The organism is Pectobacterium zantedeschiae (genome assembly GCF_004137795.1).
GTDB classification, from domain to species: Bacteria; Pseudomonadota; Gammaproteobacteria; order Enterobacterales; family Enterobacteriaceae; genus Pectobacterium; species Pectobacterium zantedeschiae.
Map to the genome: position 1 here is coordinate 346030 of NZ_NWTM01000002.1, position 57671 is coordinate 403700.

Here is a 57671-nt window from a genome sequence, read left to right on the forward strand (position 1 = left end):
TGACGGTGAAAACGGCAAAACGACGATCAGCTTTGATAACGCGATTATCGCTGCGGGTTCACGTCCGATCCAACTGCCTTTCATTCCTCATGATGACCCGCGCGTATGGGATTCTACCGATGCGCTGGAGCTGAAAAACGTCCCTGGACGTCTGCTGGTTATGGGCGGCGGTATCATCGGTCTGGAAATGGGTACTGTTTACCATGCTCTGGGCTCACAGATCGACGTTGTTGAAATGTTCGATCAGGTAATCCCAGCTGCTGACAAAGACGTCGTCAAAGTCTTCACCAAACGTATCAGCAAGCAGTTCAATCTGATGCTGGAAACCAAAGTGACGGCAGTAGAAGCCAAAGAAGACGGCATCTATGTGACGATGGAAGGCAAAAAAGCGCCAGCCGAACCACAGCGTTACGATGCGGTTCTGGTTGCTATCGGTCGTGTACCGAACGGTAAAAACTTGGATGCAGGTAAAGCGGGTGTGGAAGTTGACGATCGCGGCTTCATCCACGTTGATAAGCAAATGCGCACCAACGTGCCACACATCTACGCTATCGGCGACATCGTCGGTCAGCCGATGCTGGCGCACAAAGGCGTGCATGAAGGCCACGTTGCTGCTGAAGTGATCTCCGGTAAGAAACACTACTTCGATCCGAAAGTGATTCCTTCTATTGCCTATACTGAACCGGAAGTTGCGTGGGTTGGTCTGACTGAGAAAGAAGCCAAAGAGAAAGGCATCAGCTACGAAACCGCGACCTTCCCATGGGCTGCGTCTGGCCGTGCTATTGCCTCCGACTGCTCTGACGGTATGACCAAACTGATTTTCGACAAAGAAACTCACCGTGTTATTGGTGGTGCGATTGTCGGTACTAACGGTGGCGAACTGTTAGGCGAAATCGGTCTGGCGATCGAAATGGGCTGTGATGCAGAAGATATCGCACTGACCATCCATGCGCACCCAACGCTGCATGAGTCTGTTGGTCTGGCGGCTGAAATCTTTGAAGGTAGCATCACTGACCTGCCGAACCCGAAAGCGAAGAAGAAGTAAGTTCACTCGCGTTCGATGAATCAGAATCCGGTGCCTTAGGCACCGGATTTTTTTTGCCTGTCAGATGATGGGAACACTCTCGCACAGAGGAAATCCACCAGGGCTCGCACTTTTGGCGACGGGTGTTTACTCGCAGGCCACAATACATGTAAGACGCCGCTGCTTTCTATGTAATCGCTTAGGATCGGCTGTAGCAGTCCCTTTGCCAACGGTTCGCGGATAGAGAAGTCCGGTAGGTAGGCGATCCCCAGCCCTTGTAGTGCAAAACAGACGCGCGTTTCGATGTTGTTGCAGATCATCGAGGTGGGCAACGGTAATTCTGGTTCACTGGGGGAAAGTTGCAGCGCCCAGGGTTCCAGCTTGCCACTGTTGGGAAAGCGATAATGCAGACAGGCGTGGTGAATCAGGTCGGCAGGTGTCTTCGGCGTTCCGCGACGAGCAAGGTAGTCTGGCGAAGCCACCAGCAGAAAACCGAAAGTGCCCAGTCTGCGCGCGGTGAGTCGTGAGTCAACGGGGGCACCTGTCCGAACTACGGCATCGAAACCTTCTTCAATGACATCTACCATGCGGTCGGTGAAGTCCAGATCCAATTCGATTTCGGGATATTCGCGCATGAATTCGCCGAGTACGGGAAGCACGAGTGAGCTGACCAACGGCAGGCTTACCCGCAGGCGTCCGCGCGGTGCGGAACTGGTCTGAGACAGCTCGAGCTCTGCTGCCTCGATTTCGGCCAGGATACGCCGGCTGCGTGCCAGAAACAGTGAGCCTTCAGCCGTCAGTGTGATGCTGCGCGTACTGCGGTGAAATAGCCTCACGCCCAGTTTTTCTTCTAGCCGTGCGACGCTTTTGCCTACCGCTGACGCTGACACACCCAGCAACCGACCTGCGGCAACGAAACTGCGTGTTTCGGCCACTTGCACAAACACCACAAAGCCATTCAGGCTGTCCATATCGCCTCTCCATTACGGATGTTTTGTTCCGTATATTGAGGAACTGTAGCCTACTTTTTCTTTAATTGTCGATTTTCTATCGTAACGGGAACCTCATTGATGAAAGGAACATTCCATGATAACTCCCGTATTTCCCCTATCCGCCGGTGCTCCGTCAGCGCATCTCTCCACCAAAATTCAGTCCGTCGTCCAACAAGCATTGGATGAGAGGCGGTTGGTCGGCGCCGTCGTGCTGGTAGCGCGTAACGGTGAATTGATTCATCAGCAGGCTGCTGGATGGGCCGATCGGGAGAACGCCCATCTGATGTCTCTGGACGCTATCTTCCGATTGGCTTCTGTAAGCAAACCCATCGTGTCGGTGGCTGCTCTGGTGCTTGTGGCGCAAGGTCGGCTCGATCTGAATGAGGATATTACTCGCTGGATGCCAACGTTTCAGCCCCGGCAGCTCGACGGTAGCCCTGCTCGTATTACCGTGCGACAGCTACTCAGCCACACTGCTGGTTTGAGCTATCGCTTTTTCGAGGCTCATGCGGATGGCCCCTACGCGCGAGCGGGAGTGTCGGATGGTATGGATGCTTCCGGTATCAGCCTGTGTGAGAACCTGCGACGCATCGCCAGCGTTCCACTGCAATACGTGCCGGGAACGTCCTGGGGCTATTCGCTGGCAACGGACGTATTGGGAGCGTTGATCGAATGCATTTACGGTTCGTCACTGGACGAAGCAGTCCGCCAACTGGTGACCGACCCGCTGGGCATGCACGATACTGGTTTCGTTGTGCGTGATCCACTGCGTCTGACGACTGCTTACGTGAACGATACCCCAGAGCCGCATCGCTTGGCCGAAGGCGAAATGGTTTCCCCTTTTGAAGGTGCTATCGGCATCGCGTACAGCCCCGCTCGCATTTTTGATGCGCAGGCCTTTCCGTCCGGTGGTGCTGGCATGGCGGGCACCGCGTGTGATCTGCTGCGTCTGCTGGAAGCGCTACGTAAAGGGCGCGGTGTACTCCTGCCTGATTCGCTGATCGAGGAGATGGAACGCGATCAAACTAATGGTCTGGAGTTACCCAATGCGCCGGGCTGCGGTTTCGGCCTCGGTTTCTCGGTCTTGCGCGATCCGCAGTTAGCCGAGTCGCCGGAATCATCAGGTACCTGGCGCTGGGGCGGAGCCTATGGCCACTCATGGTTTGTCGATCGAGCACAAGGTTTGAGTGTGGTGGCGTTCACCAACACGATGTATGAGGGGATGTCAGGGCGCTTTGTTACCGATCTGCGTGATGCGGTGTATGGCGCCTTGGAGGCAGAGCAATGACAGCCTCAATGATGGAGACACAGCGTGACAGGCTGCCCATAACCTCATTGCTGGCGTTGGCTACGGCAGCTTTCATCACTATCCTGACCGAAGCGTTGCCTGCTGGCCTGTTGCCGCAGATGGCGCAGGGGCTATCGGTATCTGAAGCCTGGGTCGGACAAACTGTCACTATCTATGCCATAGGTTCTCTTGTCGCTGCGATCCCGCTGACCGCCGTGACACAAGGTGTACGTCGTCGCCCGCTGCTGTTGGCCGCTATCGCCGGTTTCGCCGTTGCCAATACGATTACGGCGTTTTCTGCTAGCTATGTGCTGACGATGGCGGCGCGTTTTCTCGCGGGTGTTTCAGCTGGGCTGCTATGGGCGCTGCTGGCTGGCTATGCGGCGCGTATGGTGCCCGAACACCAGAAGGGACGGGCTATTGCTATAGCGATGGTGGGCACACCATTGGCGTTGTCGCTCGGCGTGCCAGCGGGCACCTTTCTTGGCAACGTGATCGGCTGGCGAATGTGTTTCGGTATGATGAGCGGTTTGGCAGTAATCCTTATGCTGTGGGTACGTATTCAGGTGCCGGATTTTGCTGGGCAATCTGCGGGGAAAAGGTTGTCACTGTGGCGGGTGTTCACCGTGGCAGGCGTGCGACTCGTGCTATGCGTGGTGTTGGCCTTTGTGCTGGCGCATAACATTCTCTATACCTACATTGCGCCGTTTCTTGCGGCGGCGGGTATGGTCGAACAGACCAGTCTGGTACTGCTGGTATTCGGCATTACCTCACTGCTGGGCATCTGGATCGTCGGCGTGCTGATTGATCGCTATTTGCGAGCCCTGACGCTTACCTGCTCGGCACTGTTCTTCCTGTCCGCATTGGCACTTGGTGTGGCGGGTGATGTGCTGACCGTCGTGTATGCAGCAGTCGCCGTCTGGGGGATAGCCTTCGGCGGTGCGGCGACATTGTTTCAGACGGCTATTGTCAGAACGGCTGGAGAGGGGGGCGATGTGGCACAGTCTATGTTGGTCACAGCCTGGAATATGGCTATCGCAGGAGGCGGTATCATCGGCGGTGTGCTGTTGGAACGCTTCGGTGTCGTCGCATTCTCTCCGGTACTATTGGCGCTGTTATTGATCGCGCTCGTAGTGGTGTGGTCTGCAAGGCAGCACGGTTTCTCATGATGCGGCGGTAAAATGGCATAGTGGCGGAATTTTTTTGCCTGCGACTTCGCAGAATGCGCGCTCCGTCCGTTTATTTTTAGCCACGTCAATTACAATCAAACCTCAAAAAAGAAACGATGTTTTATTTTTGAGGTTATGATGAATCTTAATACCTTACGCTCCTCTGTCTGGCTACTGGCGGCGTTGCTGGCCAGCCCTTCACTGATGGCGAACGATATGACCCCTCACTCTCAAATAGCGACGGATCAGGCGGTTACAGATGAAGGGCTACCTTCATTTTATCCGCAGCTTAAACAGCAGATGACCTACTCTGATTCCTGGCTATCTGGAAATTTTACGGATTTTAGCCAGTGGCAATCCCAGTCGAGAAAAACGCTACGTTCGCTGCTCCTGACGCCGGATTCCACCAAAGACTTTGCGCCGCAGGCGATCGATAAGCAGGATCGTGGAAGCTACACGGCAGAAAAAGTCACGTTCAATCTGACCGATGAAAGCCGTGTAGATGCGCTACTTCTGACGCCAAAAAGCGCGGGGCCGCATCCTGCAGTCATCCTGCTGCACGATCACGGCGCGAAGTTTGATATCGGCAAAGAAAAGATGATCAAGCCGTGGGGCAATGATGAACAGCTGGCTTCCGCACAGGCGTGGGCCGATAAGTTCTTCACCGGTCGCTTTGTTGGGGATGAACTGGCGAAACGGGGATATGTAGTGCTGGCCGTGGATGCGCTTGGTTGGGGATCGCGTGGGCCGATAAAATATGAGCAGCAGCAGGCGCTGGCGAGTAATTTCTTTAATCTCGGACGTTCGCTAGCGGGTCTGATGGCCTACGAGGATATGCGGGCGACGGATTTTCTGGCATCGCTTGAGCAGGTTGATAAGCAGCGTATCGGCGTCGTTGGCTTTTCGATGGGGGCCTACCGAGCCTGGCAGCTCGCCGCGCTGTCCGACAAGGTAGCGGCAACGGCGGCAGTGTCCTGGATTGGCACGTATGAGGGGCTGATGACGCCGGGTAATAACGTGCTGAGAGGCCAGTCGGCATTCTATATGCTGCATCCAGGGCAACCGACACGCTTTGACTTCCCGGATGTGGCGAGCGTTGCCGCACCAAAACCGATGCTGTTATTTAACGGTGGTAAAGACAAGCTGTTTCCGACGAAATCAGTTGAGGATGCCTATGCCAAAATGCATGAGGTGTGGCAATCCCAACGGGCGGGCAGCAAACTGCAAACCAAAATATGGCCTGAGTTGGGACATGTTTTCTACCAGGAACAGCAGGAAGAAGTCTTTAGCTTTCTGGACCAATGGCTAAAACCCTAGCTAGCGGTGCCTGAATTATATACTCTAAATAATTCGAGTTTCATGAAGGCGGCAAGGGAAGGAATCCCGACGAGCTTACTCAGGTAAGTGATTCGGGTGAGTGAGCGTAGCCAACGCACATGCAACTTGAAGTATGACGAGTATAATAAATTTTTTGATAACATCAGCTTACTGATGCATTGCTAGCCTCTGCGTGCCGCGGCATTCAGAGGCTTTTTTATGTTAACAAGGATGGATGAAATGAAGAAATACCTCGGTGTTGTCATCATGGCGCTATGGTTGTCTGGCTGTAATAGCGAAGAAAAGTTTTATCGAATTGATGACATTAATCTCAAATTTGATAATAGCAAGGAGACGATGAGTCAAGAGGAGCTGTCTGTCATTCAGAAAGGCATTACTAAAAAAGCCATCGACAGCAAGGGGGATGTCTATTTTAGTTTCACCCCTGAACAGGGAGCCTATTATCTTCAGGGGGAAAAGCATGATGCGAATCTGAAAGACGGGCGGATGCAGCTTAATGACATTATGTTGACGGTTAAATCTGATGGAAAGGATACGATCCAACTGATATCAGACAAAGAGTCCAATTGTGATTTTTTTGACTGTGAAATCACGATGACATTGAAGAGAGTTGAGGAAAAATCGCCTGACTTCGTAAAAATTAAACAAATTCTTGATAAGCAGAAAAAAAACGAGTAGGCCAGTCTATTCAGAAAAGAGATGTGTTAACAGCATAATCACTTTTATTAAGTTGATGTGTTATTAGCCTCTGTATTTCCTATATTCAGAGGCTTTTTAATTTTACAGGGATGAAGTAATGAAGAAATACCTGGGCATTATCATGATGGCGTTATGGCTGTCCGGCTGTAACGGAGAAGAAAAGCTGAACGAGGGGAAATATCTGGTTGAAGATATCAGTGTGGTGTTTGATAACAGTAAAAATCCTGAAGCCAATAAAAACAGAGATAACCTTCAGGAACATATCACGCAAAACCTCAAGAGCATTAAAAACGATATCTATTTCAATCTGACGCCGACGCAGGTGAGTTACTATAACGTAGACGGCGAATATACCGAGGAGATTAAAGACAGCCGTATACAGGTCAACGGTATGTGGCACACGCTAAAAATCACTGGGAAAAACACGATTAAGTTCGTATCGGATAAAAGCGCTGCCTGTGCGTTTTATTATTGTGAAATCACCATGGTCTTGAAAAAGACGGAAGAACAGTCACCCGCTTTACTTAAGCTCAAACAACGTTTTGACGATCGCAAAAAGGCCTATCAGACGCGGCTTATTGAAGAGAAAGAAACATTTAACCGCGCGCCGATGGATGATTTCCCCGGTATCCCTTTTTATCCTGAAGACGACTTTACGATTAAGCTGCCGTTTGCCATGTTCGACAAGCTGAGTTTGTGGGAACACGGGACTTATGTTCGCAGAATGGGACGTCTGCTTATCGATCGGGAAAATAAAGACACGAAGATCTATTCCTATCGGGATAAGCAAAATAACACCGACGTTGACCTGTTTACCGTGAGCGCGGCAAAAGAGGAGTTTAATCTGGCATCGTGGTTGGAAGGGCAAAAGGGCGTGTTGTTCCAGTCGGAAAACGGCGCGGCCTATGCTAATCAACGAGGCACATTGGAAGCAGTCTATTTTCAATATGATGAGGATAAGCAACGCTACTTTATCGGGTTAGCAAATGCTGAGGACGCCGTCGCGTTAGCCAAAGCGTTTGCCGTACTGCGTACCATGGATGAGCGCTATCGTGGCGAGCAGGCATTGTCGATGTACGATCTGGCATTATCTCAGCAGGAATTGGAAGCGAAGTATGGAGTAAAGATCGCTGATACATTTAATATCGCAGAAATGCATCAGGTTATCTGGAAGACACTCGAACAGCGCATGGAAAAGCCTGAACGCTTTATTAAACGGAGCATGTCAAAAACGCGTATTGAAATACGATTCCCGTCGGAAGTGTTTAAGTACGATGTTTATTTTACGATCGCTCCCCAATCGATTCCTGAACTCATGGCTGAAACCAAAGAGATCGTCCCCGAAGGTAAAGAAGTTGATAACATTTTTATTTATGGCGACAGCGCGTTTGTCGGCTATGAATACAATGTGAATGTAGGAAGTGGACTCACATTACAAATTTTAGTCCCGAAAGATGCAGGAACGCCGCTGGAGCGCCTGATGTTTCTGCATGTATTACGTCAGCTTGATGTAACGCGCTTCCCTGCTATTTCCGCACAAGAGAAAAAGCACCTGTTTACGTATGGCGATGCGACGTCTTTTAAAAACAACCTTGATAATCGCTACTTTAAGGTCAAAGAAGGTCTCATCGATAGCGCGGGCAAGCTGATCGTCAAGAATCCTGATGATGGCTATTTTGAGTTTGAATACAAGTCTCCCCATATACTGGCGACCCGTTATAAATCAGAGGGGGAAGGGAACTACTCCAGAGTGCCGGGCGTGACGGTATTTGATGAAAAAGGGAAATGGCTTTCCAATCAGGCGGATTGAGTCGATCTGACGGTGTGGTGGTTGATATTGGCGCAGTCGATCCGTGGTGATCGACTGCGCCAGCAGCCTGAAACCCTTATGCGGTTTTAGCCGTAGTGGAACTTAAAACAGGAGTCCGATCAAATAGCATAGGTCGCCTTTCTGCCGTAATGCGCAACGAGCGGCGATTTGATTACTGTCGAGATGTGTCAGCGAACCGATGGTTTGCTGCAATTTAGCTCTCAGATCGGTTGGCCGCGCTGAGGTTTCCTGGCGCGTAGTTCGCTGTACTAGCGTGCTGCCATCACGCAAATGCAGTGTCACTTCATGAAAACGCGCCTCTGGGTCAAGCTCATCCGGTGGCGCGGTTTCATCGGCGCGGCGTATGACGCGATTCGCCAGTGCGGCAATCGTGGTTTCAACCGGCGCTTCCGAAAAATGCGCCAGCTTCAGTTCCCCTTCAATCAGTGCCGCCGCAATGACATATTCCAGACTGAACCGTGCTTCTACGCCGTTTGTCGCGTTACGGATAAAGGGTGCAACGTCGCCGCCCGGCGGGAAGGTCACCGTAATACGTTCGATAGCGTCTGCCAGGTCGGCATCCGCACCATTTTGCTTGTGCCATTGTTCCCGCAACGAAAATGCGGCTTCGGCGGCGCTGTGGGTGCCGCCACAGGTCGGATAGCGCTTGAATTCCAAGCCGGGGGAAAGAATACGCCACGGGGATCCCCAGTTTTCCACTAGCAGCTCTGGCTGCTGTTTTTGATCGCCATGCGCGGCAAGAAACGCCTCAATCACCAGTTGTTTACTGCCTTCGAAGCCTGCCAGCCCTAGTTTGGCTGCGGTTAGTCCTGCTCTGGCAGCAAGCCCTGCATGTAGCGGTTTGACTGCCGAACCAAACTGCGCCCTCAGCCCTGCGGCCTGTGTGGCGGCTAAGCCAAGAATAGTCTGTGTCTGTTCTACCGACGCGCCAGTCAGACGTGCAGCGGCAGCAGCAGCGGCGATCGCGCCAAGCGTAGCCGTGTTGTGATAGCCGAGACTGTAATGGCGCGGGCCGCACGCCAGTCCGATTCTACCAGCGGCTTCTACGCCTATCACATAGGCTGTCAAAAACTCGTCTTCCGTAACGGATGAATCCTCTGCTGCAAGGGCAAATAGTGCAGGCAGAATAACGGTGCTGGGGTGGCCGCGAAATGCAGGATGATAATCGTCAAAATCGAGTACGTGACCGGCATAACCCAAAATCAGACTACGCGTCAGGCTGTCCGTGCCGCTGAATACCTGCTTTAACGGCGCGAGGCCACTATCAGCAATCGCACCCTGTGCGATCGGGAGCGCGGTGGAGATGAAGTCAGTCACCCCTTCACGGGCGGCATCAATCGCGTCTTGGTTTGGCTCGCTATGGATAATGTAGTGGGCAAGCGTAGCAGTGATATCAGTCTGATTGGTCATGAGTTGTCAGGCATCTTGGCAGAAAAACACTAATTTACTGCGCATCGCTGAATAGCGATTAATAACCAAACGGAATAATAAATTCCATTTGGTTATTAATGGTGGGGATCAGAAACGGTCTTTCAATTGCCCCGGTGTAATGCCGAATGCACGGCGCAGCGCAGTAGCAAAGTTAGCAGGGCTGTTGTAACCGGCGATGCTAGCCGCCTGCGCAATACCGATGCCGTCTTTTTGCAAGGCCAGCATGGCGCGTTGCAGACGGCAGTTACGCAGGTATTCAAAAACGCTCATGTTAAACGTCTGGCGAAAATGGCGTTGCAGTGTGCTTTCGCTCATATTGACGCTTTTGGCGATTTCACTCATTGAAAGATGATCGGCGTTGCCGCTCTCCAACATATCCCTGATTTGTTGAATACGATGGTAGCCGCGTAGGGTGACACCGCTGCTTTTTTCCTGCGCCACGCTAGCGGTCAGCGAGGTAAATGCTTCGATAATCAGGCTCATGCACTGCGTTTCCAGATAAAGGCGCTGGAGCGGCGTTTGGCAAGGTTTAGCATCCAGTGTTTGCAAGGCAATCGCCAATGCCTGTTTGGACGGTGTCCATAAGTGTGTCGCCAGGTGGGTCTGCGTGAAATCGTGGATGGCCTGCCAGTCGCCAACGGTGTCCATCATATTGCCGTATAGCCATTCTCTGTCGAACGTCAGCGTAATGGTGCGTTCATATTCATCACGCTTGCCGACGCGGGTAAACATTGTCGGCTCCGTCAGCGCAATCAGAGAAGCGGGTTGGCTCTCTCCCAGATGCAGTTCCTGATGACCAAATGAGATATGCGCATTGCCGCTCACCACAATGGCCAGCTTGATCCCATTATCCAACAGATTCTGGGTTTTCATGTTGTGGCGATTAATCACGTCGGCAGTATGCAGGATCAGATGTGGATTGAGCTGCACAACCGTGAACGACCCAAATAGCACCGGCGTGTTATCAATCAGCCGAGGGCCGATAAAACGGTAATTATTCGCAACCAGGCTCGATTGCTGAACGATGTGATCTTTATAGATCGGCTTTGATGACTGAGTGAAGCTGCGCACGTGATTACCTACCTGATTAAACCCTTCGACCTGCGCCTTCCATTTTGATGCTTTGGCAAAACATTTTGCTGCTAGAGCAAACCCCGTCCTGAATGACAAATGTAACAATGACCGCGCCAAAATGGTAATGCAAATACTTCTCAATAGCATTTTTCGTTGGGGAGGTCACATTGCACGATAAATGCATTTTCCATTTCCGGCAATGCGGAGAAAAGGGCTGATTGATGACAGACCGTATTTCATAACAACACCACGTGATGCCCATCGGCATGACGCTTCTCTCCCGATAACCGCCACGTCTGCGCGTTTTATCTCCGCCGTTATTCAGCACTTTTGCTGATTGTCGTTAGGTGTCGCTGTACCGGCTGCGATGTTGATCCTTTTTCAGGCTACTTATTCATTTCTTACAGGGCAGGATAATTTTGATGAAACTACCACAATCGCGTCGTTATCTGGCGACGCTCATTGGCGTTAGCTGCGGGATGACGTCGTTTCTGAGTGCTGCGCAGACCTCAACCGCATCTTCAACAGAACCTGCTCCTCAGGTGCAGAATCAGACTGAAAGTAAAACATCGGGCGATACGATGGTGGTGACGGCCGCAGAGCAAACCCGTCAGGCACCGGGTGTGTCCGTGATTACGGCTGAAGATATCAGCAAGCGTCCGCCTGCTAACGATTTGTCAGAGCTGATTCGCACGATGCCTGGCGTCAATTTGTCCGGTAACTCAACCAGCGGCCAGCGTGGCAACAATCGCCAGATCGATATCCGCGGCATGGGACCGGAAAACACGCTGATTCTGGTGGATGGTAAACCGGTGTCGAGTCGTACGGCAGTGCGTTACGGCTGGCGCGGCGAGCGCGATACTCGTGGTGACACCAACTGGGTGCCAGCCGATATGGTGGAGCGTATTGAAGTGCTGCGCGGCCCGGCGGCGGCGCGCTATGGTAACGGCGCAGCGGGTGGTGTCGTCAACATTATCACTAAACAGCCGAGTCAAGAATGGCACGGTACCTGGAATACTTACTTGAATGCGCCGCAGCATAGCTCTGAAGGTGCGACCAAGCGTACCGATTTCAGCCTGATGGGCGGCCTGACCGACAGCCTGAGCTTTCGCCTGTTCGGTAACCTGAATAAAACGCAGGCAGATGCGCGCGATATTAATGAAGGACATCAGTCCGCGCGTGCCGGCAATCAGGTGAATTCACTGCCTTCTGGGCGTGAAGGGGTTCGCAATAAAGATATCAACGGCCTGTTGCGCTGGGATATGACCAAGCAGCAGTCGCTGGAGTTCGAAGCGGGTTCCAGCCGTCAAGGTAATATCTATGCGGGTGATACGCAAAACACAAATATTGATTCGAACGGTTATGTCCGCGGCAATTATGGTAAAGAGACCAACCGCATGTACCGCCAGAATTTTGCGGTTACACATCGCGGTTACTGGGATAGCGGCGTCAGTTCTACGTCGTATCTGCAATACGAACGTACGCACAATACTCGCATTCTAGAGGGATTAGCTGGTGGAACCGAAGGGCTGTTTTCCTCTGCCGATGCCTTCAGAACAATCAAGCTGGATAGTTTCACTGCCCATAATGAAGTCAATATTCCGTTGAATGTCTGGGTCGATCAGGTACTCACGTTCGGGGTTGAGTGGAATGAGCAGAAGATGACGGATCCTGTTTCTAACTCGCAGACGACAACCGAAGCGGGCAGTGTGGGTTCTCTTAGCAGTAGTGGGCGCAGTGAAAAATCCGCAGCTCGTCTGGCTTCCGCTTTTGTTGAAGATAACGTCCAACTGACGCAAAGCACTATCTTGACGCCAGCGCTGCGTGTCGATCATCACAGTACGGCTGGCACCAACTGGAGTCCGTCGCTCAATTTGTCGCAGGAACTGGGTGAAGACTACACGCTGAAATTAGGTATCGCCCGCGCTTACAAAGCGCCGAACCTGTACCAGACCAACGAGAATTATCTGCTCTATAGCCGTGGTCAAGGCTGTGCGGGAGGGACTTCCTGCTACCTGATCGGTAATGAAAATCTGAAGGCGGAAACCAGCCTGAATAAAGAAATTGGTCTGGAGTTTCACCGCGATGGGTTGATCGCGGGCGTTACCTACTTCCATAACGATTACCGTAACAAAATTGAAGCAGGCAATACTGTCATTGGTAAAGCGGTGGGCGGCACCAATTCCCAATATGCCAACGCCAATATTTTCCAATGGGGCAATATACCGAAAGCCGTCATTCAGGGACTGGAAGGTAACCTGACTGTTCCTGTCACGGAGACGATCAACTGGCGTAACAACCTGACCTGGATGCTGGAGTCGAAGAATAAAACCACGGGTGATTACCTGTCGATTACGCCTGAATTCACGCTGAACTCATCGGTGGACTGGCAGGCGACGGAGAGCCTTTCCTTTCTGGCGGATGTGACCTGGTATGGTCGTCAGAAACCGAAGATGTATAACTATAAAGGTGAGCGAGTAACGGGTAGCGCAACCAATGAATTAAGCCCTTATGCGCTGTTCGGGTTAAGCAGCACCTATAAGTTTAACAAGAACCTGAGCGTGACGGGCGGTGTAGAGAACCTGTTTGATAAACGCCTGTTCCGTGCCGGTAATGCGCAGGATGTGGTGAACAATAACGTTGTCACCATTGCGGGTGCTGGTGCGGCAACGTACAACGAACCGGGACGCACCTTCTTTGTCAGTGTGAAGACGTCGTTCTAAATAATACTGTTTCTATGCTAACGCTAACGCCACGGGGAATCCTGTGGCGTAATGAGATGGTCACCCCCACCCTGTGAGCGGTACGCTGACAGGGTGTTTTTCTTTCTGAAGGGGATCATCATGCAAAACGTTACGCTCATCGCTATCGACCTCGGCAAGCATTCGTTCCATGTCCACGCTTAGGATAAAAACGGTAATGCATTGCTACGTAAGAAGTTCTCACGTACCTAGTTAATCGCCTTTCTCTCTACTTGTATAGCTTCTACCGTAGTGATGGAAGCCTGCGCCGCCAGCTCGGTAGCGGCCCGGCGAAGTGCCGAGCGCTTTGCGGAACATGGTTATGAAGTTACCAGCGCTTTCGTAACCCAGTCCATCCGCGACTTGCTGGACGGATGCACCGGTGCTTAGCCATTTTACCGCCAGCATGATTTGGAGTTGCTGGCGCCAACGGCCGAAGCTCATGCCGGTCTCTTGTATGAGCAGGCGTGCCAGCGTGCGTTCACTTAAGCCCACGCGTCGTGCCCACGTCTGGATCGTTCCACGGTCAGCGGGATCTCCCATGATCGTTTCGACGATCTTGCGCAGCCGAACATCGGTCGGCATTGGCAGGTGTAGGTTACCCGTTGGCGCTAATGCAAATTCGTCTAATAGCAACGTGACCAGATGTGTTTCCATGCCACCCTCCGCATAGAGCATAGGAAAGCTGGCGGAGCGGATCATCAGTTCGCGCAACAGCGGTGTCGTAGAAATGGTGCAGCACTTTGACGGGAGAGCCGAAGAAACGCTTGCGTCGATATAGGCGATGTAGCACTCAATCGTACCTGTGGCCGAGATCCTATGCTGGACACCTCCAGGCACCCAAATTGCGCTCTGAGGGGGCGCAATCCAAAGTCCGCCTTCGACCTCTGTAGTGAACACCCCGCGCAGCAACAGCAGCAATTGCCCCTTGTTGTGACGATGGAAGTCCATTTCCTTCCGATCGAAATCGGCTGTGTCAAAGTTCGCAGTGTCGATGCCGGAAGCGCCGATGGTCACCACTGGACGCGGTACGAAATCGGGATCCGTCCAGTGGGCGATATCTGAGGATTTGGTAAAGACTGGCATGGGTGGCAACTGGCCCGTGGTTGCATCAAAATGGCAAGATTTACAAATATTTTGTCAGAATTCACCAATGATGCCAAGCTGGAAAGTACTTACCATCGCTCTGGCAAGGCAGCACGAATGGAGCGTGGACATCGCATTCGCCCACTCTGCACTCGTATCTTTCATATATCGAATCGGAAAGCCTCTCGCATGCCAATGGCACATCGACTCTGATGTGTTGGTTCACTCCATCACCCTGAAAGATTATTTGGAGTTTGAGTAATGAAAGACATCGCAGCATTCCAACCACAGAAACGTACCAGCTTGCTCGAATCGGCAGTGCTAAAGCTGTTTACCCGCAAAGCGAAGGTCATGAATGTCGAGGATGTTGGCACAGCGTTCCGCATCATCACGCTCGGCGGCAATGCATTACGCGATATCAGATGGGCACCAGGCGACAAGATTCAAATGTTGCTAGGCGGGTGGGTGCAACGTACCTACACACCAATAGAGTGGGATGTGGAATCTGGTTGCACACGTATCATGGTTCACCTGCACTCCGGCGGTCCGGGCGAGCAGTGGGCTCGCAATGTTCGCACGGGGGACGAGTGCGATATTTTTGGACCTCGAGCATCACTTGATGTCAGCCGAGCGAATGGCGAGACTATCGTTTTTGGAGACGAAACATCTATCGGATTAATCCGCGCCATCAGCGCTCAGCCTTCTGTTCGCTCGGTGCGCTCGCTGCTGGAAGTTACCTCTATTTCTGACTCGCGCGCGGCGCTTGCGAGTCTTGATCTTAGGGACGTAGAGCTATTCCAGCGTTTGGATAATGACTTACATCTTGAGGCAGTCCAACAGCGTTTGTTGTTACTTTCTGCCTCTGGAGGGACATCTATCCTGACAGGTAAAATGTCTTCAATCCAGCGTCTGCGCCGTGCGCTGAAAGCGTCAGGTGTTTCCTCTCGTAAAATTCTCACGAAACCGTACTGGGCACTAGGTAGAACTGGATTGGACTGAATACGTCAAGCTCGTGAGCGCAGGTAGAAAATAGGGGGAATATGGTGCTTCGTCATCGGTGATGGTTTGTTGCCGTGGTAGACGAACTTCACTTCTCTCGTGCTGCCGTTCACCTGTATATCGAACTGTCGCCATTGTTGAGTGTCATCAGGGAACTGAAGAAAGGCCTGGGAGCACAAGCTCTTTGTGCGAATCACGCGCAGTACACGCGGAAATCGTCGTTACCGAAAACGGCTGGGGCGACGGTGTGCGGCGGCGGAGTTTCGTGGGAGTTCAGCCGAGCAAATGGTCGGCATCGGTTGATACATGGAGGCAGCATTTTTTCTAATCAATGCCTTATGAGTAGCTCATCTGAAATATGATTGCATTACCGTATAAGGTGTCTCTTCGTGGAGTGACGACATTTACACTGCTTTTTTCACCCGGTTCAGGGACAGAACATTGTTTTTAAGGTAGCGACGATCGTTTCTACCTTCTGATTTTCGATGCGGTAGTGCAGCGTTTGAGATTCGCGTCGATAGCTAATCAATCCTTCTTCACGCATTTTTGCCAGATGCTGTGAGAGGGCGGACTGGCTCAGCGGGATATGCTCAAGTAAAGCGCCCACCGACATTTCGCTGTGCTCAATGAGCAAGCAAAGCACCAGCAGCCTGTTTTCGTTGCCAATCGCGCGCAGTAATGCTGCGGCTTTTGCCACGCCGTCTTGCATGAATTCCCGATCAGAGTTGTTCAACGCCATGTTCATACCATCCTGCGTGGCTGACTAATTTAGAGATGCCTAATGTATTGAGCTTACCATATCATTGATTGCTGGTGTGGGTATGTGGGGGCGTGCATCATGTAGAGGTCAACGGGCGCAAACCTGCGATAGTTCAGGCAATTAAGAATATGTTGCTTCTGGTGCAACGCGCTGTTTCCATTACGCTAGGTTAGCTTTCCGCCCACCTTGATGAGGGCTGGCGGTATTGCTCTCTTTGGCGCTTGTGGTTGTCCTTCTGCGAAGGAAATAGAGCAGGCTAGGGTTTTTGTTTGATGACGTTATTCGCGCCGCTAGACGAAAATCGCGGCTCTGTTCCGCCCCATGACAGGCGGTTACTGATACCATTGAAGGAGACTACGGCAGGCCCATTAAAATCCAAATCGAGATGATGTTCCGTACCTGTCACATTCACCTTTACTGGCCTGTCATCGGCAATAATGTGAGTGTGGATTGTGTTTTTATACGCGGCGACGATCAGGTCACCGGTTGACTGACCAGTCACGGCAATCTCGGAACCGGTCACGGTAAGCGATGTCGCGGTATCGAATGTGACATTGTGCTCGGAACCCATGATGGAGATAGCTGCGCATTTCCCTGTGAGTGCGATGTTATTACTGTTGCCTGAAATACGGACATCGTTGCCATTACAAGGAATATCGCGTGTTAAACCGGAACCTTCCAACTCGATAGGGGCGGCGTAGACAGAGGCGGTGAATGTCAGAAGTGTGGCAAAAACCACGCGCAGATACCGTTTCATCTTCATGGAGTCTTTCCTGTTATGAATGAAGTCATCCGGCACCGTTGCCGTGGGGTTCCTATCATCGGTTAACACTTATTTAGACTCTATTGCGAACATTCTGATTATCGCTGCGTCTTTAGACGGTGCTTAATCACGTTATGTTGTTAAAAAACCACATATTACGTGGTTAAACCAGCATAGTTAGTGTGCGCCGTCAGGGACATGCTATTCTCCTGATGTCGGCATTTTTTAGTGATAGTGACATTGGGCACATAGCACAGTTGAATAAAAATTAATGTTGCTATTATGTGAACGAATTAACAATCGATTCAAATCCTGATATGCTGACGAGGCTGGACCGGACACTCTACTACCTTACATCCACACGCTGACACCCAGGCATGGACACCACGATTGGGAACAAGAGCGCCGGGCATAATGAAGACAATGAGAGCGAGGAGAACGTCGTGCTAGAAGAATACCGTAAGCACGTAGCTGAGCGGGCTGCGCAGGGGATTGTTCCTAAACCGTTAGATGCCACGCAGATGGCCGCGCTGGTTGAGTCACTCAAGAATCCCCAGGCAGGCGAAGAAGAGGCATTGCTTGATCTGCTGATTAATCGCGTCCCTCCCGGTGTTGATGAAGCCGCCTATGTAAAGGCTGGTTTTTTGGCTGCCGTCGCAAAAGGCGAAGCCACTTCCCCCTTGGTTAGCCAGGAAAAAGCGATTGAGCTGCTGGGCACCATGCAAGGTGGTTATAACATTCATCCGCTAATTGATGCGTTAGACAATGAGAAGCTGGCACCTATTGCCGCCGAAGCGCTGTCCCATACGCTGCTGATGTTTGATAACTTCTATGATGTGGAAGAGAAGGCGAAAGCCGGTAATGCTCACGCCAAGAAAGTGATTCAATCCTGGGCCGATGCCGAGTGGTTCCTGTCCCGCCCTAAACTGGCGGAAAAAATTACCGTTACCGTCTTTAAAGTCACCGGTGAAACCAACACCGATGACCTGTCTCCAGCACCTGATGCCTGGTCACGCCCTGATATTCCACTGCACGCGCTGGCGATGCTGAAAAACGCCCGTGAAGGCATTGATCCCGATCAGCCTGGTGCCGTTGGCCCGATCAAACAGATCGAAGAACTGAACAAAAAAGGCTTCCCGCTAGCTTACGTCGGTGATGTCGTCGGTACGGGATCGTCGCGTAAATCTGCGACCAACTCCGTGCTGTGGTTCATGGGTGAAGACATCCCTCATGTTCCGAACAAACGCGGTGGTGGTGTGGTGCTGGGCGGCAAGATCGCCCCAATCTTCTTCAACACCATGGAAGATGCCGGTGCGTTGCCAATCGAAGTTGACGTTAACGATCTGAATATGGGTGATGTGATCGACATCTATCCGTATGAAGGTGAAGTACGTCGCCATGACACGAATGAAGTGCTGGCAACGTTTGCGCTGAAAACGGATGTCTTGCTGGACGAAGTCCGTGCGGGTGGCCGTATTCCGTTGATCATCGGACGTGGGTTAACGTCTAAAGCGCGTGAGTCACTGGGCTTACCGCATAGCGATGTCTTCCGTATTTCCAAAGCGGTTGAAGCCAGCAAAAAAGGCTTCTCGCTGGCGCAGAAAATGGTTGGTCGCGCCTGTGGCGTCGCGGGTATCCGTCCTGACGAGTACTGCGAACCGAAAATGACCTCTGTGGGTTCACAGGATACCACCGGGCCGATGACCCGCGATGAGCTGAAAGATCTGGCTTGTCTCGGTTTCTCCGCCGATCTGGTGATGCAGTCGTTCTGTCACACCGCAGCCTATCCGAAGCCAGTTGACGTGACCACGCACCATACGCTGCCTGATTTCATCATGAACCGTGGCGGCGTCTCGCTGCGTCCGGGCGATGGTGTTATCCACTCCTGGCTGAACCGTATGCTGCTGCCTGATACCGTTGGTACGGGCGGTGACTCCCACACCCGTTTCCCGATCGGTATCTCTTTCCCTGCGGGCTCTGGGCTGGTGGCGTTTGCTGCTGCCACGGGCGTAATGCCGCTGGACATGCCGGAATCCGTTCTGGTGCGCTTCAAAGGTAAAATGCAGCCGGGTATTACCCTGCGCGATCTGGTTCACGCGATTCCTCTGTACGCGATCAAACAAGGTCTGCTGACCGTTGAGAAGAAAGGTAAGAAGAACATCTTCTCTGGTCGTATTCTGGAGATCGAAGGTCTGCCGGATCTCAAAGTCGAACAGGCTTTTGAACTGACCGACGCCTCGGCGGAACGTTCTGCGGCGGGTTGTACCATTAAGCTGGATAAAGCGCCGATCATCGAGTATCTGAACTCTAACATCGTGCTGCTGAAGTGGATGATCTCTGAAGGCTACGGCGATCGTCGTACGCTGGAACGTCGTGTTCAGGGTATGGAAAAATGGCTGGCCGATCCGCAACTGCTGGAAGCGGATGCCGATGCCGAGTATGCGGCGGTGATCGACATCGATCTGGCCGACATCAAAGAGCCGATCCTGTGTGCGCCTAACGATCCAGACGATGCGCGCTGGCTGTCTGACGTGCAGGGCGAGAAGATTGATGAAGTCTTCATCGGTTCTTGTATGACCAACATCGGGCACTTCCGTGCAGCGGGTAAACTGTTGGATAGTCACAAAGGCCAACTGCCGACCCGTCTGTGGGTTGCGCCGCCGACCAAAATGGACGCTGCACAGCTGACGGAAGAAGGCTACTACAGCGTGTTTGGTAAGAGCGGTGCGCGTGTCGAGATCCCTGGCTGCTCACTGTGCATGGGTAACCAGGCGCGCGTGGCGGATGGTGCAACGGTCGTTTCTACATCGACCCGTAACTTCCCGAACCGTTTGGGCACCGGTGCCAACGTCTATCTGGCGTCTGCTGAGCTGGCTGCGGTTGCCTCTCTGTTAGGCCGCTTACCAACGTCGGAAGAGTACCAGACCTATATGTCGCAGGTAGATAAAACCGCGCAGGACACCTATCGCTATCTGAATTTTGACCAGCTAGGTCAATATACCGAGAAAGCTGATGGTGTGATCTTCCAGACGACTGTCTAACTCGCTATAGTTCGCACCCCTATACTGAAGGAGGCCATGTGCCTCCTTTTTTTTGCCTGCTCTATCCCCTCTTGTGCCTGACGGGCAGGTGTTGTGCATCTGCAACATCAAAGGTGAAGGTGCGTCACGACGGTAGGGTGTAGAGGCGACTAAACTGAATAGAAGAAACATCATAGTGAGGACGGCACCATGGACTATGAATTTTTGCGGGATGTGACGGGTCAGGTCATCGTGCGTATGTCGATGGGACATGAGGCGATTGGGCACTGGTTCAATGAAGAAGTGAAAGGCCAGCTAACAATATTGACCGACGTTGAGGATGCGGCGCGTTCCGTTGCAGGTAGCGAGCGGCAGTGGCGACGCGTAGGCCATGAATACACGTTATTGTTGGATGAAGAAGAAGTGATGGTGCAGGCGAATCAACTGTCTTTCACCACGGATGAACTGGAGGAGGGCATGAGCTATTACGATGAAGAGAGCCTGTCTCTATGCGGCCTGGATGATTTTCTGACGCTGGTGGAAAAGTATCGGGAGTTCATCCTGCATTAATCGTGTTAGTGATTCAGGCGTGTTGGTGACCCCATTTTGTTGATAACACCACCCGACGGGCGAGTGGTGTTTTCCATCACTTAGCCAATATCGGCATGACCAAAGCGTGCCTGCCAGTCACGATCGAACCGGTTAAGCGCATCGTCAACCGCAGGGTCTTGCAAGAATAGCTCAGCTACAGCAGGGTCAACGGTAATCGCCCGACACCCCGCTAGCAGGCAGTCCAATACCTGACGCGGCGTGCGAAAGCTGGCTGCCAGCACCTGAGTCTGCGGGCTGTGCAGGTTGATCAAAGTTTGCAGCTCTTTCACTAGCGCAATCCCATCACCACCCTGTGCGTCAATGCGGTTGACATAGGGCGCGATATAGCGAGCGCCTGCCAGCGCAGCATAAAACCCTTGCCCAGCACCGTACACCGCGGTGCCAAGCGTGGGAATATCCAGAGTCGTCAACTGCCTGATAGCACTTAAGCCTGCATGAGTCACTGGCACTTTGACGACCAGAGAAGGAATCACCTCTCTGAGCTTCAGTGCCTCTTCCACCATCACGTCAGGATCGCGTGACATCACCTGAGCAAACAACTGTCCTTCTGCACCGAGAACGGCCTGCATATCTCGGAGCACGCTGTAAATATCTGCTTTTCCGCGTGCGACAATGCTTGGGTTGGTGGTTACCCCTTTTATCGGTAACACGCCAGCGAGTCGTTCCACTGCGGCTACATCAGCCGTATCTAAATAGAATTCCATCATTTCCCCCGTACTGAAATCGGTATTTCGGATGACATCAATACTGTGGCGCTTAGCGCACAATAATACCCAACAAAATACCTACCGCGCCGAAATCGGAATCACTGAACGTAGTGTTTGCCAGTCCGATACTGCCCAATACCGGCAACAGGAAAACAGGCAGGAAGGTAATCAGCAGCCCGTTGGTAAAGGAACCTAAAATCGCGCCGCGACGTCCACCGGTGGCGTTACCGAACACGCCAGCCGCTGCACCGACGAAGAAGTGCGGCACCACGCCAGGAATGATCACCGTCATACCCAGCAGGTAGAGCAGCACCATGCCAATCACCCCAGCCGCAAAGCTGCTCAGGAAGCCGACCAGAACGGCATTCGGTGCATAGGGGAAGACGACAGGGCAATCCAATGCAGGCTTCGCATTGGGAACTAATTTGTCCGAAATACCTTTAAACGCGGGCACGATTTCTGCAATCACCATACGTACACCTTGCAGCACGATATACACGCCAGCCGCAAAGGTAATGGATTGAATCAGCGAGAACATAAACCAGTTTTTCCCACCGGCATTCATCGTTTTGACCGCTTCAGGGCCAGCGAACAGGCAGGTGAAAATGAAGATGAAAAACATGGTAAAGGCGATGGCGACTGGCGTATCACGTAGGAACAGCAGGCTCTTCGGTACTTCCATGTCCTCCGTCGATTTCTCTTTATTACCAAACTTGCTGCCGATAAACGCCGACAGCAACTGTGATATTGCAGAGAAGTGACCAAAGGCAACGTCATCTGACCCCGTTACTTTCTTCATATATGGGTGAATAATGGCAGGGAACAGCACCATCGATACCCCAACCACCAGCGACCCAACGGTAATCAGCAGCACGCCTTTCATGCCTGCTGTCGCCAGAATCACAGCAACCATCATCGACATAAACAGCGTGTGGTGGCCGGTCAGGAAAATGTATTTCCACGGCGTAAAGCGTGCGATCGCGATATTAATGACCATCGCAAAGAACATGATCATCGCCATCTCGGTGCCGAAGTTTTTCTGAGCGACCGCGACAATGGCCTCATTATTCGGCACGACACCAGCGATACCAAACGCATGGTGGAAAATCACGGCGAAATCCCCCAGCGAGGACACGATCAGGCTTGCGCCTGCGCCGAGAATCAGGAAACCCATTACGGTTTTCACGGTGCCTTTGATGCATTCTGTCGCAGGTTTTTTCTGGGCAACCAGACCGATAAGCGCAATCAAACCGACCAGTATTGACGGTTCAGACAACACGTCACTCATTAAAAAACGGAAGAATTCCATTTTTTTCTCTCCTGCTTACAACGCGCCAAGTTCTGTCAGAGCAACTGACAGACGTTCTTTCATCGCCACTTTGTCGATCATGTTATTCAGGGACACAATTTTCCCTCCTACCGCCTGCGCGACGAGCTGATCGGCAATGTCTTTGGTTCCGACAAAAATATCGCTGTCCGTTCCTTTCGCCGACCCTAAGTCAACGTGATCGACATCAGCCACTACGCCGAGCTCTTTAACGATGTTTTTAATGCTCATTTCCATCATCAGGCTGGTACCAAGACCGTTACCGCATACGACTGTAATTTTCATAATCTGTGTCCTCTGGTGGCGATTAATAACGAGAAATAACGGAAAGCACCTGTTCTATCTCTGTCGCGTTAATTAACGCGGTGACGTCATCAGGCGTGTCGAACAACTGAGCAAGCTGTGAAATAATATCGATATGGCTATTGCTGTCCGTGGCGGCCAGAACAATCAGCAAATGCACGGGGTCGTTACCGTCAGAATGGAAAACCACGCCGTCACGAATCAGCGTCAGGCTGACGCTGAGTTTATTCACGCCGTCTTCCGGGCGGGCGTGCGGCATGGCAATCCCTGGGCCGACAACATAGTAAGGGCCGATGGCCTCATGAGAGCGGTAGATCGCCCCAATGTAGGTAGGTTCAATCGAACCATTATCTAATAATGGCTTACAAGACAAAGCGATAGCATGACGCCAGTCGTCGCAGGAAGGTAAGATTTGAACAACGTTTGGTGTTAGTAAAGTGTTAAGCATTAGCGCCACCTCTGTATCATTCTGAACGCAGGATAGTGTGCCAACGTCGAAAATAATGTGATTTATATCTAAAAAGATAGCGCTAACTGATATGCGTATCATTAACTGTGACTGGCTTAGCACAAGCGGGGCTAAGACGTGTTCCCCGCGTGCAGACAGAGGCACACTGTGATGGTTCTGCATGCGTGATGCCGTCACGAGAACATTGTGGTGCTTGTATATGGACAGAAGATTGTGAATTAACCGGTTTTTATCGCGGCTGTGCGCTGAGAAAAATGACGAATGGAGAGGAAGTGAGCATGCGTAAGCGTCGCAGTACCGGTAAGGTTACGCTACAGGATGTCGCCGATTATGCTGGCGTAGGGGCGATGACGGTATCGCGCGTGATGCGCAAACCCGATCTGGTCTCTGAGAAACTTCGCAGCAAGGTAGAGCTGGCCGCCAGAACATTAGGCTATGAGCCTAATCAAGAGGCTAGCCTGCTCACCGAGGGAGCTAACCGCGTGACGCTACAGGACATTGCGAATCATGCCGGTGTTGGCGTGATGACGGTTTCCCGCGCATTAAGGGAGCCGGGGCTGGTTTCTGATGTCACACAGAAGAAAATCGACGATGCGATAAACACACTGGGTTATGTACCGAACCGCGCGGCCGGTGCGTTGGCATCGGCCTATCAGCCTACAATTGCGGTGCTTTATCCTTTTCAGCAAGATCGCGCCAGCGTTCGTTTTGTTCAGGCATTACAGCAGGCGGTTGGCAAACATAACATTCCGTTGATCATGGGCTGCCATGAATATCGTCAGCACACTGAAGCAGGAATGGTTGAAAAGCTCTTGCAGCAGCGACCAGCGGCACTGGTGTTATTCAGTGCGCAGCTTTCACAACGAACCCAAGACCTTATAAAGGCCAGCAACGTCATTACGGTGAACGTGTCCGGCGCTGCCGCGCTGAATGCGAATATCAACATTGATATCGCCCTTGCCGACGCAGCGGAGCAGTTAACCCTTTCGCTGCTGGATAAGGGGTATCGTCACGTTGCCTATATCGGTGCGCACACGGATAACCGACTACAAAAACAGCAGTTGAACGGCTGGAATAAAGCTATGCTGGCGCATTATCACAATGCGGATTTGAAAATTACGATCCCGGAAGCTCCCAGCCTACAGTTCGGTCGCTATGCGATGACGGAGCTACTGCAAAATCAGCCGGAACTGGACGCTATTATCTGTAGCCATGAGGAAATTGCGCTGGGTGCGCTCTTTGAATGCCAACGTCGCCTGATGAAAGTCCCTTACGATCTGGCGATTGCCTGTTTGGATGGTTCTGAGCAATGCGAACACTCGTTTCCAGCACTGACCGCGATGCGGCTTGACTATGAAAAGCTGGGTGCAGAGGTCGGGCGTTTGGTGCTCGCTATGATGGACAACGACGAGCACCCACCAGTATTGGAAAAAGTGAAGTTCATCTTTGAACCCCGTGCCAGTAGCTAGCTGGGAATAAAACGCAGCATAGAAAAGCCCGCGTATTTCTGACGCAGGCTTCTCATACCTCGTGGCTAGCTGCCCGCCTCGACGTGCTTATCGTCGAAGAAATAATCTTTGACGGATTCCGGCTTGTTTTTAATCGCCCCGACACGATACAGGAATTGGCCAAGCTGCAAGGTATTGTGCGGCGTCACGCTGAACGATACCTCCGGGCTTTTCAGAATATTCAGCAGCAGCTCGCGATCGATACGGGATTTTGTCACGCGAATGAAGGCATCGGCGGCCTCTTCGGGATGAGCGCTGGCAAAATCTGCCGCTTCCGCGATAGCGTTGACGAAGGCGCGGTAGGTTCGCGGATTATCCTGGCGGAATTTTTCAGTGGCGTAGAGCACGACGGGTGAGTTTGGTCCGCCAGTAACCTGATAGGAGTTCAGGATGATATGCGCGTTGGGGTTGCCTGCCAGCGCTTGCTCCTGAAAGGGGGAGTTGGAAAAGTGCGTGGTGATTTCCGTGCCGCCGCTGATAATTGCGGCGGTAGCTTCTGGGTGCGGAATAGCGACCTGAAGTTTATCCAGACGATTGTAAGCTTTATCACCCCACAGTTCGGCGGAGGCCTGCTGCAGAAAACGCGACTGTACGGAAACGCCCACCGCCGGGATGGCGATGCGATCTTTGTCCGTCAGATCCGCAATGGTTTTGACGTTAGGATTATTACTGATCAGGTAATAAGGGAAATTGCCGGTTGCCACCACCGCGCGGACATTCTGACGCCCTTTGGTACGATCCCACAGCGTGAACAGCGGTCCGGTGCCTGCCCCGGCGATATCCACCGAACCGGAGAGCAAGGCATCGTTCACTGCTGCGCCACCGGAAAGTTGCAGATACTCGACCTTGATATCCACTCCTTCTTCCTTACCATGTTTCTCAATCAACTTTTGATCCTGTGCGACATTTAGCAGCAGGTAAACGATCCCGAATTGCTGCGCGATACGGAGCTGTCCTTCCGCCTGTACCAGTGCAGGCAGACCAAGCCCCGACAGCAAAACGGCGCTGGCTAGCGTCAGGCCAAACCCTTTACGACGCAACATGCTCCCAAAGTGCAAGGTGTGAGTGGTATGACTTTTATTATGCATAATGGCTTTCCATCAATAGATTAGGGCTGTGTGTAGCCTGATAAAAGATAAGGGTGAAAATATCGCCTTTTTGAGAGTAAGGATGCGTACGGCGCTTGATAAAGAGTTTTTTGACATAAGCTAGACGGGGAATGTATGGAGAGAAAAATTTATTTTCTTTAATTAACTTGGTTTCTCCTGATTGTTCTCATGTTGGAAAAAACGACGCTATCATCAGCGTACTTATCTTTTTGTTTTTTATTTATAAATAATAAAACTTGTGCATATTTATATGGGGTGGAATGCCATTTCTTTCCTTTAGATGACTTCAGGAAAATAAATGTCTAGGAGGGGATATACCGTTTTCCTCATTTGCTTAGCGATAATTTATCTAGGCTGCCTTATCACCGGGGAGGGAGAAATCCCCGGCGGAACGTTTGTGCAGAATAAGGTCATATCTATGGCTGGCGTTAACCCGCGACAGTAAGAGAAATATACATCGGTGATGTTACATACTTGAATAGAGGTTCATGATAATGCCCCCGCTGATAATGAGCGCCATTGAAAATACAGCGGGTAAATCGGGTTTCTGTTTATAAAGTAGCATCGAAATAAATGTTACGCCGACGATGCCAAAGCCGCACCATAACGAATAGGCAATCCCCACCGGTAAATAGCCCATCGCACGTGTTAACGAAAAATAGCAAAGACAGTAGGCGAGAATAACGATAATGGAAGGTGAAAGTCTTTTAAATCCATCGGTTTTTTTTATCATCGATGTGCCGGTAATTTCTGAGCCAATCGAAAGTGCCAACCATAAGAATCCGTTGAACATGATGAGTCTCCTTATTTTCAGTGAATGACTTTTGTTTCTAATGGCTGACTCTGGTTACTGCTATTCAGTTTTTCAGGCTGTTCATCCACACCCATTTTAGAAAAGAGGTTCATGATCGTTATGCCGGCGGCAATCACGATCATTCCAACGATTGCTGGGATATCAGGGTGCTGTCCGTAAAAAATAATACTGAGCGTTGAAACCAATAAAATACCCGTGCCGGACCAGGTTGCGTAGGCTAACCCCACCGGAAGATGTTTTACGGCTTTTGAGAGTGAATAATAACAAACGCAGTACAGCAGAATAATAACGGCCAATAGCGCTATTTTTGTCATCCCTTGGCTATTATCAAACATTTTTAACGTGGAGGTGGCAGACGTTTCTGACAAAATGACTAATAACATCCAAAGCCATGACCTCTTTCTGAGTGACATAGTATTGCTCCTGATATGTGGTGTTAAGAATACCCGTCATACTTCAAGTTACACGTATGCTACTCGGCCCACTGATGTGGACTTTGCCCCCGTTGGGATCAGCGCAAGCGCTGTTCAAAACGAATACGTTTTGTCCTGAAACTCGAATTATTTAGGGTCTGGTTTTTTCTTTAATGACGGACCAGACGAATGTCGAAATCAAACTCGCCAAAGAAAGCATCTAAACGATTTAACTCCTCCTCGTTGTAGCTTGGATCTGTCTTTATTGGATAAATCATGCCTAGTCTTTCGTACTTTTTGCGGCCTAGCTGGTGGTAGGGCAGGATGTCGATGCGTCTGACATTACCGCGTTTTGCTAGCTTTTTTACGTACTGAATCGCGCCCGTGATGGCGTCATACGAATCGTTGTATCCGCGAACTAACGGCATACGAATAACGATATCGGCGCCCAACTCGACCAGATGCTCCAGATTACGCCGTATGTTCTCATTTCCTATACCAAACAGCGCCTTATGCTGATATGTGTCGATATGTTTAATATCGAAGAGGAACATATCCGTTACCGCTGCCAGTTGGTCATAGTGGGATATTGATGTTGTCCCCTGTGTTTCCACTGCGGTATTGATCATCTTTTGTTTGCATGCCCGAAGGAGTGCAACGGCAAAATCCGTTTGCAGGCTTACCTCTCCACCGCTGAGTGTGACGCCGCCGCCGGAAGACTCATAAAAGCTGTAGTCCTGCATGATGACGGCCATCAATTCTGCGACGGTCATATCTTGTCCTACGATATCGAGGGCATTGGAGGGACATGCCGCCTCACATTTTCGGCAGCCTGTGCATTGAATGGTGCGGTCGATATGATGCAATCGTGGGCCACATTCATCCGCGATCAGCGTGTGGATGCCGCGGGGACACACCTCAGCACATTTGCCACAGTGCAGGCATTTATCAGGCGAGAACAGGATTTGATAGGCGCGACGTATTCCTTCTGGATTGGCGCACCAGGGGCAGCGGATATTACAGCCTTTCATAAAGATCAGCGTACGGACGCCATCGCCGTCGTAGATCGAATACTTCTGAATATTGAATATTCGACCCGTGATTTCTTTTGCTGATTCCATCTTACCCTCCACATTTCATCCCGCCTGCGGCAAGAAAACGTCCTTGTTCAAGGTGTGCGCTTTACTCATATTCGTCTGCTGATGGTTCAGAATTTTTCAATCATGGTGCGGCTAATGATTTCATCTTGAACCTCTTTGCATAGCTCAACGAAGTACGCGCTGTAGCCAGCTACGCGGACGATTAAATCGCGGTATTTTTCTGGGGTTTGCTGTGCTTTTCTCAACACCTCATCGTCGACGTAGCTGAATTGCATTTGCCCATTACCCAGAATGGAGGACGTTCTCAGCAGGGTGATAAGCCCGTTACGGCCTTCTGGCGTGTCCAGCATGCCTTTAAGGAATTTGAAGTTATGCACCATGCCTATATTCATGCTTTCCACATTCATTCTGCTGACCGATTTGATGCTTGCCGTCGGCCCTTTTTTGTCTGCCCCTTGAGTTGGGCTGATTCCATCGGAGAGCGGCGTCCATGCCAGACGTCCGTTTGCGCTGGCTGCGGTTAATGCGCCGATCGGCGTATTGTTGGAGATAGATAAGGTGCCATGGCTAAAGGTGGAATAGAGCATTTTGTATTGGCGGCATTCACGTTCTGTCCATTCGGTAATATCACGCGCGAATTGGTCAACGGCGTTGTCATCATTACCGAATTTCGGCGCATTCAGGCAGTCTCTGTGCAGCATTTCATAGCCTGAAAAGTTAGCCAGTAGAGCGTCACGCATCTGCTCCAGTGTGTATTTACGATCCTCATAAACGAGTTTCCGAATGGCTACCATGGAGTCGACATAGGTGGCTAATCCAGAGAATATCAGTCCAGGCCCATGATTGATTAATGCACCGCCAGCGGCCACGTCCTGACCTTTTTCCATACAGCCTTCCACGAGCAGGGACATCAGTGGCTTGGGCGCGATATCACGATGTACGCGCTGACTGATCACCGTGCCAATCGCCGACAGACGGATAATGTGTGCGATCTGCGCTTTCACTGCGCGATCAAAAGCCTCAAAGGTGTCCAGCGTGCTCAATTCGCCGGTGTCCAATCCCTGAATACGATCGAACAGAATCATGCGTCCACGGTTTAACACGAATTCAATGGCGATAGGCCACTGCGTATAGCCCGTTGATGTCCACTGATAAATTCGGCCCGATTTTTGCGGTTCTACACAGCCCATCAGACAGTAATCGCGTGCATCGTCAAAATCGAAGCCTTTGCGCAGCATCATCTTGATATGGGAATCATCGAAGTGACATGCTGGGAAACCCATGCCGGACTTGACTACATCGACAATTTTTTCCATGTACTCGTGCGGCGATTGATTATGAATCCGGCAGGCGAGTGAAGGCTGATACACTTTCACAAAACGCACCGCATCCATAATCAGGTAAGTCAGATCGTTACAGGCATCGCCCCCGCTACGTTTCTGTCCGCCTACCGTCAGGTTGATGAATGGCTGATAGCCAGCGAAATATTTCGCGCCGCTTTCGCTGGACATCCACATCAGTTCCGCACATTTCAGAATGAACATCTGTAGCAGTTCCAGCGCCTGTCCGCGGGTCAGGCGACCAGATTGAATGTCGGCTTCATACATCGGGTAGCAGTATTGATCGACGCGTCCTAACGAAATACCGGTCTGGTTTTCTTCAATTTCGAACAAAGATTCCAGCGTCCAAATACTTTGCAGAGCTTCCTGCAACGTTTTCGGAGGATTGGCAGGTACGTTCTCGTTGACGTCGGCAATCATCAGCAGTTCAGCACGCCGTAAGGCATTGTCTTCCTGTGCTGCTTGTTCACGTGCCTGTGCTGCGATGCGGCTGGCATAGGCCATGACGCCATCGCAGGTTTCAATCGCCGCCTTATAGAAATAGATACGATCGATATGCGCCGGGTCTTCCATACTCAGTTCAGCCAGTTTTTTCTGTGCATCTGCTTTGATGCCCTTCATCCCTTTCGTGAAGAGCAATACGTCGTAACCTGGGCAAGTATCGCCGCCGCCGTTGATTTGGTGATAAGAGAGATCGCTGACAAAGGTTTCTCCGCTGAACTCCCAGAGGCCTGCTTCACGATATTGTGCTTCGCACACTTCATCGAGCGATCGACCTTGCCAGAATGGGGCGATTTCTTCGCGGATCGTTTTTTTATCTTCTTCTGAAATCTGAAATGGATCCTGAGGCCGCGTGCTCATGGTATCCAATTCGTCCCACACCCAGCGCCAGGCAATATCAGGAGAAAAGGCTCCCGCGCGGGGTTTGCCGCAGGGATGCCCGACGATCAGTTCTTCATCCTGAATCAGGATGGGGGCGGTTTCGCAGGCTCTACGGAAGGACTTCGCTCGTAGCAGAATCGGCGGCAATCCAGGGTTATTTTTCGCGACTTCTGTAAAAGCTACTGCACGATAAATAGAGATGCTGGGACGCGCCTCCAAATAGTGTGTGCGCAGGCGTTGCATACGTGGCGTAAGCATTTCTTGCTCCGCTAACATGTCATCAGCGGGGGATTTTTTGCTGTCATTCCGTCTGACCATTTTTTCGGTATTCAATATGCTGCTACCGAGTGAAAAATGGCTTGTGTCTGGCGCTAGCGTGTCATTATCCATACGAAAGTCTCCTACTGTTATTTTTTCTGATTCAATAAAGGGTAATAAGAGAAATGCAATACCGAAAATGCGGAATAGGCAGGTAAGGTCTTTGCCTGAATGTTGATGTTTGTATTGGTTTTTTTATTAATAGTGTTTTTTATTATGCTGATAATTTTGCTACATAAAAACGAATGGATATTTTTTATATTTCATGGGCGTTCTTCCGTGTTATTAACAGAGTATCATTATGTTTACTCTTCCGTTTTATTAATTAATTGATTTTGTTTTTTAATGATCTCTCTTTGGGGGTTAGGCTTTCAATATAGTGTATACACTATTTAACTAATGGCGCTGAATAACGCTGTTAGTTAATTGACTAAGATCAATTCATTCTGTTTTATTCGATGGTTATTTTGTATTATTATTTTGTTAATTATTCCCATTGAATGTATTTGTAATAAATAGAAGTGGGTGTGTGCAATATAATTACATTTGCGGGGAGACTACAGAAGGGAAGAGAATTCAGGCCAATTTACGCTTAATAGAATTGGCCTGTAATAATGGAAACCGTGCGCTACAGTGATGCGCCACCGCATATCACCAACTGCTGGCCAGTAATGGCTGCCGCAGAAGGGGAGAGTAGGTAACCTACCAGATCGGCCACTTCCTGTGGCTGGATGAAGCGGCCAATCGGCGGCAGCTTTGGAGGAGAACTCTGGCGGCCCGGCATCGTCAGCATTGGCGTTTCTGTTGCACCCGGCGCGACGATGTTTACCGTAATACCGCGCGGAGCCAGTTCCGCTGCCCAGCTTCTCGCCATGCCGATCATCGCGGATTTTGTCGTAACGTACTGGCTACGTCCTGCCGAACCGCTAGATGTGCGGCTACCCAGCAGCACGATTCTGCCACCTTGCGGCAGTTTATCGACCAGACGGTCGGCAAGTACCTGCGCCGCATTGATATGCAATCGCCACAGTGTTTCACCGTCCTCCAGCGAAAGCTGGCCGAGTGGGGCAGATTTCATAATGCCAGCGGCATGGATAACGGCATCAACCTGTACAATCTCGTCCAGAATGGCAGTCAGCGCGAGCGTATCCATGATATCCACCGCGCGATGGGTAAAGTGGGGGTGTGAATAGTCACCCGGCTTGCGTGACAGGCCGGTAACTCGCCAGCCTTCAGCCAGTAATTTTTGTGTGATGGCGGCACCGATCCCCGAGCTGCTGCCGGTAATCAGAGCGTGTTTAGGGGCTGTAGCTGACATGCAATGTCTCCTTAATGCATCCCCGTCATACTTCAAGCCGCCTTCCTGCAACTCGAATTATTTAGGGGATAACCATTTTAATACAACGACGTGACGGGGATTTTGAACACGGCTTTTTTGACCGGTGCAGGGCTGTCGTTAATCGCACACAGCGCTTGATGGGCTTCTCCTGGATAGAAGGTGACGAAGTCGCCTGCCCGCAGATGGATCTGATGCGGCACCTGTGGGTTATCCAGAATATAGAGGTCTGGTTTCCGCTCTACCGCGGGCTGACCATGCACATCATTCAGACCGTAACCGATAATCTCCTCGCCTTCCAGAATCAGTTGAATATCGAGATAGTTGCTGTGAAATTCGGTATGACGTGTGGCGCGTGGCGCGGTATTCACGGTGCCGATGTTGTAAAACCATTCGGCTCCTTCTTGCTGATAACGGCCTTCGGGCAGCGCATTCAGTTCAGCCAACGACATGCCCGGCGCGGACAGAATAGTCCACAGTGCATCGGGCAGCGTGGCGAGTTTGAGCGCGTTTAGGTTTCCTGCAATCATTATAGTGTCCTGAAAATATACCCGTCATACTTCAAGTTGCATGTGCGTTGTTCAAACGTTAACGTTTGTCCTGAAACTCGAATTATTCAGGGCATAGCGGGGAGAAAACCCCGCTGGAAAAGAGAAAAAAGCAGCGTGGTTTTACCTTAAGCCTATTTTTAGGAGAAACACGGGGATGAGGTTCCCGTAGGGAAGCCTCGCCCCGTGGTCGCTCCGTGTATCTCAGATTCTAAAGGAGTGACAGACTTAACCCGCCTTGACCCACTCTTCACTTACCACGACGTGCTTTATCGCCTGGCGGAAGTAGGTGAACGCTACGTGCAGCTTACCGTCCGGCGCCTGCTTGACGCTGGGATAAGAGAACTCGCGGTTCAACTTCTCCGTTGAGTTATTGGTCATGCAATATCCGTCACCTACTTCGATGTTGCGCTGCCACGGCCAGCTTTTACCGCCGTCTTCCGAAATGGCGAGCGTCATTGGCGCACGCGGTGCACCCCAGAAAGCGCTACGACCACCGGCTTGTACTTCCGGCATTTTGGCATCGCTGGCTTTGTCTTCTTCATCCTCGATTTCATCGTACAGCGACAGACGGCGCTCGGTGGCGTCGGCGGCGCTCATATGATTGAACACCAGCGCGAGATGGCCGTTTTTCAGCGTAGTCACCTGAATGGACGAGTTATTGTTCGGTAAGTCGGTTGCTACCGGCTCTGACCAGGTTTTACCGCCATCCGTTGAACGACTCTGATAGATGAAATCAGCCCAGCGGCTGCGGTACATCGCCAGCAGCGTGCCGTCATGCAACGGCGTGATGTTCATGTGTACACAACCCGTGCTGTTTGGCACTGGATATTCCCGCCAGGTTTTCCCCTGGTCGCTGGAAATTTTCACGGCGCTGTTATCGTCGTTACCGACCCATTTTTCACCCGGCTGAACGCGGCAGTAGAACACAGGCAGCAGCCAGTCGCCGTTTTCCAGTACGGTGATGGGCTGGCGGATAAAGGTGCCGGGTTGATCGAGCAATGTGCCGATCTCACCCCAAGTGGCACCCAAATCCGTGGACTGGCGATAGCGCACAATCGCAGTGTCCTGGTTACCCGATTTTTGCGCGGTGTACAGCAGCCACAAGACGTTGTCCGGTGCGAGGAACAGTACTGGGTTCTGTTCAGAACGCGTAGCATCCTCAGACAGCTTAGCGGCTTTACTCCAGTTATCACTGCCTTTCGCCAGACGAGACATGTAGATAGAGATATCCGCAATCCCTTCTTGTGTACCGCCGAACCAGACGCACAGCACATCGCCGTTCGGCAGATGGAGCAGGTTGGCCGCATGGTTCTGCGGACATTCCGATGGAATGTAGGCATCCAGACGCGCGGCATCGCCTTCTGCGTGATGAATTTTTCCGCTACGTTCCACAGTAATGGTTTCGCTACTCATGACTCAGGCTCCTGATTTATTTTCAGTTTGAGAGATTTTGATTTTGTGCGCTTTATTCGGAATCAGACGATCGAGCAGCATGACGACGGCAGGGGTAACCAATGCGACGTACATGTTATCGATACCGTATGGGTTGCCGAGTATGTACCAGACAGAGGTGGCTACGCAGGCTGAGATCAGGCTGGCATTTGCTCCGCGGGTGCTATTAAAGAACGGCAGATAGAACGCAATCACCGCAACCACGGAAATCGACAGACGGATGGCGCGGGTAAAGAACGACAGCTTCAGAACTTCAGGCACCAGCAGGACGAAAATTAACGGCGCGAATCCGATAATGAGCGAGAATACACGCGTCATTTTCATCTCTTTTTCTGGCGTCGGCTTGTAGTACGGGACGTAAAAGTCTTTCACGATCAGTGAGGCGATCGCCAGTGCTACGGTACTCACGCTGATGAAGATTGATGCAACCAGCGAGGTTGTCACCAGACCAGCGACCCACGGATTCATATCTTGCAGGAAGATAGGCATCGCATACAGGCTGTTGATTTCTGGGTGAGCAAACTTCGCTGCAACACCGATGACGGCAATCGCAATCGCAATTGGCATACAGAAGAAGAAAGCGACCCAGGTGGCGCGTTTTGCCGATGTTGCATCCTTGGTAGCTGAAATGGCTTGAATGACGAATTGGGTACAGAAGATCGAACCGATGGTACCTATCAGCCAGGCAAAGATAGTACTGGCACCAATTTTACCATCCCATGTCCAGTAGTAATCCGGCATTTTTTCAATCATTGGGGTGATGCCGCCGGTCATTTTCAACGCTACATACAAAATGATCATGACGCCGACATATTTCACGGCACTGTGAATCAATGTCACGTAAGCCACGCCTTTTAAGCCGCCAAAGTAAAAGTAAAACGTACTGACGATGGCGGTGATCAGGGCGGCAACGGGCAGAGAAATTTTCAACACGGTCGAGATGGCTGCCGCGCCACTGACGTAGTTACCCACGTTTACCAGCAACAAAGCATAGATCATGATGATTGAAATGATGTTTTTGGTCGATGTTCCGTATTTCTCAGCAATCGCACCGGAAATGGTGACTTTGCCCGTGTTGTAGATTTTTTTGACCAGAATCATCCCGAACAGCAGGAAGCCGATGGCCGCGCCAATCACAGACCATGACGCGGCAATACCATTTTCAAAGGCAGATTGCGCCGTACCTACCGTGGATTTGGCACCGATGAATTCGGTCATCAGCAGGACACCGACGATAAAAGCCGGCAGCGCGCGTGAGCCTTCCATAAATTCGGAGCTGGATTTACTGCGTAATTTGAGCGTCAACCATGAGGTGAATGCGATATAGAACACAATCATCCCAATGATAATGAGGGTGTCGGTAAAATTAAAATGGTTCATATCTTCTCGGCCTATAAGTGGAAATTGTAATTTCTCTGTTACTGCGAGAATTGGTTAAGTATGTTGCGGATGTTGTCTTCATCCTGTGCGGAAAACTGGATCGGATAGCGGCTGACGCCGACGTCTTCACCCATGATCGCCAGCGCTTTCTTCACCACGGCAGGTGAGAACGCGATGGCGTACAGCGTCTTACGCAATTCGGCAACTTGTTCTTGTGCCTGACGCGAGCCTTCAATGTCACCAGCATGGAAACGGTGCCAAATCTGACTGATCGGTTCCGGTGCCACGTTAGCCAACCCGGAAATACAGGCGGAGCAGCCGTCAACGAAGCCCTGGTGAATGAGCGAGTCTGGGCCATTCAGTACGTTAAAGCCCTGTACACCTTTCACCGCTTGCACATAACCGCTCAGGCTTTCATAGCTGCCTGCGCTGTCTTTGATGCCGATGATGTTCGGGTGATCCGCCAGCGTGCGGACGGTTTCCGGCGCCAGCGTATTCCCCGTGCGTGCAGGAATGTTGTAGAGAAACACCGGCACAGTCAGCGCATCGGCGACGGCGGTGTAGTGGGCTATCAGTTCTTCCTGTTTGAGTGGAATGAAATACGGGGTGATGACCGAAACGGCATCAACACCCAGCGCGGCGATGCGCTTGCCGAGCTTGATGGTTTCCCGCGTGGAGATTTCACCGATGTGGCCGACAACCGGCACTTTTCCGGCAACTTCATCAACGCAGGTTTCCGTGACGGCGACTTTCTCATCGGTGTGCAGAACGAAAAACTCACCGTTGGTGCCGTTACAGAAAATACCGTTGCCGTAGCGCATCTGGCGCTGAACCTGAAGACGCATGGCTGCGGGATTAAATTCGCCCTGGTTATCAAACGGCGTGACGATGGCGGTCAGGACGCCGGTAATATTTTTGCTCATTGTTCTTCCTCGTGATACGTAATCAAAAAGATGAAAACTTAAAATCGTTCTATTCAAAACCGCGCTGTTTAAAGCCTAATGCTGTTCACTTAAGCCCGTTTTTAGGGGAAACACAGTGGGAGGTTCCCGCAGGGACGCCTCACCTCTGTGGTCGCCCCGTGTATCTCTATGCCTAAACGAACGAAATAAGCTGTTTAGAGCCGCGCTTTTAAAACAGAGTCAGATAAACCTCGCGGACATCGTCGGCGCTGACCTGTGTCGGCACGTTTTTCATCAGGCGCTGAACCTGTAACGCGGCATCAACCAGATACGGCAGGTGGTCTTTTTCCACGCCGAGCTGTTGTAAGGTGTTGGGCAGATTGAGCCGTTTGACCAACTCGCTGAAATAGGTCACCAGCGCCTGCGCTTTTTCCGCGGTACCGAGCGTCAGATCGGCATCCGGCAGCAGGTCATATGCCTGAGCGAATTTGTCCTGTGCGGCGTCTTGCACGAAACGCATGCAAGGAGCGAGCAGGATGGCGTTCGCTACGCCGTGTGGAATGTGGTACTTGCCGCCTAGCGGGTAAGACATGGCGTGAACCAGATGCGTACCGGAGTGGGCAATGGCGGCGCCACCGTAATAGGATGCCCACAGCATATTCAGCTTCGCTTCCAGATTTCCCGGTTCGCGCACAGACGTTTCAAGGTTGGCAAACAGTTTCTTCAGGCCAATCAGCGCGTAGTTGTCGCTGACCGGGTTGGCAATCGTTGAGGTGAAACACTCGATCAGATGGCAGAGCGCATCGATACCCGTTGAGGCCGCGATATGTGACGGCATGCTGATGGTCAGTTCCGGTACCAGCGCAACATAGTCCGGCAGCATCACTGGCGTAATAATGCCGACCTTGGTCTCTTTTTCTGGGATCGCCAGAATGGCATTCGGCGTGGCTTCTGAGCCCGTTCCCGCCGTAGTTGGAATAAGCAGGGATGTCGTGCGGCGAGTCGGCTTTTCTCCAGCCAGCAGGCTATCCAGCGTGACGGTGTCATCACCTGCGCACAGCACAGAAAGCAGTTTGGCCACATCCAGTACGCTGCCGCCCCCCACGCCGATGACCAGATCGGTCTGGGTTTGTGTGAGCTGACTCAGTATGTGGGCAACGTCGTGCTGGCTTGGTTCAGCAGGCACATTATCAACCAACAGAACCTGCGGAACAGCTTGCTTAACTTGTGCGATCAGCGCCTGAACGTCAGGCAGCCCGACGATGTTTTTGTCGGTGACAAATAAAACGTGCTGTTTCCCTGCCAACAGGTGACTGATGTCCTGAAGCACCCGGTAACCGCTGAGGATAGTGCTATTGATATTCATGCTTATTACCTTGCCTTTTCTCTTCTTCGCCAGAGCGTTATCACTATGATAATGGTTGCGATGGTGATTACTTTCAGTCAAATGGAGTGTTTTTAGTCACAACTAAACGCCATTTGCCACATCGTGGTGATAATTTATAGGTGAAATTCCTTTTAAATAATTTGATGTTGCTCACATATAATCAAATGTGATTCAATATAATCATTATCAAGTAATCATGAACCGGGGATGAGGTATGCCAAACGTGCCGCAATCAGCAGAACAGGTATTAGTTGTCGCTGATGACTTTACGGGAGCCAATGATGCAGGCGTCGGTCTTGCGCAGCATGGCGCTCGGGTTAGCGTTGTATTTGACGTTAATAAACTGCATGCGGATTTACTGGGCGATGCCGTGGTAATCAACACCGATAGCCGTGCGGCGCGCGATGACGTGGCATCCCAACGTACCGCAGACGCGGTAGCCGCCTGGCAGGCGGCGGGTGGACAAGGCTGGATTATCAAGAAGATTGACTCGACGCTGCGTGGGAATCTGGGCGCGGAAGTTGCCGCCGCGCTGTCTGCGGCTGACGTGCCCGTCGCGCTGATTGCCGCCGCGTCGCCGATGCTGGGACGCGTTACCCGAAAAGGTGAAGTCTGGATTAATGGTCGCCTGCTTACCGACACGGAATTTGCCAGCGATCCAAAAACGCCAGTGGCCTCGGCTTCTATCGCCGCCCGTCTGGCGGAGCAAACCGCTTTACCGGTAGCGGAGATACACCTTGATGACGTCCGTCAGGCCAATTTAGCCCACCGCTTGCAGCAGTTGTCGGACGAGGGCACCCGTCTGATTATTCTTGATACGGACGTACAGGACGATCTGACACATATCGTTAATGCTGCCAGAGCATTGCCGTTTCGGCCCTTGCTGGTCGGCTCGGCAGGCCTGAGCGAAGCGCTAGCGACTGCGCAGGATTTTACGCACAACACCGAAAAGCCGCTGCTGGCTGTCGTAGGGTCTATGAGTGATATCGCTCAAAAACAGATTGCGGCCGCTCGGTTGCGCAGCGATGTCGCACTGGTTGAGATTGACATCAACGCGCTCTTTTCACCCGATTCATCCACCGTCATGGCGTCCCAGTGTCGGGAAGCGGCAAGGGCGCTGATGAACGGCCAGCATTGCATCATTCGTACCTGTCACAACGAAAATCAGCGCTTCGAGATCGATGCGCGGTGCCAGCAGCTCGGACTTAGCCGACAGCAGCTTGGCGAAACGATCAGCCACTATCTGGGGGAACTTACGCGCAGCATTGTTCAGGCGCTAGACAGCCTGACAGCCGACAGTGCTAACCGACGTCTGCCGGGTGGGCTGTATTTATCCGGTGGTGACATTGCGATTGCCGTGGCAACGGCACTGGGTGCTACCGGCTTTCAGATTAAGGGGCAAATCGCATCCTGCGTGCCCTGGGGATACCTGCTGAACAGCGTTGTCGGCACGACCCCTGTGATGACTAAAGCGGGGGGTTTTGGCAACGAAACTACTTTGCTCGACGTTTTACGTTTTATTGAGGAGAAGGTCAGTGAGTAAAATTATTGCGGTAACGATGGGTGATCCGGCAGGGATTGGACCGGAAATTATTATCAAATCTCTGGCCGAAGGCGAGCTTTCCGGCGCATCCGCTGTGGTGGTGGGTTGTGTACAGACGATGCGACGTATTCTGGCATTGAACGTGGCGCCAGCCGTAGAGCTGAAAATTATTGATAAACCGGCTGACGCGGTATTCGCGCCGGGCGTAATCAACATGATTGATGAGCCGCTGGAAGATCCACAGGCGCTGAAGCCAGGTGTCGTTCAGGCTCAGGCGGGTGATTTGGCTTACCGCTGCATCAAGAAAGCGACCGAACTGGCGATGGCGGGTGAAGTCCACGCGATTGCGACTGCGCCGCTGAATAAAGAAGCGCTGCACTCGGCAGGCCATCTTTATCCTGGCCACACCGAACTGTTGGCTAAGCTGACCAATAGTCGCGATTATGCGATGGTGCTGTATACCGATAAGTTGAAGGTTATCCATGTTTCAACGCACATCGCGCTGCGTAAATTCCTGGATACGCTGAACCGCGATCGCGTGGAAACCGTGATCGAAATGGCAGATGTTTTCCTCAAACGCGTCGGTTTTACGCACCCGCGTATCGCCGTTGCTGGGGTTAACCCGCATGCGGGTGAGAATGGTCTGTTTGGTGACGAAGAGATCAAAATCGTGTCGCCGTCGGTTGAAGCGATGAAGGCCAAGGGTATTGATGTTTATGGCCCGTGCCCGCCGGATACGGTCTATTTGCAGGCGTATGAAGGCCAGTACGACATGGTGGTGGCGATGTATCACGATCAGGGGCACATCCCGCTCAAGCTGCTGGGCTTCTATGATGGTGTGAACATCACTGCTGGGCTGCCGTTTATCCGCACGTCGGCTGACCATGGCACGGCGTTTGACATTGCCTGGACAGGTAAAGCGAAGTGCGAAAGCATGGCGATCTCTATCCAGCTCGCGATGCAACTGGCCTGATTGACGGTGATGACCGCCGCTGTCAGTACGGTTTTGTAAGCGAATAAAACGCGATACAGTGCGCATTGCAGGATATCTTCCTTCCCGCGGTTGGGAAGGTTTCTGGTATCCTGCAAGCAAGAATATATCGCTAACAACAGCAAGATGGATATCGCCGTGGATCCTACATTAACCGATGCTTTCCGCATGAGCGGGGATAAAGTAAGAGGGCAGAGCCGTCTTGATCAGATTATGGATTATCTGAAAAGCCATAATCTGGTGACGGTAGATGAGCTGGTGTCCGTGATCGACGCTTCTCCGGCGACGATCCGCCGTGACTTGATCAAGCTGGACGAGCAGGGGGTGATTAGCCGTAGTCACGGTGGCGTGACGCTCAACCGTTTTATTCCTTCCCAGCCGACCACGAATGAGAAATTACATCGTAGCCTTCAGGAGAAGCAGGCGATAGCTCGCTATGCTGCGACGCTGGTTAAGCCGGGCAGTGCAGTGGTGCTGGATGCGGGAACGACCATGCTCGAGCTGGCGCGGAATCTGACGCACTTGCCACTACGCGTGATTACCGCCGATTTACAAATCGCGCTGTTCTTGTCTGAGTTCAAGCAAATCGAAGTGACGATCATCGGTGGGCGTATTGATGACAGCAGCCAATCCTGTATTGGTGAACACGGCCGCCGTCTATTACGCAGCATTTACCCGGATATTGCATTTATCAGCTGTAACTCGTGGAGCCTGGATAAAGGTGTCACCACGCCGACGGAAGAGAAAGCGGGTGTGAAGCAAGATCTCGGCGCGAATGCCAGTCGTCGTATATTGCTGGCGGACAGCAGTAAATACGGTGCGTATTCGCTGTTCTGCGTTACGCCTTTATCGGATTTGACGGATATCGTTACCGACAGCGCGTTAGCGCCCGAAGTGCAGGCGCAGTTGAAAGGCAAAACGTTCAATCTGACGCTAGTGTAAGTCGGGTTTGTGCCTGACGCGGGATGTCAGGCCGATTGCCGTCGCCAGTTGAGCTCAGGTTTATGCACCACGCCGTTGAGCGTCATCGGATCCGTGGTTAAAAAAAGACGCGTGTCGTTTTCACTGAACCGCGCGTAGCGCAACTGGCTGGAGCCAATCCAATTCGGAATAAGGCAATAGTCCAGATAGTGCGTGACGGTCTGTTCGGCATCATTGGTTTCATAACGGCCAGCATAGGCGAAGTAGGTGGCTGCGGCCTGCATCAGCTGCTCCGCCGAGCCACCCGTCATGATACCCGTATCGTAGGGCTCCCTGTCACTGCCCATGATTTGCACTGTCATCCAGTTATCGTCGGTATACTGAATGTAGCCAGTCGCCTCTTTTCCCATCATATGAATCACACTGCCGTCACCCAGTACATCAATGAAGGACTCAAGAAACCATAGCCCGCGCAGCTTCTGGCGTAACTCGTTGTTGCTGAAAGATTGCGATGTCATCGATCCCCCCTTGGAAAAGTCGTACTGGTTAAGTGTAGTGAATTTTTTACGGAGGGCGGGGCAGAGAGACGTTTCCTGCCAGCGGCGTGGCGCTGGCAGAAATGAGGCTTATTTCATGCTAGCGGCGAGGGTGTCGACGTTGTGCTTAAATGCCGCTGTATAGGTTGCTGCCGGGCCGGACGTGTCGGTTAAGGCTTCTGGATACAGCTCACCGCCGGGTTGTGCACCACTGGCATTGGCGATTTGCTTCACCAGGCGGGCATCGGTCTGGTTTTCAATGAAGTAGCTTTTCACCTTCTCTTGCTTGATTTGCTTAATCAACGAGGCCACTTTTTTGCTGCTGGCTTCGGACTCGGTAGAGTAGCCCACGGGCGACAGGAACTTCACGTCATAGGCCTGGCTGAAGTAGCCGAATGCGTCATGGCTGGTTAGCACTTTGCGTTTTTCCGGTGGAATGTCGGCAAAGGTTTTCTTCGCGTAGCGATCCAATTCCTGCAACTGTTTGATGTAGGCGTCCCCCTGCTGACGATAGTAATCGGCATTAGCGGGATCGGCTTTTGCCAGCGCGCTGACGATGTTGTGCGCGTAGATCACACCGTTGCTCATACTGTTCCAGGCATGCGGATCGGTTTCGGTTTTGCCATCTTCCACCATTGAGCGAGTTTCAATGCCGTTAGATGCCGTGATGACCTCACCACGGTAGCCAGAGGCAGTGACGAGACGATCGATCCAGCCTTCCAGACCCAGCCCGTTAACGAAAACCAGATCGGCGTTAGCCAGCGTTTTGCTGTCTTTTGGCGATGGTTCAAACTCATGCGGATCGCCATTCGGCTTGACCAGATCGATCACGGTGACGCGATCGCCGCCGATGTGACTGACCATATCGCCAAGTACGGAAAAGCTGGCAACAACATCAAGATTCTTTGCCATTGCCAGTGGGCTAAGCAGCAGGCTGGATAACGCAATAGCTAACAGTGAACGTTTCATTCTTCCCTCACAAAAGTTGCAGATAACGAGAAATGACAAACAGTAGGTCAACGGCGTTGGCGTAGCAGTCCACCGTGGTGACCCACACAGACCGAGAAACAGAAAAATAGTGTCATCGTCAGGATAATGGCGGGCCCGGCGGGTAGCTCGGCATAGTAAGACCACAGCAGCCCGATCAGGCTGGCAACCATTCCTTGCAGCACCGCAATCCCGAGCATGACGGGCAGGCGCTGTGTCCAAAATCGTGCGCTGGCGGCAGGCAGCATCATCATGCCGACCGTCATCAGTGTGCCTAGCAGCTGGAATCCTGCGACCAGATTCAGCACCACCAGCGACAGAAATAGGCCGTGGATCAGCGCTCGATAGCGCCCTGAACTGATGCGCAGGAAGGTCACGTCAAACGATTCAATCACCAGCGCCCGATAGATCACCGCCAGCACCAGCAAGGACGACGATCCGATCAACGCAATGTCGATCAGCGCGGCGCGATCCACCGCCAAAATCGATCCGAACAGGACATGCAGCAGGTCAATGCTGGAGCCACGCAGTGAAACCAGCGTGACGCCAAGCGCCAGCGAACCGAGGTAAAATCCCGCAAAGCTGGCGTCCTCTTTTAATTCTGTGTGGCGGGTGACAAAGCCGGAGAGCATAGCGACGGATAGTCCGGCAATAAAGCCACCGATTCCCATTGCCAGCAGTGACATCCCGGAAATGAGATAGCCGATTGCCACGCCGGGTAATACCGCATGCGATAGCGCATCGCCAATCAGGCTCATGCGCCGCAACAGCAGGAAACAGCCCAGCGGCGCGGCGCTCAGCGTTAATACCAGACAGCCAACCAGCGCACGGCGCATAAAACCGAACTCGGCAAAAGGAGAAGTAATGAGGTGAAATAGCATCATGACGTGACGATCCTGAGCGCTGGCGTATCGCTGTCTGCCTTGCGCAGGCTATGTAATATCGGTTGAGCATCTCCCCAGCGATGGCCGCACGGCGTGAGTTGCAAGACAGCCGGAAAGTGCTGATCAACCAGCTCCATATCGTGTAACACGGCCAGAATGGTTCTGCCTTCGGCGTGAAGCTGCTTGATAATCTGCAAGAGTGTCTGCGTGGTTTGGCTATCGATACCGGTAAAAGGCTCATCCAGCAGAATAATCGGAGCCTGTGTCAGCAATAGCCGCGCGAAGAGCACGCGCTGTAGCTGCCCACCGGATAGGACACCAATATGACGGTTGGCGAAATCTCCCATGGAGACGGCGTCGAGTGCGTCAATGGCTTTACGGTGCCAGTGGGTGTTAATACTGCGTAACAACCCGCGATGGGGCAACGACCCCATGAGCACCAGATCGCGTACGTTAATTGGAAACTGCCGATCGAATTCGGAAAGCTGTGGCAAATAGCCGATAGCATTCTCTTTGCCGTCATTACCGAGGCTGAACGTGCCATAAAGCGGCGGTAGCAAACCTGCCAGCGTTTTCAACAGCGTGGATTTTCCCGTGCCGTTCGCGCCAATAATCGCCGTTAGCGATCCCTGATGAAAACAGCCGCTGAGCGTTGCGAGTGGCGGTTGACCACGGTAGCCAAAGGCTAATTCCTGTAGGGCAATCATGACAACATCACCGCCCACCCCACCATCAGCCACAGCAGCGCTAACAGCAATGAAACCAGTAACACGCGCTTCAGCGCGGAAAGAGAGTAAAAATTTGTCATCATCATCGGTAAAAATATCAATTGTTATATTATAACATATCACTTTTTGGCGATGAGGGTAGAGGCAATAGGTAAAAAAGTATGTAAGTCGATTAGGTTTGGTTGTAAGTGGTTGCTGGGGCGGGAGTGCAATATTTCGTGCGCCACACAGCTGACAAAACCCAGCCAACTTATATCGCGATGGCGCTTCTTTTCACGGCGTAAAAAATTATGCTGAGGAGATAGCAGGCTTAGGATGAGCCGCATGGACGCGGCGAAAGCTTGCGCCACGTATGGAACGTGTCGCAAGCGGTCCGTTAAGCCTGATACCGACGAAGGCACCGCTTTAGCGGCATAATTTCCGCCAAAAGCCGGGGTTCATAGGGGGCTGGCGTAGCCCCCTATGTCGGGCGCGTGCTGCGACGTAGCATGAAGAGAACGGTGTTTGAAGCGCACGAAACCACCTCTAGTTCTACATAACCAATGTGACTAAAAGCCAATTCCATGAACACATTACACCGCCGATAAATTCCCCTGCATATCAACCACAAAGCGGGTGGCGGGCTCATCGTTGATATAGCCGGCGAGAATTTTCAGCATCAGGCCGAAGCGGTATTGCAGGCTGTCCGGCGGCAGTGTGGTCGTCGGCGTATAGGCCGCCAGCAGTGCGCGATACTGTTTCACCCGCGCCGCCGGAATATCCTGCCAGGCCAGATCGCTGCCGTTGCGCAGGCAATACCAGTCGGTCACTAGCGTAAGCAGAGAAATATCCTGTAACCCATCGGTGCCTGCGACCTCGCTCGGTTTACGCTGGGCGGCATCGGGCAACGCTTTGGCGCTGAGCGGCTCTTTTTGTTGCGCGACCCACAACAGATCGGCACAGTTCAGCGTGTTGATAAGGGAGGATAAATCTTCCGGCCAGTCTTTCACCAGAAAACGCTGGCGAACCAGCAGGGCCAGATGATGATGCAGGAAGTCGTAATAATCGCGGCTTTTCAGAATATCGCCCAGCGGTTCGCCAGTGCGATCCAGCTCTTTCTGATAAAACGGGAACAGATGGTTGAACTGCGGTACGTTGCGCAGAACCAGCGTGTCGATATCGACTCGATCGCTATGCAGCGTCGCCAGCTTCATGGCTGGGGGATAAGCAGCCAGTGACGGCACCGCCACATTCACCAGCGTCCCCTGTGAACCGCGATACACGCCAGTGTCGTTGACGTGCAGGTGCCCGCTGAAGTGCAGGCGGATTCCGGCCGCGAGTGCCTGTTCGGCCACCTCCGGGCGTGGTGTACGCTTGATGAAACTGTTGCTGCCAAAGAGCTGTTTTTCATCCTCTACCGTGCCGTCGAGGAAATCGACCAGCGGATAGTGCGAGAACACTAGCAGCTTTTTATTCTGCGCTTTTGCCCGCTGTACCACCGACTTCACCCACGGCAGCATGAACGGCTTCTCGGTCAGCAATGCGTTCCAGCCCGTATTACTGCTGGTTGAGTAACCTTCAATACCTTCACGTTTTTCCGGGCCGTCTTTGACCTGATACACGTTGGCGTCGATAGAAAGCAGCCACAGTCCTGCTTCCGGCTCTACCAGATAGGAGGCATCCACGATATTCCACTGCTTGCTGCCGTCCGGCGAGCGGGCGAGATACTGGCGTTTACTGAGTTCATCGCTGTCGCCAAACGGCGTTTCCCAGTGCAGGAAGTCATCGCGCTTAAAGAAACCAAACGGTTTCATCAGCGGCAGGCCGCGTTCGTAGCCGAGTGCCTGCATCTTGGCGGTGACGATCAACGCCTGCGCATCGCCAAGCTTAACGCCGGGTTTGCTACTCAGCATCGTGCTGGTGCCGTCGGCGTTGAGCATTCTTTGCCAGGAGTCATCCCCTTGTGGACGATTGACATCGTGGTTGCCCGGTGTGGCGAAAAAGCGCATGCCGTAACGTTGCTCATACTGCGTCAGGATGGTGGCGATGCCTTCAACCGTAGGCTGTTGGCCATCATCAGAATAATCGCCGGACAGCACGACGTATTTCACCTGCTGTTTTGCCAGTTCGTCCAGCGCGGCCAGCAGCGCAAAGTAGGGCTCGTTGAAGATGCGGGTCGAATTCACCGAATCTTTCAGGGTGCGAATGGTCAGCTTCTTTCCGGTCTGTGCATCGGGCAGGCCGTCAAAATCGTAGTTGCCATAAATATTGTGAACGTGGACATCCGAAATAATGGCAATACGTAGCGGACTGGCGGGTGTTTCTGCGTCGGCGTTCGCGTGAAAAAAGCCGCCAGCTAGCGTGATAGCGCTGCCTGCACCGAGCTTGACGAAGGTTCTGCGAGTGAGTGATGTCATTGATGTCTCCGGCATTATTTATTTTTTATAACGGATGGCTGTATAACGCATAATCATGACAGGCAATCAATCGTGCGCCGTCGAGCGCATCACCCATCGGGGCGGCGAGTTGGGATTGCCATTCGTCCGGTAGCCACGGACGAATATGTAGGCCAATGCTGCCCATGAGCGATAAGCGAGGCGTGGCATGGCGTGCCACGGCGGCCAACAGCAGGCTGATTTCGCTGGCCGTCTGCGCCAGCAGCGCGTGAGAAACGGCATCGTCCTGCTGAGCGCAGTCAAATACGCGGCGAGCGAACTGCGCATAGTCACCCGGTTTCGCCTGCTGGCTAAATGTTTGTAGCGCGTAAAGCGTGTTGGCGGCCTGTGCGTGCGCTGCGCTGGCGGAAAAGAAGTTGTCGATGTGTTGACTTAGCGCGGACGGTGCGCTCCAGCCTTGTAGCACATCATAGGTGTGTTGCAGCGCCGCCAGCCCGAGGCGTGCGCCGCTGCCCTGATCGGAAATCGGGAACTCATGGCCGCCGTACGCCGTAATCGTCTGGTTCTGCCACGCCAGCCCACAGGAGCCGGTTCCGGCAATGACCACGCCCGCGTCTTTTCCTTGATTGACGGCCAGACAGGCACCGAGCGCATCGGTATTGAGCACCTGAGTGGCATAAGGGTGAGGTAATGCCAGAAAAGCCTCGTAGGCGGTACGATGTTCCGCGCTGGCGAGTGCCAGTCCGACTTTCAGACGGCATGCGTCATTCTGTGAAAGCCCGCTATGTTTCAACGCCTGTGTGATGGCATCATCCACCGACTGGCGCACGCTCTCCACGCCGAGCAGCAGATTGGCGCGGCCGCCGTGCCCGTGTCCGAGTGGTGTACCGTCGTCCCGATAAATACGCGCCCGACAGCCTGTGCCGCCGCCATCCACGCCTGCATAGAGCCATGTCGTCATGATGCGCGTGCTCCTGAATTCAGATAAGGAAGACAGGCCACCGCCAGATCGCCGCTGAGGCTGACGGTTTCAGTCTGTGAGTCTGGCAGGCTGTTGAGCAGCAGAGCCAGCTCGCTGGCACAGCGAGTTAGCAACTGCACCGCCAGCGCATCCTCTGGGTGTGTGAGCACAACATACCCGAGCATGGTGTAATCGGTAGCCTGCGCCTGTTTTGACCAGTCGATCACGCGATCGACATGCTTATCGAAGTGTTGAAACAGCGCTTCGCTGAGTGGCGTAAGCGGCGTGATGCTCTCAACGGCCTGAAGCATCTCCTGCACCGCCCACAGTCCCAGCCGCGACAGGCTGCCCGGGTTGCCGATGGGAAAACTGTCGCCGCCGCGACAGGTCAGGAGGCCGTCATGCCAATGTAACAGCCGGGTAAAACCGCCCGTCACTAGCAGATAGCGGTTTTGCCTCGGCCAGCGCTGCTCACACAGCGCGTGCTCCTGCGACCGATCAAAGGGGCGATCGCCATCAATGTCGATCTCCCTCAGTTGCCATTTCACGGTGCGCTTTTCCGCTGTTGTTGATTCGTCGCAATCGTTTCATTGAGGCGCTTCACATCGTTTGACGTCAGGCGCAGGTACTCATCAAACGACACCTGATCGTTCAGGTATTGGGTAAAACGTGTCAGGATGATGGGATACAGCTCGTTCGCGCCCAGACTTTCCATGCGTTCCCAGTCGAAGACGTAAGACGGGATCTTTTTGATCTCTTCGCGTGCGGTGTTCAGGCCGTCGATCACGTGCTTATCTTTGGTCTGGTAGTGCAGATCGGCAATATCCGCGCCGACGATGATATTGAAGCGCTCGGCGATCTCACGTTGCAGCGGTTCGCTGCCCAGCCACTCCATGAATTCGGCGACTTCCTGTGGGTGTTTGGTGGTGGTGAACGGCATGATGAAAGTCGCGCCGCCCATTGAAATACACTTCTCTTTACAAGGCGCAGGCAGTACTTTCCAGTCAAAACCGTCGCCAATTTGCTTACTGAACTGGTTCAACAGCCAGTTACCGGAGAAATAGGTCACGATATTGCCGTTCACGAAATCGTCCGCCATGCTCTTGTACTGACCGCCGCCCGCCGCGCCCCACATTTCACGTGGGAACACGCCTTCATCCGACCAGCGTTTCAGATCTTTAATCCACTGCTGCGCTGCCGCATCTGGGAAGTTGATCAGCCCGTCTTTATCGTAGCGTGCGCCGTAAGAGTAAGCCGGGCCGGAGAAGCGGAAGCCGCTACGGTCGATGGTGAAGGGAATATGAACGCCGGTTTTTTCCGCGACCAGCTTCGAGGCTTTCATCAGATCATCAATCGTGTAGCCCGGCTGTGGTAGCGGAACGCCTGCCTGTTCAAACAGCGTCACGTTAATAAACGGTAGGTCGGCGGTCCAGGAGGCGACAAAACCCGGCAGCGCATCGGCTTTATGCACGCCTTTTACGCGCATGACCTTTTCGATACCCGTGCTATAGCGTTTCTCAAAGGCGGCCGGGTCTTTCAGATAGGGGCGTAAATCCAGCGTATAGCCGAGTAGCCCCATCTGCGTAGTTTTAGCAATATCGGGGCCTAAGCCCGCCGCCAATTGCATCGGCAACTGTGTTTGCAGCGCGTTATAGCCAGTGCTGACGAAATTCACATCGATGCGTTCATTACTTTGAGAGAAGGATTTAACTTTCTGCTCCATGAAATGCACTAATTCGGGATCGTCGTCACTATATAAAAATGTTATTTGCGTTTTGGCGGCTAACACGCTGTTGCTGAATAACCCCAGCGCAAGGGCGGAAAAAAATAACGCGGTATTGGGACGCATCATAAACATCTCCACATCATAGGTTTGATTAATGGCTGAAATACCCTGGCGTTAGCTGCGGGGTTATTTTTATTCCTGTGATTTATTCTCTGTTCTAATTAATGCAAATTTGCATTCAACTGTCATTTTCATCATGCAATCATGGACAGAAGCCCGACTGATTTATGTGAGACAGGTTAAAGATATTTTAAATGTTGGTTTAAATAAAGTATTTTTGTGATATTAATCACATGTATAAATATGAGAATCTTATTTATTAATGCGAAATGTCAATAAATGAATGCAAAAGACAATTTAATGCAAATTTGCATTGTTATTGCGAGTTTACGGTGCAGGGAATTGCCCGTCGCCCTAAATATTGGCATTGCATGCACAGCGAGAGTGCAAATAAGTTGAGTCATAGATTTTCGTTATTTTATCTGTCAAAACCGTAAACAGGATTCCGCATGAATATCGGTTGGAAATTAAAGAAGAACGGCGTCATTAATCGGTTTCTGATTACCGAACTGACGGAAAAACGTTATTTCGCCGAGCCGGATACGTTGCCGGATAAGGTGAATTACCGCTTTATCAACGGTTTTGTCGATGTCGGCGTTTTACCCTGCCGCGTACGCTTTTTGCAAGAAGAGGCAAAACGCGAGGTGACGTTACCAGAAAATCTTGATTTTCCACTGATGTGGAGCGGCGGTGATGAAAGTCGCAGCGTGAATTTCAGTGATTTCTGGCCGTGTCCAATTCACGTTCAGCGCTTTTCCCGCTGTGTGCTCCACAGCGACATGGCACAGGTGGCACCCTTTACACTCAGCACCTGCGGCGGGGTGACGTTATGGCTGAACGGCGAGCGGGTTACCCGTTTTACCCCCTTTACCCGCAATACCGAACAAACCTGTGATATCGCGCTGCCGCTGAAAGCAGGCGCGAACACGCTGGTGGTACATAGCGAAGAGCTGTGCGAGCGCGATACCGATTATTTGTTCAGCCTATGCTATCAGGGTGAAAACACACTCTTCTGGCAGCTTGACGACGACGCGGCGCTCAGTGAACAACTGGCTGCACTGGATAGCTGGGTTAACGGGTTGACGTTGGAAAACAACCTGATCAAACCACCCGTGTTGGTGCTGAATAGCAGGCAGCCGCTGCCGGAATCCGTGACGATGGCGCACCGTTTGATTGGCAACGTCAACGAGTCAGTTCCTGCGTGGCGGCAGAAACAAACGCTGCCCGCTGGCAATCTGGGCTGGCAGGTGGATTTACCCTCTGTACTGGTCGGCTACTACGATCTGGTCTGCGCCGCGACCTGCAACGGCATTACGCTGACGCGAACCCTCAGCTTTGGGCGCTTACCGTCACAAACGATGCCCGCGTTGCCAACACTGGCAGCGCGGCGTGAAGCGGTATTGCGTCATACCGCACTGCACGGTTTTGAGCGCCTGGGACGGCTGTTGGCGATTGTTGCGACGGGCGAGGGCAACGATGTCGCTGCGCCGATTCTCAACAGTGCGCTGCAAAAAATCAGCCGCCGTGAAGATTGTGCGGATTTTCAACTGGTGCCGCTAATTTGGCTGTGGCAGCGCTATCAGGGGCAACAACTGCCGCCGCAGGACTGGCGGCGCGTGCGCAGTGCTATTCTCGGTTTCCGCTACTGGATTGATGAGCCGGGCAACGACACCATGTGGTTCTGGAGTGAAAATCACTGCCTGTGTTTCCACGTTGCGCAATATCTGGCTGGGCAAAACTTCCCTGATGACACCTTCCCGTGCAGCGGCCGCCGAGGTCTGGAGCAGAAAGCGATTGCTCACGAACGCCTGACGCGCTGGTTTGATTCCATTCTGGAACACGGTCTAGTGGAGTGGAATTCGGCGGCCTATTACCCCATCGATCTGATTGGACTGGTGGCGCTGTATGAACTGGCGCAGGACGCCGATCTACGCGAAAAATCTCGCGTGGTGATTGACCGCATCATACTGATGACGGCGTGGGTGCATCAGAACGGCGTCGCGGTTGGCACGATGGGGCGCGCCTACGACAAAGAGTTGCGTTCTGGCATGTTGACGGAGCTTTCTGGCCTGTGTGCGCTGATGTGGGGTGAAGGCTGGCTGATTCCCCATTGCGCCGCGCTGCCGCTGCTGTGCCTGAGCGACTATCAGCCGCCGGAAGCAACGGATCGGATTGCACACTGGTCACTGCCGCACGGCGCAGAGGCGTGCTGGGTACAGGGGCTGAATCGCAGTGCCCGCATTATTGCCTGGAAACAGCGCGATGTTGCGTTTTCCTCCGTTTTTGATCATCACCCCGGCGAACCCGGACATCAACAACATCTGCTGGATGTGCGGCTGGGGACGCACTATGCCGCCCGTCTGTGGGTGAACCACCCCGGCGAGGATCGTCCTGACGGCGTGCATCGTCCTTCTTACTGGGCGGGGAACGGATGTTTGCCACATCTGATGCAGCATCGCAATCGCGCGCTAATGGTGTTCGATCTGCAACAGGATGTCCGTCCGTGGACGCACCTTTATCTGCCGCAAACCGCACTGGATGACGTCATCGTTGAAGAGGTCTGGTGCTTTGTACGAGGCGGCAACGGCTATGCCGCCTTCCATAATCCCGCAGGGCTACAGCCGTTTGCGACCGCAGGCCAGCAGGCAGAGGGTGAGCTGCGGGCATATGGCGAACAGAACATCTGGTTCGTTGCCGTTGATAGCGGCGACGGTGCTGAAGGGTTCACCGCATTTGCTGACCGCTTCCGAGGGCGTTCATTGGTACAGGATAGCAATGGTGTTCGTATCGACGATCCCGACTATGGCGAATTGGCCTTTAGTCATCCGCGCGGATTCAGCGTAGCGCAGCAGCCGTTCGTTTTTCCCGACGATGTCCCGGTCGTCCCGCAGTTCAACACAGGAAACCCATGACATGCAGACAGGTTCACTTAACCGACAACAAACCGAAGCGTTGCTGGCGCAGGTAGCACGAGCGTTTTGCCGCCTGAAGGCGATTGACAGCGTAACGCAGGACGACGCACCGGATGCCGGGTTGACGATTCAATTTGAAGAGTGGGATTGGGAAGTCGGCGTTGGGCTGTACGGTTTCTGGAAGCTGGCGCATCTGACGCAGGATGGCACCATGCTGACGACGCTGGCGAACTGGTATCAGCAAAAGCTGGATGCCGGGCTGCCGCCGCGTCAGATCAACTCGACGGCACCGATGCTGGTGCTTGCCCTGCTGTGTCAGGACAAACCGGATACGCCCGCACAGTGGCGTGAAACCGTGAGCGACTGGGCTGACTGGCTGCTGCGCTCACTGCCAAAAACTGAGGATGGTGGCTTCCAGCACACGGTGAAAGAACGGCCAAACACCGGGCAACTGTGGGACGACACGCTGTTTATGGCGGGTCTGTTTCTGGTGGTCGCGGGGAAATTGCTCTCCCGCCGCGATCTGATCGAAGAGGCAGAATATCAGCTTCTCACGCACGCGCGCTATCTGGCCGACGTGCGCAGCGGGCTGTGGTATCACGGCTGGACGTTCGTCGGTCGCCATCATTATGCCAATGCGTTTTGGGGGCGCGGCAACGCCTGGATCACGCTGGTACTGCCGGAAATGCGCGTACTGGCGGAGGATCAGCTGTCTGCGCCGGTATTGCGCACGCTGGAAGCGATTCTGGAACAGCAAACGACAACGCTGGCACGCGTCCAGCATGACTCTGGCCTATGGCACACGCTGTTGGATGACCCGGATTCACCGCTGGAAACCTCCGCCAGCGCTGGGTTTATTGCTGGGATTCTGACGGCGCGGCGGCTGGGGATGCTGCACGATTTTCCGCAGGACGTGTTGGAAAAAGGCTATGCCGCCGTGGTGGCGCAGATTGACGCGCAGGGCGTGGTACAGGGTGTCTCGGACGGCACAGCGATGGGGCATGATTTGCAGTTCTATCGCGATATTCCGAATGTTGCCGTGCCTTACGGGCAGGCGCTGGTCATGCTGATGTTATTGGCACAGTTAGATTCTGTTTGCGAGGGCTGACAATGGCGAGTCTGGAACTGAAAAACGTCCACAAAAATTATGGCGCAGTGAGTATCATCAAAGGCGTGGACTTAGCGATTCATGACGGCGAGTTCATGGTCTTTGTCGGCCCGTCGGGCTGTGGAAAATCTACGTTGCTGCGCATGATTGCCGGTCTGGAAGAGATCAGTAGCGGCGAGCTGCTGATCGATAATCGCAAGGTAAACGATCTCACGCCAGCAGAGCGCAAGATTGCGATGGTGTTCCAGTCTTACGCACTCTATCCGCACCTCTCGGTGCGCAAGAACCTCGCGTTCGGGCTGGAGAATTTACACTTTCCTAAAGACGAAATCATTCGTCGTATTGATGAAGCTGCTCGCATGCTGGGGCTTGAACCCTATCTGGATCGCAGGCCGCGAGCGCTGTCAGGTGGACAGCAGCAGCGCGTCGCCATTGGTCGTGCCATCGTGCGTGAACCTGACCTGTTCCTGTTTGACGAACCGCTCTCCAATCTCGATGCGAAGCTGCGCGTGCAGACGCGCGGTGAGCTGTCCCGCCTGCACCAGAAACTGCGGACCACCATGATCTATGTGACCCACGATCAGGTGGAAGCGATGACGATGGCGCAGCGCATTGTGGTGCTGAATGCCGGTCGCATCGAGCAGGTTGGCACACCGCTGGAGCTGTTCAATCGGCCGAAAAACAAATTTGTTGCAGGCTTCATTGGTTCACCGCGCATGAATATGTTCCCGGCGCAGATCGTCGCCACCAGTGCGGAAGGCGTCGAGGTGCAGTGTCCGTCTGGTAATCGTCTGGTGCTGCCGTTTATCGGCACCGTCGGGCAGAACGTCACGCTCGGGATTCGCCCTTCGCACTGTGAGCTAGTGGAAGAAGGTGAGGGGATTACGCTGTGCGTCGATCGCTGCGAGATGATGGGGCATGAAACCTTTATCTACGGGCGGATAGGTGGCATTGATGACGAGATGATCGTTCATCTGGCGCAGCATCGGGAGTTTGCTGCGGGCGAGTCGGTATTCGTGCGTTTTCCTTCGACGTATTGCCATCTGTTCGATGGTGAAACGGATGACACATTGCCGCGCTGTACCGAGCATTAATTATCGCGACGGGAGAGGACGACATGAAAAAGATTGCCTTACTACCCGCAGGCTCGCTGATCGATAAGCTGGTAACGCCAGTAGAGAAAGCGGTGAATCTGCTACAAAAACTCGGTGGCCGCAAAGTGATGCCGTGGTTTTTTATCGCGCCCAACATGCTGCTGTTCGCCGTTTTTGTCTTTATTCCGATTCTGCTGGCAGTGTGCTACGCCTTTACCGGCGGCACCAATATCCTGCTGTGGGAGCGGCCTTACGTCGGCGTGGATAACTTCTCCACGCTGCTGAGTTGCGGCAATTACGCCGAGCCATCGAGCTGTGAACAAGATCTGTTCTGGACCGGCGTCTACAACACGGTGTCGTTCACCTTTTTCAACGTGCTTTGCACGCTGTTGGTGGCGCTGGTGACGGCACTGATCCTCAACCGCAAGATTATCGCCCGGGGTTTTTTCCGCGCCATGTTCTTCTATCCGGTGCTGCTGTCGCCGGTGGTGGTGGGTCTGATCTGGCAGTGGTTCCTCAATCGTAACGGCCTACTGAATCTGGTGCTGTCGTCGCTGGGTGGACAGCCGATTACCTTCCTGCTCGACCCGACGCTGTCGCGCTTTTGGGTGGTGTTTGTCTCCGTCTGGTTTCACGTCGGGTTTTATACCTTGATCCTGCTGGCCGGATTGCAGGCGATTCCACGTGATATCTACGAGGCGGCAGCGGTGGACGGCACCTCGCGCTGGCGCGGTTTTTATCGGCTGACGCTGCCACTGCTGGCACCGAACATTCTGGTGGTAGTGATTCTGCTGACTATCAACAGCGTGCAGATCTTCGATGAAGCCTGGGTGTTAACCAACGGCGGCGGCCCCGGCACGGCCAACAGCTTTATTGTGCAGTACATCTACCAGACGGCCTTCTCGTCGAATGCATCGCTCTACGGACTGGCCTCGGCAGCCTCGGTGCTGATGGGCGTGGTACTGATGATCCTGACCGCATTGCAGTTCCTGCTGACACGTCGGCTGGAAGGGAAAAAATAACGGGAGCCATGATGAAGATAATCGCGTTTCTCACCCGCACCCGTCATCCGGGGCGTATTCATATTACGGATATCATGAGCTGGGTCTGGCTGGTGGTCGGTACGCTGCTGGTGATGATTCCTGTTATGTGGGCGGCCATGTCGTCGTTCAAAACCCCCGCGGAGATTAACCGCTTTCCGCCGAGTTTTCTGCCGCAGGCGGCGGATACCATCACGCTGCCAGAGTACCCGAAGCCGCTGGAGCTGTGGCAGGTTAAGCAGGAGGACGGCGAAGCGAAAACCATGGCGCTGGTCAGGCGCATCGGGCTGATTGCACAACTGGTTAATCCGGATGCGCCGAATGAGGTGGTACGTGTGTCGACTAAAGAGCTGGTGCCGATGAAGGCGCTGCATCTGGAGACAGAGAACTACACGACGCCAATAACGAAGTTCCACTTTGCCACTTATCTGAAGAACACCGTATTCGTGACGGCGATGGCGACACTGCTGACCCTGTTGCTCAGTTCGATGGCGGCTTTTGCACTGTCAAAATACGAGTTTCGTGGGCGCGGCACGGTGCTGACGCTGTTCCTCTCCACCATGATGATTCCTCTGTCGGTGGTGATGGTGCCGACGTTTCTGGTGGTGATCGGTCTGAATATGGGCGATAACCTGTGGGGCGTGATTATCCCCACTGTGGCGACGCCAACCGGCGTATTCCTGCTGCGGCAATACATGCTGACGATCCCCGATGAGCTGATCGAGGCGGCGCGGATCGATGCCGCCAGCGAGTTCCGCATTTACTGGAAGATCATCCTGCCGTTGACCGCACCCGCGCTGGCGGTGCTGGCGATCTTCTCGGTGATCTGGCGCTGGAATGACTTCCTCTGGCCGCTGATCGTCCTCTCCAGCCAGGATAATTTTACACTGCAAATCGGTTTGAATGCGTTTCAGGGGCAGTTCTCGGTGCAGTGGCACTATATACTGGCGATGACGATGCTCTCGCTTTTGCCGGTGACGGCGGTGTTCGTCTTCCTGCAAAAATACATCACGACGGGGATTGCCAATACGGGGATGAAATAATGGCGACACTCAAGGATATTGCCGACCGCGCTGGGGTTTCCATCAGCACAGTTTCCCGCGCGCTGAATGGTACGGCACCGATCAGCGCCAAAGTCAGGCAGCACATCATGGCGATTGCCACCGAGCAGGGCTATCCGCTGCATAAAGTAGGTAAAGCGACCGTCGCACCGAGGGAACCGCTGCGCCACATTCTGCTGGCGACGCCGCGCAACCTGATGCTGGAAAGCGAGTACAATCTGGTGTCGCTGACGCTGATTAACGCCCTGAAAACACTGTGTTCGCAACGTAATATCCAACTGCGCCCGTTTCTGGGGGAGCATGACACCATTAACGAACAGCAACTGTTGCGTGAACTTCAGGGCGGAAAAGAGAGCGGTATCCTGATCGTGAATGACGATCATCCAACGCTGCTGAATGCCGTCGCGGAAAGCGGTATTCCGGCGGTGCTGATCAACGGTGAAGATCCCTCCATGCGCCTGAGTAGCGTGACGCCCGCCAACCACTATGCAGCAGCGGCGGCGGTGCGTTACCTGATTGAGCAAGGGCATACGCGGATTCTGCACCTGACCTGGACGTC

General features: G+C 52.8%; 49 protein-coding genes and 2 pseudogenes (2 of these 51 only partly in view). 22 read left to right on the forward strand and 29 right to left on the reverse strand.

Annotated elements, in window-relative coordinates; all coding sequences use genetic code 11:
- Positions 1-1045: the 3' portion of a dihydrolipoyl dehydrogenase gene (gene lpdA / locus CLR69_RS16185; protein WP_129706701.1), read on the forward strand. 380 nt of this gene lie to the left of the window's left edge; 1045 of the gene's 1425 nt are visible here — the last part of the coding sequence; its start codon lies beyond the left edge, outside the window; it ends in the stop codon at positions 1043-1045.
- 35 nt (positions 1046-1080) lie between these two features.
- Here the strand turns inward: lpdA and CLR69_RS16190 are convergent, their stop codons facing one another.
- On the reverse strand, positions 1081-1995 hold the full coding sequence (locus tag CLR69_RS16190) for a LysR family transcriptional regulator (RefSeq protein ID WP_129712206.1): 915 nt from the start codon (positions 1993-1995) through the stop codon (positions 1081-1083).
- A 115-nt stretch (positions 1996-2110) separates the two neighbouring features.
- On the opposite strand from CLR69_RS16190, the gene CLR69_RS16195 reads away from it, so the two are divergent.
- The 5 genes from CLR69_RS16195 to CLR69_RS16215 all read left to right on the forward strand — a co-directional run bounded on the left by CLR69_RS16195 (position 2111) and on the right by CLR69_RS16215 (position 8320).
- On the forward strand, positions 2111-3304 hold the full coding sequence (locus CLR69_RS16195; RefSeq protein WP_129712205.1) for a serine hydrolase domain-containing protein: 1194 nt from the start codon (positions 2111-2113) through the stop codon (positions 3302-3304).
- Positions 3301-4473: an MFS transporter gene (locus CLR69_RS16200; protein ID WP_197730585.1), complete on the forward strand. Its 1173-nt coding sequence runs from the start codon at positions 3301-3303 to the stop codon at positions 4471-4473. Before CLR69_RS16195 ends, CLR69_RS16200 begins: the two co-directional genes overlap by 4 nt.
- 138 nt (positions 4474-4611) lie before the next feature.
- Entirely contained in the window at positions 4612-5790 is a 1179-nt protein-coding gene (locus CLR69_RS16205; protein WP_129706695.1) for a dienelactone hydrolase family protein, read from the forward strand.
- 240 nt (positions 5791-6030) lie between these two features.
- Complete coding sequence (locus CLR69_RS16210) at positions 6031-6489, forward strand: hypothetical protein (RefSeq protein ID WP_129712204.1); 459 nt, start codon at positions 6031-6033, stop codon at positions 6487-6489.
- A gap of 118 nt (positions 6490-6607) precedes the next feature.
- Positions 6608-8320 carry a hypothetical protein gene (locus CLR69_RS16215; protein WP_129712203.1) on the forward strand — a complete coding sequence of 571 codons (1713 nt, stop codon included), beginning with the start codon at positions 6608-6610 and terminating at the stop codon, positions 8318-8320.
- 102 nt (positions 8321-8422) lie between these two features.
- On the opposite strand, the gene CLR69_RS16220 is transcribed toward CLR69_RS16215, so the two are convergent.
- Positions 8423-9751, reverse strand: a complete 1329-nt coding sequence (locus tag CLR69_RS16220) for an MmgE/PrpD family protein (RefSeq protein WP_129712202.1) — start codon at positions 9749-9751, stop codon at positions 8423-8425.
- 108 nt (positions 9752-9859) lie between these two features.
- The gene (locus CLR69_RS16225) at positions 9860-10843 is read right to left on the reverse strand and encodes a helix-turn-helix transcriptional regulator (RefSeq protein WP_129706687.1); all 984 of its coding nucleotides are present in this window, start codon (positions 10841-10843) and stop codon (positions 9860-9862) included.
- 425 nt (positions 10844-11268) lie between these two features.
- Between CLR69_RS16225 and CLR69_RS16230 the strand changes: the two genes are divergently transcribed.
- Positions 11269-13569, forward strand: coding sequence for a TonB-dependent siderophore receptor (locus CLR69_RS16230; protein WP_129712201.1), 2301 nt, complete (start codon positions 11269-11271; stop codon positions 13567-13569).
- Positions 13570-13689: 120 nt separating this feature from the next.
- Positions 13690-13858: pseudogene (locus CLR69_RS16235) on the forward strand (IS110 family transposase); the annotation flags it as partial.
- Here the strand turns inward: CLR69_RS16235 and CLR69_RS23365 are convergent.
- On the reverse strand, positions 13801-14673 hold the full coding sequence (locus CLR69_RS23365; RefSeq protein WP_129706683.1) for an AraC family transcriptional regulator: 873 nt from the start codon (positions 14671-14673) through the stop codon (positions 13801-13803). The pseudogene CLR69_RS16235 and the gene CLR69_RS23365 sit on opposite strands and share 58 nt — an antisense overlap.
- Here CLR69_RS23365 and CLR69_RS22930 point away from each other — a divergent pair.
- Both CLR69_RS22930 and CLR69_RS16245 read left to right on the forward strand, forming a co-directional pair.
- Entirely contained in the window at positions 14561-14935 is a 375-nt protein-coding gene (locus CLR69_RS22930) for a hypothetical protein (protein ID WP_165345975.1), read from the forward strand. The genes CLR69_RS23365 and CLR69_RS22930 overlap by 113 nt on opposite strands.
- Positions 14935-15672: a siderophore-interacting protein gene (locus CLR69_RS16245; RefSeq protein ID WP_129706681.1), complete on the forward strand. Its 738-nt coding sequence runs from the start codon at positions 14935-14937 to the stop codon at positions 15670-15672. The genes CLR69_RS22930 and CLR69_RS16245 overlap by 1 nt, the downstream gene beginning before the upstream one ends.
- Positions 15673-16099: 427 nt before the next feature.
- On the opposite strand, the gene CLR69_RS16250 is transcribed toward CLR69_RS16245, so the two are convergent.
- Together CLR69_RS16250 and CLR69_RS16255 are read right to left on the reverse strand one after the other, a co-directional pair.
- The gene (locus CLR69_RS16250) at positions 16100-16411 is read right to left on the reverse strand and encodes an ArsR/SmtB family transcription factor (RefSeq protein WP_129712200.1); all 312 of its coding nucleotides are present in this window, start codon (positions 16409-16411) and stop codon (positions 16100-16102) included.
- 277 nt (positions 16412-16688) lie between these two features.
- On the reverse strand, positions 16689-17195 hold the full coding sequence (locus CLR69_RS16255; RefSeq protein WP_129712199.1) for a DUF3060 domain-containing protein: 507 nt from the start codon (positions 17193-17195) through the stop codon (positions 16689-16691).
- 443 nt (positions 17196-17638) lie between these two features.
- Here CLR69_RS16255 and acnB point away from each other — a divergent pair, with 443 nt between their 5' ends.
- Complete coding sequence (gene acnB, locus CLR69_RS16260; RefSeq protein ID WP_129712198.1) at positions 17639-20236, forward strand: bifunctional aconitate hydratase 2/2-methylisocitrate dehydratase; 2598 nt, start codon at positions 17639-17641, stop codon at positions 20234-20236.
- A 189-nt stretch (positions 20237-20425) separates the two neighbouring features.
- Entirely contained in the window at positions 20426-20785 is a 360-nt protein-coding gene (yacL, locus tag CLR69_RS16265) for a protein YacL (protein WP_039305843.1), read from the forward strand.
- An 80-nt stretch (positions 20786-20865) separates the two neighbouring features.
- Here the strand turns inward: yacL and fsa are convergent, their stop codons facing one another.
- The 4 genes from fsa to CLR69_RS16285 are packed head-to-tail and all read right to left on the reverse strand — an operon-like array spanning position 20866 to position 23612.
- Positions 20866-21531 carry a fructose-6-phosphate aldolase gene (gene fsa / locus CLR69_RS16270; protein WP_129712197.1) on the reverse strand — a complete coding sequence of 222 codons (666 nt, stop codon included), beginning with the start codon at positions 21529-21531 and terminating at the stop codon, positions 20866-20868.
- Between the two features lie 52 nt (positions 21532-21583).
- Positions 21584-22843 carry a PTS ascorbate transporter subunit IIC gene (locus tag CLR69_RS16275; RefSeq protein WP_129706672.1) on the reverse strand — a complete coding sequence of 420 codons (1260 nt, stop codon included), beginning with the start codon at positions 22841-22843 and terminating at the stop codon, positions 21584-21586.
- 15 nt (positions 22844-22858) lie between these two features.
- On the reverse strand, positions 22859-23146 hold the full coding sequence (locus CLR69_RS16280; protein WP_010286822.1) for a PTS sugar transporter subunit IIB: 288 nt from the start codon (positions 23144-23146) through the stop codon (positions 22859-22861).
- Between the two features lie 22 nt (positions 23147-23168).
- Entirely contained in the window at positions 23169-23612 is a 444-nt protein-coding gene (locus CLR69_RS16285) for a PTS sugar transporter subunit IIA (RefSeq protein ID WP_129712196.1), read from the reverse strand.
- A gap of 299 nt (positions 23613-23911) precedes the next feature.
- On the opposite strand from CLR69_RS16285, the gene CLR69_RS16290 reads away from it, so the two are divergent.
- Complete coding sequence (locus CLR69_RS16290; RefSeq protein WP_129712195.1) at positions 23912-25102, forward strand: LacI family DNA-binding transcriptional regulator; 1191 nt, start codon at positions 23912-23914, stop codon at positions 25100-25102.
- A gap of 65 nt (positions 25103-25167) precedes the next feature.
- Here the strand turns inward: CLR69_RS16290 and CLR69_RS16295 are convergent, their stop codons facing one another.
- The 11 genes and pseudogenes from CLR69_RS16295 to CLR69_RS16345 form a co-directional block, all read right to left on the reverse strand.
- Positions 25168-26229 (reverse strand): ABC transporter substrate-binding protein, encoded by a 1062-nt coding sequence (locus CLR69_RS16295; RefSeq protein WP_197730586.1) that lies wholly within the window; start codon positions 26227-26229, stop codon positions 25168-25170.
- A 487-nt stretch (positions 26230-26716) separates the two neighbouring features.
- Positions 26717-27043 carry a DMT family transporter gene (locus CLR69_RS16300; RefSeq protein WP_129712194.1) on the reverse strand — a complete coding sequence of 109 codons (327 nt, stop codon included), beginning with the start codon at positions 27041-27043 and terminating at the stop codon, positions 26717-26719.
- Between the two features lie 17 nt (positions 27044-27060).
- Positions 27061-27477, reverse strand: a complete 417-nt coding sequence (locus CLR69_RS16305; protein ID WP_129712193.1) for a DMT family transporter — start codon at positions 27475-27477, stop codon at positions 27061-27063.
- Positions 27478-27647: 170 nt separating this feature from the next.
- Positions 27648-28598 carry a choline TMA-lyase-activating enzyme gene (cutD, locus tag CLR69_RS16310; RefSeq protein WP_129712192.1) on the reverse strand — a complete coding sequence of 317 codons (951 nt, stop codon included), beginning with the start codon at positions 28596-28598 and terminating at the stop codon, positions 27648-27650.
- A gap of 86 nt (positions 28599-28684) precedes the next feature.
- Positions 28685-31060: pseudogene (gene cutC, locus CLR69_RS16315) on the reverse strand (choline trimethylamine-lyase); the annotation flags it as partial.
- A 685-nt stretch (positions 31061-31745) separates the two neighbouring features.
- On the reverse strand, positions 31746-32435 hold the full coding sequence (locus CLR69_RS16320) for an SDR family NAD(P)-dependent oxidoreductase (RefSeq protein ID WP_129712190.1): 690 nt from the start codon (positions 32433-32435) through the stop codon (positions 31746-31748).
- A gap of 77 nt (positions 32436-32512) precedes the next feature.
- A complete protein-coding gene (locus CLR69_RS16325; protein ID WP_129712189.1) occupies positions 32513-32983 on the reverse strand; it encodes a NanQ anomerase/TabA/YiaL family protein in 471 nt (156 codons plus the stop codon).
- 246 nt (positions 32984-33229) lie between these two features.
- Complete coding sequence (locus CLR69_RS16330; RefSeq protein ID WP_129712188.1) at positions 33230-34417, reverse strand: sialidase family protein; 1188 nt, start codon at positions 34415-34417, stop codon at positions 33230-33232.
- A gap of 3 nt (positions 34418-34420) precedes the next feature.
- A complete protein-coding gene (locus CLR69_RS16335) occupies positions 34421-35836 on the reverse strand; it encodes a sodium:solute symporter family protein (RefSeq protein WP_129712187.1) in 1416 nt (471 codons plus the stop codon).
- 38 nt (positions 35837-35874) lie between these two features.
- Entirely contained in the window at positions 35875-36759 is an 885-nt protein-coding gene (locus CLR69_RS16340; protein ID WP_110162421.1) for a dihydrodipicolinate synthase family protein, read from the reverse strand.
- 208 nt (positions 36760-36967) lie between these two features.
- Positions 36968-38104 (reverse strand): iron-containing alcohol dehydrogenase, encoded by a 1137-nt coding sequence (locus tag CLR69_RS16345; RefSeq protein WP_129712186.1) that lies wholly within the window; start codon positions 38102-38104, stop codon positions 36968-36970.
- A 235-nt stretch (positions 38105-38339) separates the two neighbouring features.
- Between CLR69_RS16345 and dtnK the strand changes: the two genes are divergently transcribed.
- From dtnK to CLR69_RS16360, 3 genes are all read left to right on the forward strand, one after another.
- Entirely contained in the window at positions 38340-39668 is a 1329-nt protein-coding gene (gene dtnK / locus CLR69_RS16350) for a D-threonate kinase (protein ID WP_129712185.1), read from the forward strand.
- The gene (locus CLR69_RS16355; protein ID WP_129706645.1) at positions 39661-40641 is read left to right on the forward strand and encodes a D-threonate 4-phosphate dehydrogenase; all 981 of its coding nucleotides are present in this window, start codon (positions 39661-39663) and stop codon (positions 40639-40641) included. Before dtnK ends, CLR69_RS16355 begins: the two co-directional genes overlap by 8 nt.
- A gap of 144 nt (positions 40642-40785) precedes the next feature.
- Complete coding sequence (locus CLR69_RS16360; protein ID WP_129712184.1) at positions 40786-41601, forward strand: DeoR/GlpR family DNA-binding transcription regulator; 816 nt, start codon at positions 40786-40788, stop codon at positions 41599-41601.
- Between the two features lie 26 nt (positions 41602-41627).
- On the opposite strand, the gene CLR69_RS16365 is transcribed toward CLR69_RS16360, so the two are convergent.
- The 8 genes from CLR69_RS16365 to CLR69_RS16400 all read right to left on the reverse strand — a co-directional run bounded on the left by CLR69_RS16365 (position 41628) and on the right by CLR69_RS16400 (position 49903).
- Positions 41628-42098: a lipocalin-like domain-containing protein gene (locus tag CLR69_RS16365; protein ID WP_129712183.1), complete on the reverse strand. Its 471-nt coding sequence runs from the start codon at positions 42096-42098 to the stop codon at positions 41628-41630.
- 108 nt (positions 42099-42206) lie between these two features.
- Entirely contained in the window at positions 42207-43085 is an 879-nt protein-coding gene (locus CLR69_RS16370) for a metal ABC transporter substrate-binding protein (protein ID WP_129712182.1), read from the reverse strand.
- A 47-nt stretch (positions 43086-43132) separates the two neighbouring features.
- Positions 43133-43987, reverse strand: coding sequence for a metal ABC transporter permease (locus CLR69_RS16375; RefSeq protein WP_129712181.1), 855 nt, complete (start codon positions 43985-43987; stop codon positions 43133-43135).
- Positions 43984-44694, reverse strand: coding sequence for a metal ABC transporter ATP-binding protein (locus CLR69_RS16380; RefSeq protein ID WP_129712180.1), 711 nt, complete (start codon positions 44692-44694; stop codon positions 43984-43986). Before CLR69_RS16380 ends, CLR69_RS16375 begins: the two co-directional genes overlap by 4 nt.
- Positions 44695-45287: 593 nt before the next feature.
- Positions 45288-47111 (reverse strand): metallophosphoesterase family protein, encoded by a 1824-nt coding sequence (locus tag CLR69_RS16385; RefSeq protein WP_129712179.1) that lies wholly within the window; start codon positions 47109-47111, stop codon positions 45288-45290.
- A 25-nt stretch (positions 47112-47136) separates the two neighbouring features.
- Positions 47137-48051: a glucosamine kinase nucleotide-binding domain-containing protein gene (locus CLR69_RS16390; protein WP_129712178.1), complete on the reverse strand. Its 915-nt coding sequence runs from the start codon at positions 48049-48051 to the stop codon at positions 47137-47139.
- Positions 48048-48599, reverse strand: coding sequence for a glucosamine kinase (locus CLR69_RS16395; RefSeq protein ID WP_129712177.1), 552 nt, complete (start codon positions 48597-48599; stop codon positions 48048-48050). The genes CLR69_RS16390 and CLR69_RS16395 overlap by 4 nt, the downstream gene beginning before the upstream one ends.
- A complete protein-coding gene (locus CLR69_RS16400) occupies positions 48596-49903 on the reverse strand; it encodes an ABC transporter substrate-binding protein (RefSeq protein WP_129712176.1) in 1308 nt (435 codons plus the stop codon). The genes CLR69_RS16395 and CLR69_RS16400 overlap by 4 nt, the downstream gene beginning before the upstream one ends.
- A 443-nt stretch (positions 49904-50346) precedes the next feature.
- Between CLR69_RS16400 and CLR69_RS16405 the strand changes: the two genes are divergently transcribed.
- The 6 genes in view from CLR69_RS16405 to CLR69_RS16430 are tightly spaced (at most 23 nt apart) and all read left to right on the forward strand, a layout consistent with a single transcriptional unit that may run on beyond the window.
- Complete coding sequence (locus CLR69_RS16405; RefSeq protein WP_129712175.1) at positions 50347-52809, forward strand: hypothetical protein; 2463 nt, start codon at positions 50347-50349, stop codon at positions 52807-52809.
- A gap of 1 nt (position 52810) precedes the next feature.
- The gene (gene bglB, locus CLR69_RS16410) at positions 52811-53917 is read left to right on the forward strand and encodes a beta-galactosidase BglB (protein ID WP_129712174.1); all 1107 of its coding nucleotides are present in this window, start codon (positions 52811-52813) and stop codon (positions 53915-53917) included.
- Between the two features lie 2 nt (positions 53918-53919).
- Positions 53920-55011, forward strand: coding sequence for an ABC transporter ATP-binding protein (locus CLR69_RS16415; RefSeq protein WP_129712173.1), 1092 nt, complete (start codon positions 53920-53922; stop codon positions 55009-55011).
- 23 nt (positions 55012-55034) lie between these two features.
- Entirely contained in the window at positions 55035-56033 is a 999-nt protein-coding gene (locus tag CLR69_RS16420) for a carbohydrate ABC transporter permease (protein ID WP_107168063.1), read from the forward strand.
- Positions 56034-56041: 8 nt separating this feature from the next.
- A complete protein-coding gene (locus CLR69_RS16425; protein ID WP_129712172.1) occupies positions 56042-57094 on the forward strand; it encodes a carbohydrate ABC transporter permease in 1053 nt (350 codons plus the stop codon).
- A protein-coding gene (locus CLR69_RS16430; protein ID WP_129712171.1) for a LacI family DNA-binding transcriptional regulator crosses the window boundary here: on the forward strand, positions 57094-57671 show its 5' portion. It continues 472 nt past the right edge of the window; 578 of the gene's 1050 nt are visible here — the first part of the coding sequence; its start codon is at positions 57094-57096; its stop codon lies beyond the right edge, outside the window. The genes CLR69_RS16425 and CLR69_RS16430 overlap by 1 nt, the downstream gene beginning before the upstream one ends.

Bases quoted from the DNA above. Each gene is read 5' to 3' on its own strand.
- CLR69_RS16290 (WP_129712195.1), top strand. From the start codon at position 23,912: ATGCGTAAGCGTCGCAGTACCGGTAAGGTTACGCTACAGGATGTCGCC.
- CLR69_RS16285 (WP_129712196.1), bottom strand. From the start codon at position 23,612: ATGCTTAACACTTTACTAACACCAAACGTTGTTCAAATCTTACCTTCC.
- CLR69_RS16230 (WP_129712201.1), top strand. From the start codon at position 11,269: ATGAAACTACCACAATCGCGTCGTTATCTGGCGACGCTCATTGGCGTT.
- CLR69_RS16420 (WP_107168063.1), top strand. From the start codon at position 55,035: ATGAAAAAGATTGCCTTACTACCCGCAGGCTCGCTGATCGATAAGCTG.
- CLR69_RS16255 (WP_129712199.1), bottom strand. From the start codon at position 17,195: ATGAAGATGAAACGGTATCTGCGCGTGGTTTTTGCCACACTTCTGACA.
- CLR69_RS16360 (WP_129712184.1), top strand. From the start codon at position 40,786: ATGGATATCGCCGTGGATCCTACATTAACCGATGCTTTCCGCATGAGC.
- fsa (WP_129712197.1), bottom strand. From the start codon at position 21,531: ATGGAATTCTATTTAGATACGGCTGATGTAGCCGCAGTGGAACGACTC.
- CLR69_RS16390 (WP_129712178.1), bottom strand. From the start codon at position 48,051: ATGACGACATGGCTCTATGCAGGCGTGGATGGCGGCGGCACAGGCTGT.
- CLR69_RS16400 (WP_129712176.1), bottom strand. From the start codon at position 49,903: ATGATGCGTCCCAATACCGCGTTATTTTTTTCCGCCCTTGCGCTGGGG.
- CLR69_RS16375 (WP_129712181.1), bottom strand. From the start codon at position 43,987: ATGATGCTATTTCACCTCATTACTTCTCCTTTTGCCGAGTTCGGTTTT.
- CLR69_RS16325 (WP_129712189.1), bottom strand. From the start codon at position 32,983: ATGATTGCAGGAAACCTAAACGCGCTCAAACTCGCCACGCTGCCCGAT.
- CLR69_RS16380 (WP_129712180.1), bottom strand. From the start codon at position 44,694: ATGATTGCCCTACAGGAATTAGCCTTTGGCTACCGTGGTCAACCGCCA.
- cutD (WP_129712192.1), bottom strand. From the start codon at position 28,598: ATGGAATCAGCAAAAGAAATCACGGGTCGAATATTCAATATTCAGAAG.
- CLR69_RS16295 (WP_197730586.1), bottom strand. From the start codon at position 26,229: ATGCATAATAAAAGTCATACCACTCACACCTTGCACTTTGGGAGCATG.
- CLR69_RS16385 (WP_129712179.1), bottom strand. From the start codon at position 47,111: ATGACATCACTCACTCGCAGAACCTTCGTCAAGCTCGGTGCAGGCAGC.
- CLR69_RS16335 (WP_129712187.1), bottom strand. From the start codon at position 35,836: ATGAACCATTTTAATTTTACCGACACCCTCATTATCATTGGGATGATT.
- dtnK (WP_129712185.1), top strand. From the start codon at position 38,340: ATGCCAAACGTGCCGCAATCAGCAGAACAGGTATTAGTTGTCGCTGAT.
- CLR69_RS16280 (WP_010286822.1), bottom strand. From the start codon at position 23,146: ATGAAAATTACAGTCGTATGCGGTAACGGTCTTGGTACCAGCCTGATG.
- CLR69_RS16210 (WP_129712204.1), top strand. From the start codon at position 6,031: ATGAAGAAATACCTCGGTGTTGTCATCATGGCGCTATGGTTGTCTGGC.
- CLR69_RS16320 (WP_129712190.1), bottom strand. From the start codon at position 32,435: ATGTCAGCTACAGCCCCTAAACACGCTCTGATTACCGGCAGCAGCTCG.
- CLR69_RS16245 (WP_129706681.1), top strand. From the start codon at position 14,935: ATGAAAGACATCGCAGCATTCCAACCACAGAAACGTACCAGCTTGCTC.
- CLR69_RS16345 (WP_129712186.1), bottom strand. From the start codon at position 38,104: ATGAATATCAATAGCACTATCCTCAGCGGTTACCGGGTGCTTCAGGAC.
- yacL (WP_039305843.1), top strand. From the start codon at position 20,426: ATGGACTATGAATTTTTGCGGGATGTGACGGGTCAGGTCATCGTGCGT.
- CLR69_RS23365 (WP_129706683.1), bottom strand. From the start codon at position 14,673: ATGCCAGTCTTTACCAAATCCTCAGATATCGCCCACTGGACGGATCCC.
- CLR69_RS16300 (WP_129712194.1), bottom strand. From the start codon at position 27,043: ATGTTCAACGGATTCTTATGGTTGGCACTTTCGATTGGCTCAGAAATT.
- CLR69_RS16220 (WP_129712202.1), bottom strand. From the start codon at position 9,751: ATGACCAATCAGACTGATATCACTGCTACGCTTGCCCACTACATTATC.
- CLR69_RS16200 (WP_197730585.1), top strand. From the start codon at position 3,301: ATGACAGCCTCAATGATGGAGACACAGCGTGACAGGCTGCCCATAACC.
- CLR69_RS16405 (WP_129712175.1), top strand. From the start codon at position 50,347: ATGAATATCGGTTGGAAATTAAAGAAGAACGGCGTCATTAATCGGTTT.
- CLR69_RS16275 (WP_129706672.1), bottom strand. From the start codon at position 22,843: ATGGAATTCTTCCGTTTTTTAATGAGTGACGTGTTGTCTGAACCGTCA.
- CLR69_RS16305 (WP_129712193.1), bottom strand. From the start codon at position 27,477: ATGTCACTCAGAAAGAGGTCATGGCTTTGGATGTTATTAGTCATTTTG.
- CLR69_RS16340 (WP_110162421.1), bottom strand. From the start codon at position 36,759: ATGAGCAAAAATATTACCGGCGTCCTGACCGCCATCGTCACGCCGTTT.
- CLR69_RS16425 (WP_129712172.1), top strand. From the start codon at position 56,042: ATGATGAAGATAATCGCGTTTCTCACCCGCACCCGTCATCCGGGGCGT.
- CLR69_RS16370 (WP_129712182.1), bottom strand. From the start codon at position 43,085: ATGAAACGTTCACTGTTAGCTATTGCGTTATCCAGCCTGCTGCTTAGC.
- CLR69_RS16190 (WP_129712206.1), bottom strand. From the start codon at position 1,995: ATGGACAGCCTGAATGGCTTTGTGGTGTTTGTGCAAGTGGCCGAAACA.
- CLR69_RS16330 (WP_129712188.1), bottom strand. From the start codon at position 34,417: ATGAGTAGCGAAACCATTACTGTGGAACGTAGCGGAAAAATTCATCAC.
- CLR69_RS16365 (WP_129712183.1), bottom strand. From the start codon at position 42,098: ATGACATCGCAATCTTTCAGCAACAACGAGTTACGCCAGAAGCTGCGC.
- CLR69_RS16250 (WP_129712200.1), bottom strand. From the start codon at position 16,411: ATGGCGTTGAACAACTCTGATCGGGAATTCATGCAAGACGGCGTGGCA.
- CLR69_RS16215 (WP_129712203.1), top strand. From the start codon at position 6,608: ATGAAGAAATACCTGGGCATTATCATGATGGCGTTATGGCTGTCCGGC.
- CLR69_RS16205 (WP_129706695.1), top strand. From the start codon at position 4,612: ATGAATCTTAATACCTTACGCTCCTCTGTCTGGCTACTGGCGGCGTTG.
- CLR69_RS16415 (WP_129712173.1), top strand. From the start codon at position 53,920: ATGGCGAGTCTGGAACTGAAAAACGTCCACAAAAATTATGGCGCAGTG.
- bglB (WP_129712174.1), top strand. From the start codon at position 52,811: ATGCAGACAGGTTCACTTAACCGACAACAAACCGAAGCGTTGCTGGCG.
- CLR69_RS16195 (WP_129712205.1), top strand. From the start codon at position 2,111: ATGATAACTCCCGTATTTCCCCTATCCGCCGGTGCTCCGTCAGCGCAT.